Origin of the sequence: Streptomyces sp. SLBN-8D4 (assembly GCF_049739545.1) — a bacterium.
GTDB lineage: Bacteria > Actinomycetota > Actinomycetes > Streptomycetales > Streptomycetaceae > Streptomyces > Streptomyces canus_C.
Genome location: NZ_JBMGQC010000001.1, coordinates 1,079,710 through 1,135,763, shown reverse-complemented (window position 1 = coordinate 1,135,763; position 56,054 = coordinate 1,079,710). Strand labels below are relative to the sequence as shown.

At 71.0% G+C, this 56,054-nt stretch carries 51 protein-coding genes and 4 pseudogenes (2 of these 55 only partly in view); 27 read left to right on the top strand and 28 right to left on the bottom strand.

The window, feature by feature from the left end; all coding sequences use genetic code 11:
- Window positions 1-2,017: the 3' portion of a glycoside hydrolase family 65 protein gene (locus RKD20_RS05260; RefSeq protein WP_424876631.1), read on the top strand. The gene continues 383 nt to the left of window position 1, outside the view; only the last 2,017 of its 2,400 coding nucleotides appear in the window; its start codon lies beyond the left edge, outside the window; its stop codon occupies window positions 2,015-2,017.
- 14 nt (window positions 2,018-2,031) lie between these two features.
- On the opposite strand, the gene RKD20_RS05255 is transcribed toward RKD20_RS05260, so the two are convergent.
- Together RKD20_RS05255 and RKD20_RS05250 are read right to left on the bottom strand one after the other, a co-directional pair.
- A complete protein-coding gene (locus RKD20_RS05255) occupies window positions 2,032-3,267 on the bottom strand; it encodes a molybdopterin oxidoreductase family protein (RefSeq protein ID WP_424876630.1) in 1,236 nt (411 codons plus the stop codon).
- A gap of 148 nt (window positions 3,268-3,415) precedes the next feature.
- Entirely contained in the window at window positions 3,416-3,820 is a 405-nt protein-coding gene (locus tag RKD20_RS05250) for a DUF302 domain-containing protein (protein WP_424876629.1), read from the bottom strand.
- A gap of 174 nt (window positions 3,821-3,994) precedes the next feature.
- On the opposite strand from RKD20_RS05250, the gene RKD20_RS05245 reads away from it, so the two are divergent.
- The 3 genes from RKD20_RS05245 to RKD20_RS05235 are packed head-to-tail and all read left to right on the top strand — an operon-like array spanning window position 3,995 to window position 6,547.
- Window positions 3,995-5,395 (top strand): MBL fold metallo-hydrolase, encoded by a 1,401-nt coding sequence (locus RKD20_RS05245; RefSeq protein WP_424876628.1) that lies wholly within the window; start codon window positions 3,995-3,997, stop codon window positions 5,393-5,395.
- Window positions 5,396-5,417: 22 nt separating this feature from the next.
- Window positions 5,418-5,804 carry a rhodanese-like domain-containing protein gene (locus RKD20_RS05240; RefSeq protein ID WP_424876627.1) on the top strand — a complete coding sequence of 129 codons (387 nt, stop codon included), beginning with the start codon at window positions 5,418-5,420 and terminating at the stop codon, window positions 5,802-5,804.
- A complete protein-coding gene (locus RKD20_RS05235; protein WP_424876626.1) occupies window positions 5,801-6,547 on the top strand; it encodes a sulfite exporter TauE/SafE family protein in 747 nt (248 codons plus the stop codon). Before RKD20_RS05240 ends, RKD20_RS05235 begins: the two co-directional genes overlap by 4 nt.
- A gap of 18 nt (window positions 6,548-6,565) precedes the next feature.
- On the opposite strand, the gene RKD20_RS05230 is transcribed toward RKD20_RS05235, so the two are convergent.
- Window positions 6,566-6,853, bottom strand: a complete 288-nt coding sequence (locus RKD20_RS05230) for a metal-sensitive transcriptional regulator (protein ID WP_424876625.1) — start codon at window positions 6,851-6,853, stop codon at window positions 6,566-6,568.
- Window positions 6,854-6,934: 81 nt separating this feature from the next.
- Between RKD20_RS05230 and RKD20_RS05225 the strand changes: the two genes are divergently transcribed.
- On the top strand, window positions 6,935-7,522 hold the full coding sequence (locus RKD20_RS05225) for a rhodanese-like domain-containing protein (protein WP_424876624.1): 588 nt from the start codon (window positions 6,935-6,937) through the stop codon (window positions 7,520-7,522).
- A 47-nt stretch (window positions 7,523-7,569) separates the two neighbouring features.
- Here RKD20_RS05225 and trxA read toward each other — a convergent pair whose 3' ends face one another.
- The 3 genes from trxA to RKD20_RS05210 are packed head-to-tail and all read right to left on the bottom strand — an operon-like array spanning window position 7,570 to window position 10,136.
- Window positions 7,570-7,941: a thioredoxin gene (trxA, locus tag RKD20_RS05220; protein WP_424876623.1), complete on the bottom strand. Its 372-nt coding sequence runs from the start codon at window positions 7,939-7,941 to the stop codon at window positions 7,570-7,572.
- 51 nt (window positions 7,942-7,992) lie between these two features.
- On the bottom strand, window positions 7,993-9,687 hold the full coding sequence (locus RKD20_RS05215) for an aminotransferase class V-fold PLP-dependent enzyme (protein WP_424876622.1): 1,695 nt from the start codon (window positions 9,685-9,687) through the stop codon (window positions 7,993-7,995).
- Complete coding sequence (locus tag RKD20_RS05210; protein ID WP_424876621.1) at window positions 9,684-10,136, bottom strand: OsmC family protein; 453 nt, start codon at window positions 10,134-10,136, stop codon at window positions 9,684-9,686. Before RKD20_RS05210 ends, RKD20_RS05215 begins: the two co-directional genes overlap by 4 nt.
- Before the next feature lie 275 nt (window positions 10,137-10,411).
- On the opposite strand from RKD20_RS05210, the gene sqr reads away from it, so the two are divergent.
- The 4 genes and pseudogenes from sqr to RKD20_RS05190 form a co-directional block, all read left to right on the top strand.
- Window positions 10,412-11,653 (top strand): type III sulfide quinone reductase, selenoprotein subtype, encoded by a 1,242-nt coding sequence (gene sqr / locus RKD20_RS05205; RefSeq protein ID WP_424876620.1) that lies wholly within the window; start codon window positions 10,412-10,414, stop codon window positions 11,651-11,653.
- A gap of 72 nt (window positions 11,654-11,725) precedes the next feature.
- Entirely contained in the window at window positions 11,726-12,043 is a 318-nt protein-coding gene (locus RKD20_RS05200; protein WP_424876619.1) for a TusE/DsrC/DsvC family sulfur relay protein, read from the top strand.
- Between the two features lie 16 nt (window positions 12,044-12,059).
- Window positions 12,060-12,533 carry a DsrE/DsrF/DrsH-like family protein gene (locus tag RKD20_RS05195; RefSeq protein ID WP_424876618.1) on the top strand — a complete coding sequence of 158 codons (474 nt, stop codon included), beginning with the start codon at window positions 12,060-12,062 and terminating at the stop codon, window positions 12,531-12,533.
- 1 nt (window position 12,534) lies between these two features.
- Window positions 12,535-12,903 (top strand): annotated as a pseudogene (locus tag RKD20_RS05190) (PIG-L family deacetylase); the annotation flags it as partial.
- 324 nt (window positions 12,904-13,227) lie between these two features.
- Here the strand turns inward: RKD20_RS05190 and RKD20_RS05185 are convergent.
- Window positions 13,228-13,515: a hypothetical protein gene (locus RKD20_RS05185; protein ID WP_424876617.1), complete on the bottom strand. Its 288-nt coding sequence runs from the start codon at window positions 13,513-13,515 to the stop codon at window positions 13,228-13,230.
- 276 nt (window positions 13,516-13,791) lie between these two features.
- On the opposite strand from RKD20_RS05185, the gene RKD20_RS05180 reads away from it, so the two are divergent.
- The gene (locus RKD20_RS05180; RefSeq protein WP_424876616.1) at window positions 13,792-14,472 is read left to right on the top strand and encodes a peroxiredoxin; all 681 of its coding nucleotides are present in this window, start codon (window positions 13,792-13,794) and stop codon (window positions 14,470-14,472) included.
- Window positions 14,473-14,486: 14 nt separating this feature from the next.
- On the opposite strand, the gene RKD20_RS05175 is transcribed toward RKD20_RS05180, so the two are convergent.
- The 8 genes and pseudogenes from RKD20_RS05175 to RKD20_RS05140 form a co-directional block, all read right to left on the bottom strand.
- The gene (locus RKD20_RS05175; protein WP_424876615.1) at window positions 14,487-14,906 is read right to left on the bottom strand and encodes a hypothetical protein; all 420 of its coding nucleotides are present in this window, start codon (window positions 14,904-14,906) and stop codon (window positions 14,487-14,489) included.
- Window positions 14,907-15,073: 167 nt separating this feature from the next.
- Window positions 15,074-15,958, bottom strand: a pseudogene (locus RKD20_RS05170) (sulfite exporter TauE/SafE family protein); the annotation flags it as partial.
- Entirely contained in the window at window positions 15,955-16,536 is a 582-nt protein-coding gene (locus RKD20_RS05165) for a rhodanese-like domain-containing protein (RefSeq protein ID WP_424876614.1), read from the bottom strand. The gene RKD20_RS05165 and the pseudogene RKD20_RS05170, both read right to left, overlap by 4 nt.
- An 82-nt stretch (window positions 16,537-16,618) precedes the next feature.
- Window positions 16,619-18,004, bottom strand: coding sequence for a rhodanese-like domain-containing protein (locus RKD20_RS05160; RefSeq protein WP_424876613.1), 1,386 nt, complete (start codon window positions 18,002-18,004; stop codon window positions 16,619-16,621).
- A 128-nt stretch (window positions 18,005-18,132) separates the two neighbouring features.
- Window positions 18,133-18,324 (bottom strand): annotated as a pseudogene (locus tag RKD20_RS05155) (pyridine nucleotide-disulfide oxidoreductase); the annotation flags it as partial.
- Window positions 18,323-18,649, bottom strand: a complete 327-nt coding sequence (locus RKD20_RS05150) for a rhodanese-like domain-containing protein (protein ID WP_424876612.1) — start codon at window positions 18,647-18,649, stop codon at window positions 18,323-18,325. The pseudogene RKD20_RS05155 and the gene RKD20_RS05150, both read right to left, overlap by 2 nt.
- 68 nt (window positions 18,650-18,717) lie before the next feature.
- On the bottom strand, window positions 18,718-20,199 hold the full coding sequence (locus RKD20_RS05145; protein ID WP_424876611.1) for a sensor histidine kinase: 1,482 nt from the start codon (window positions 20,197-20,199) through the stop codon (window positions 18,718-18,720).
- On the bottom strand, window positions 20,189-20,884 hold the full coding sequence (locus RKD20_RS05140; RefSeq protein ID WP_424876610.1) for a response regulator transcription factor: 696 nt from the start codon (window positions 20,882-20,884) through the stop codon (window positions 20,189-20,191). Before RKD20_RS05140 ends, RKD20_RS05145 begins: the two co-directional genes overlap by 11 nt.
- A gap of 173 nt (window positions 20,885-21,057) precedes the next feature.
- Between RKD20_RS05140 and RKD20_RS05135 the strand changes: the two genes are divergently transcribed.
- Window positions 21,058-21,738: a DUF2202 domain-containing protein gene (locus tag RKD20_RS05135; RefSeq protein ID WP_424876609.1), complete on the top strand. Its 681-nt coding sequence runs from the start codon at window positions 21,058-21,060 to the stop codon at window positions 21,736-21,738.
- Between the two features lie 31 nt (window positions 21,739-21,769).
- Here RKD20_RS05135 and RKD20_RS05130 read toward each other — a convergent pair whose 3' ends face one another.
- Window positions 21,770-22,027 carry a hypothetical protein gene (locus RKD20_RS05130; RefSeq protein ID WP_424876608.1) on the bottom strand — a complete coding sequence of 86 codons (258 nt, stop codon included), beginning with the start codon at window positions 22,025-22,027 and terminating at the stop codon, window positions 21,770-21,772.
- Window positions 22,028-22,338: 311 nt separating this feature from the next.
- Here RKD20_RS05130 and RKD20_RS05125 point away from each other — a divergent pair, with 311 nt between their 5' ends.
- The gene (locus RKD20_RS05125; protein WP_424876607.1) at window positions 22,339-22,704 is read left to right on the top strand and encodes a hypothetical protein; all 366 of its coding nucleotides are present in this window, start codon (window positions 22,339-22,341) and stop codon (window positions 22,702-22,704) included.
- A 74-nt stretch (window positions 22,705-22,778) separates the two neighbouring features.
- Here RKD20_RS05125 and RKD20_RS05120 read toward each other — a convergent pair whose 3' ends face one another.
- From RKD20_RS05120 to RKD20_RS05095, 6 genes and pseudogenes are all read right to left on the bottom strand, one after another.
- Window positions 22,779-24,647, bottom strand: a complete 1,869-nt coding sequence (locus tag RKD20_RS05120) for a phospholipase C (protein ID WP_424876606.1) — start codon at window positions 24,645-24,647, stop codon at window positions 22,779-22,781.
- 192 nt (window positions 24,648-24,839) lie between these two features.
- Window positions 24,840-26,051: an iron uptake transporter deferrochelatase/peroxidase subunit gene (gene efeB / locus RKD20_RS05115; protein WP_424876605.1), complete on the bottom strand. Its 1,212-nt coding sequence runs from the start codon at window positions 26,049-26,051 to the stop codon at window positions 24,840-24,842.
- Window positions 26,048-27,310 carry an EfeM/EfeO family lipoprotein gene (locus RKD20_RS05110; protein ID WP_424876604.1) on the bottom strand — a complete coding sequence of 421 codons (1,263 nt, stop codon included), beginning with the start codon at window positions 27,308-27,310 and terminating at the stop codon, window positions 26,048-26,050. Before RKD20_RS05110 ends, efeB begins: the two co-directional genes overlap by 4 nt.
- A 45-nt stretch (window positions 27,311-27,355) precedes the next feature.
- Complete coding sequence (locus RKD20_RS05105) at window positions 27,356-27,904, bottom strand: hypothetical protein (RefSeq protein WP_424876603.1); 549 nt, start codon at window positions 27,902-27,904, stop codon at window positions 27,356-27,358.
- 176 nt (window positions 27,905-28,080) lie between these two features.
- Window positions 28,081-30,818: pseudogene (locus RKD20_RS05100) on the bottom strand (SpoIIE family protein phosphatase).
- Window positions 30,819-31,291: 473 nt separating this feature from the next.
- Entirely contained in the window at window positions 31,292-32,335 is a 1,044-nt protein-coding gene (locus RKD20_RS05095) for a PP2C family protein-serine/threonine phosphatase (protein WP_424876602.1), read from the bottom strand.
- A gap of 471 nt (window positions 32,336-32,806) precedes the next feature.
- On the opposite strand from RKD20_RS05095, the gene RKD20_RS05090 reads away from it, so the two are divergent.
- The 3 genes from RKD20_RS05090 to RKD20_RS05080 all read left to right on the top strand — a co-directional run bounded on the left by RKD20_RS05090 (window position 32,807) and on the right by RKD20_RS05080 (window position 34,415).
- Window positions 32,807-33,067 carry a hypothetical protein gene (locus RKD20_RS05090; RefSeq protein WP_424876601.1) on the top strand — a complete coding sequence of 87 codons (261 nt, stop codon included), beginning with the start codon at window positions 32,807-32,809 and terminating at the stop codon, window positions 33,065-33,067.
- Between the two features lie 538 nt (window positions 33,068-33,605).
- A complete protein-coding gene (panD, locus tag RKD20_RS05085; RefSeq protein ID WP_424876600.1) occupies window positions 33,606-34,025 on the top strand; it encodes an aspartate 1-decarboxylase in 420 nt (139 codons plus the stop codon).
- 39 nt (window positions 34,026-34,064) lie between these two features.
- Complete coding sequence (locus tag RKD20_RS05080) at window positions 34,065-34,415, top strand: GNAT family N-acetyltransferase (protein ID WP_389820491.1); 351 nt, start codon at window positions 34,065-34,067, stop codon at window positions 34,413-34,415.
- Between the two features lie 1,041 nt (window positions 34,416-35,456).
- On the opposite strand, the gene gndA is transcribed toward RKD20_RS05080, so the two are convergent.
- A complete protein-coding gene (gndA, locus tag RKD20_RS05075; protein ID WP_424876599.1) occupies window positions 35,457-36,896 on the bottom strand; it encodes an NADP-dependent phosphogluconate dehydrogenase in 1,440 nt (479 codons plus the stop codon).
- A gap of 266 nt (window positions 36,897-37,162) precedes the next feature.
- Between gndA and RKD20_RS05070 the strand changes: the two genes are divergently transcribed.
- Complete coding sequence (locus RKD20_RS05070; protein ID WP_424876598.1) at window positions 37,163-38,326, top strand: transglycosylase family protein; 1,164 nt, start codon at window positions 37,163-37,165, stop codon at window positions 38,324-38,326.
- On the opposite strand, the gene RKD20_RS05065 is transcribed toward RKD20_RS05070, so the two are convergent.
- Window positions 38,316-39,458 carry a DMT family transporter gene (locus tag RKD20_RS05065; RefSeq protein WP_424876597.1) on the bottom strand — a complete coding sequence of 381 codons (1,143 nt, stop codon included), beginning with the start codon at window positions 39,456-39,458 and terminating at the stop codon, window positions 38,316-38,318. The genes RKD20_RS05070 and RKD20_RS05065 overlap by 11 nt on opposite strands.
- Before the next feature lie 210 nt (window positions 39,459-39,668).
- Here RKD20_RS05065 and RKD20_RS05060 point away from each other — a divergent pair, with 210 nt between their 5' ends.
- Genes RKD20_RS05060 through glgC form a run of 3 tightly spaced genes read left to right on the top strand, consistent with a single transcriptional unit; the run spans window position 39,669 to window position 42,880 of the window.
- The gene (locus tag RKD20_RS05060; protein ID WP_424883146.1) at window positions 39,669-40,415 is read left to right on the top strand and encodes a (2Fe-2S)-binding protein; all 747 of its coding nucleotides are present in this window, start codon (window positions 39,669-39,671) and stop codon (window positions 40,413-40,415) included.
- A gap of 39 nt (window positions 40,416-40,454) precedes the next feature.
- Window positions 40,455-41,606 carry a glycogen synthase gene (gene glgA, locus RKD20_RS05055; RefSeq protein ID WP_424876596.1) on the top strand — a complete coding sequence of 384 codons (1,152 nt, stop codon included), beginning with the start codon at window positions 40,455-40,457 and terminating at the stop codon, window positions 41,604-41,606.
- Window positions 41,607-41,659: 53 nt separating this feature from the next.
- On the top strand, window positions 41,660-42,880 hold the full coding sequence (gene glgC, locus RKD20_RS05050) for a glucose-1-phosphate adenylyltransferase (protein ID WP_424876595.1): 1,221 nt from the start codon (window positions 41,660-41,662) through the stop codon (window positions 42,878-42,880).
- Window positions 42,881-42,891: 11 nt separating this feature from the next.
- On the opposite strand, the gene RKD20_RS05045 is transcribed toward glgC, so the two are convergent.
- Window positions 42,892-43,275: a hypothetical protein gene (locus RKD20_RS05045; protein WP_424876594.1), complete on the bottom strand. Its 384-nt coding sequence runs from the start codon at window positions 43,273-43,275 to the stop codon at window positions 42,892-42,894.
- Between the two features lie 159 nt (window positions 43,276-43,434).
- Between RKD20_RS05045 and RKD20_RS05040 the strand changes: the two genes are divergently transcribed.
- The 4 genes from RKD20_RS05040 to RKD20_RS05025 all read left to right on the top strand — a co-directional run bounded on the left by RKD20_RS05040 (window position 43,435) and on the right by RKD20_RS05025 (window position 49,476).
- Window positions 43,435-46,038, top strand: coding sequence for a PA14 domain-containing protein (locus RKD20_RS05040; RefSeq protein WP_424876593.1), 2,604 nt, complete (start codon window positions 43,435-43,437; stop codon window positions 46,036-46,038).
- Between the two features lie 158 nt (window positions 46,039-46,196).
- Complete coding sequence (locus RKD20_RS05035) at window positions 46,197-47,525, top strand: wax ester/triacylglycerol synthase family O-acyltransferase (RefSeq protein WP_424876592.1); 1,329 nt, start codon at window positions 46,197-46,199, stop codon at window positions 47,523-47,525.
- A 105-nt stretch (window positions 47,526-47,630) separates the two neighbouring features.
- The gene (locus RKD20_RS05030; protein WP_424876591.1) at window positions 47,631-49,151 is read left to right on the top strand and encodes an SDR family NAD(P)-dependent oxidoreductase; all 1,521 of its coding nucleotides are present in this window, start codon (window positions 47,631-47,633) and stop codon (window positions 49,149-49,151) included.
- Between the two features lie 94 nt (window positions 49,152-49,245).
- Window positions 49,246-49,476 (top strand): hypothetical protein, encoded by a 231-nt coding sequence (locus RKD20_RS05025; RefSeq protein WP_424876590.1) that lies wholly within the window; start codon window positions 49,246-49,248, stop codon window positions 49,474-49,476.
- 5 nt (window positions 49,477-49,481) lie between these two features.
- Here RKD20_RS05025 and RKD20_RS05020 read toward each other — a convergent pair whose 3' ends face one another.
- Both RKD20_RS05020 and RKD20_RS05015 read right to left on the bottom strand, forming a co-directional pair.
- On the bottom strand, window positions 49,482-50,273 hold the full coding sequence (locus RKD20_RS05020) for an SDR family oxidoreductase (protein WP_424876589.1): 792 nt from the start codon (window positions 50,271-50,273) through the stop codon (window positions 49,482-49,484).
- A 25-nt stretch (window positions 50,274-50,298) separates the two neighbouring features.
- On the bottom strand, window positions 50,299-50,649 hold the full coding sequence (locus tag RKD20_RS05015; RefSeq protein ID WP_424876588.1) for a hypothetical protein: 351 nt from the start codon (window positions 50,647-50,649) through the stop codon (window positions 50,299-50,301).
- Between the two features lie 470 nt (window positions 50,650-51,119).
- Between RKD20_RS05015 and RKD20_RS05010 the strand changes: the two genes are divergently transcribed.
- Both RKD20_RS05010 and RKD20_RS05005 read left to right on the top strand, forming a co-directional pair.
- Window positions 51,120-51,293 carry a hypothetical protein gene (locus tag RKD20_RS05010; protein WP_007386357.1) on the top strand — a complete coding sequence of 58 codons (174 nt, stop codon included), beginning with the start codon at window positions 51,120-51,122 and terminating at the stop codon, window positions 51,291-51,293.
- Between the two features lie 51 nt (window positions 51,294-51,344).
- Window positions 51,345-51,833 carry an N-acetyltransferase family protein gene (locus tag RKD20_RS05005; protein WP_424876587.1) on the top strand — a complete coding sequence of 163 codons (489 nt, stop codon included), beginning with the start codon at window positions 51,345-51,347 and terminating at the stop codon, window positions 51,831-51,833.
- 211 nt (window positions 51,834-52,044) lie between these two features.
- Here the strand turns inward: RKD20_RS05005 and RKD20_RS05000 are convergent, their stop codons facing one another.
- Window positions 52,045-53,388, bottom strand: coding sequence for an amidase (locus RKD20_RS05000; RefSeq protein ID WP_424876586.1), 1,344 nt, complete (start codon window positions 53,386-53,388; stop codon window positions 52,045-52,047).
- Window positions 53,389-53,637: 249 nt separating this feature from the next.
- On the opposite strand from RKD20_RS05000, the gene RKD20_RS04995 reads away from it, so the two are divergent.
- The gene (locus RKD20_RS04995; protein WP_424876585.1) at window positions 53,638-55,494 is read left to right on the top strand and encodes a family 20 glycosylhydrolase; all 1,857 of its coding nucleotides are present in this window, start codon (window positions 53,638-53,640) and stop codon (window positions 55,492-55,494) included.
- 10 nt (window positions 55,495-55,504) lie between these two features.
- Window positions 55,505-56,054: the 5' portion of an alpha-L-fucosidase gene (locus RKD20_RS04990; RefSeq protein ID WP_424876584.1), read on the top strand. It continues 983 nt past the right edge of the window; 550 of the gene's 1,533 nt are visible here — the first part of the coding sequence; the start codon lies at window positions 55,505-55,507; the stop codon falls past the right edge of the window.

The following is a 56,054-nucleotide window of genomic DNA, read 5'->3' as shown; positions in this document are numbered from 1 at the left end:
CGGTGTGCTCGGCGTCGAGCAGACCCGGCTGGTGCACATGGGGGATCCCCACCTGGCCGCGCTGCGGACCGTCTTCACGGCCGACGGCTGGTCGGGGGAGATCGAGATCGAGTCCGGTGTCGACGGCGACGTCATCAACGGCAACGTGCACCGCTACCGTGCCCTCGAACGCCGCCAGCTGACCGGCGTTCGAACCGGGTTCAAGGAGCCCAGCACGGTGTGGCTGAGCTGCCGCACCAGCAGCTCCGGCATCCAGGTCGCCATGGCCGCCAGGACGGTCGTCACAGGTCCCTCCCCGGTCATGGGGGAGTTCCACCCGACCCGCCGCCGTGCCGTCCAGCGCCTTGTGGTCCCGCTCGCCCCCGGTCGGCCCGTCGCCGTGGAGAAGACCGTCGCCCTGCACACCTCGCGCGACACGGCGATCAGCGACCCGCTCGGCGCGGCGATCGACCGGGTGTCCACGGCGGCCGGCTTCTCCCTCCTGCTGGATTCCCATGCCGCCGCATGGGAGCGACTGTGGCGGCGCGCGGAGCTCCAGGTGCCCGGCCGGGCCGGCCGCGTCCTGCGCTTCCACCTCTTTCACCTCCTGCAGACCCTGTCCCCGCACACCGCGGACCTCGACGTGGGCGTCCCGGCCCGCGGGCTGCACGGCGAGGCGTACCGCGGCCATGTGTTCTGGGACGAGCTGTTCGTCCTGCCGTATCTCAACCTGCACTTCCCGGAGGTCTCCCGGGCCCTGCTCGACTACCGGTACCGGCGCCTGCCGCGGGCCTGCCGGGTGACCGCCGAGGCAGGCCGGGCTGGGGCGATGTACCCCTGGCAGAGCGGCAGCGACGGCCGCGAGGAGAGCCAGGAATGGCACCTGAACCCCCACTCGGGACGCTGGCTGCCCGACCGCTCCCGGCTCCAGCACCACGTGGGCTCGGCGATCGCCTACAACGTCTGGCAGTACTGCGAGGCCACCGGCGACACGGAATACCTGCACACCAAGGGCGCCGAGATGCTCCTGCAGATCGCCAGGTTCTGGGCCGGCCTCGCGGCCTACGACCCCGGCACGGGCCGCTACCGCATCCGGCGCGTGGTCGGCCCCGACGAGTACCACGACGCCTACCCGGACGCCGCCCTGCCGGGGCTGGACGACAACGCGTACACGAACGTCACCGCCGCCTGGGTCCTCGTCCGCGCCCTGGACCTCCTGCGGCGCCTTCCCGCCTGGCGCCGCGACGAACTGCGCGACCGGGTCCGGCTGGACGCCGGGGAACCACCCAAGTGGGACGAGATCTCCCGACGGCTGCTGGTCCCCTTCCACCAAGGGGTCATCAGCCAGTTCGAGGGATACGGCGATCTCGCCGAGCTGGACTGGGACGCCTACCGGGCCCGCTACGACAGCATCCGGCGGCTGGACCGGATCCTGGAGGCCGAAGGCGACACGGTCAACCGCTACCAGGCGTCCAAGCAGGCGGACGTCCTCATGCTCGGCCACCTCTTCTCGACCGCCGAACTCGGGCAGCTCTTCGCCCGCCTCGGCTACGACGTCGATGACGAGGTCTGGCGCAGAACGGTCGACCACTACCTGCGCCGTACCAGCCACGGCTCCACCCTCAGCGGGCTGGTCCATGGCCTGGTGCTGGCCAGAGCCCGTCGGGCCGAGGCATGGCAGTACGTCCAGGAGGCCCTGGAGGCCGACGTCGCCGACATCCAGGGCGGTACGACCGGCGAGGGCATCCATCTCGGGGCGATGGCCGGAACCCTCGACCTGGTCCAGCGCGGTCTGACCGGCCTGGAGACCCGCGAGGACGCCCTAAGGTTCGACCCGGTCCCCCTCCCCGCGCTCTCCGAGTACGGGTTCTCGCTGCGCTACCGCGGTCACTGGGGCGTGAGCGTACGGCGCCGCAGCGGACAGCTGGAGATCCGCGTGCCGGACTCGGAGGAGTCACCGCTGCGCGTGGTGCTGGCCGACCGGGCCGTGACCGTCGCGCCGGGGGAGACCTGCACCCTCGTGGTGCCGACGAGCTGAGGATCACGTCGCTGTCATCGGAGTGCCCCCCGACCGGCCGCCTCGTGCACCGTGCCGGACACGCGTACCGCGGTGACCTTGTACTCGGGGCAGGACGTAACGGTGTCCGTGTGGTCGGAGGTGAGGCGGTTCACGCCGCTCGCGGGAAAGTGGAAGGAACCGAACACCTGGCCGGGTGGAGTCTGCTCGCTGATGCGGGCGATGAGCCGGGCCCGGCCGTGCCGGCTCTCCACGGTGAGCCGTGCGCCGTTGCGTACGTCGTAGCGGGCGGCGTCGTCGGGGTGGAGGTCGAGGTGGTCGACGGGATCGAGCGCGAGATTGCCGCCACGACGGGTCATGCTGCCCGAGTTGTAGTGCGCCCAGCGCCGCCCGGTGACCAGAAGCAGCGGGAAGTCGTCGTCGGGTTGCTCACCGGGTGGGAGGTAGGGCGTCGCGGAGAGGCGGGCCCGCCCGTCCGATGTGGCGAACCGCTCCGCGTACAGCTTGGCCTCCCCAGGACGGCCGGGGTCCGGGCACGGCCACGGCACGGCGCCCTCCCGGTCCAGCCGTTCATGGGAGAGACCTGCGAAGACGGGCGCGACGCGCCCGCATTCGGCCAGGGCGTCGGCCGGAGTGGGGCAGCCCAGGCCGACCCCCATCGCAGAGGCGAGGGCGTGGATGATGTCGAAGTCGCTGCGTGCCTCACCCGGCGCGGGCACGGCGGGGCGGACCCGCTGGAACCGTCGGTCGAAGTTGACGAAGGTGCCGTCCTTCTCCAGCCAGGACGCGGCCGGCAGGACGACGTCGGCATGGCGGGCGGTCTCGGACAGGAAGAGTTCGTTGCACACCACGAGCGGGCACGCCCGAAGGGCTTCGGTCACCTGGTTGCTGTCGGGGTCGGTGGCGCAGACGTCCTCGCCGATGACCCACAGGGCCCGTAGATCCCCGGCTCGCGCGGCGGCGAACATGTCCGGGATCCTCCGGCCCGGGCGGTCCGGCATCCGCACACCCCACACTGCTTCGGCCCTGGACCGTACGCCGGGATCGGTCACCTTCCCGTAGCCGGGCAGCAGGTCGGGCAGCGCGCCCATGTCCGAGGCGCCCTGGACGTTGTTCTGGCCGCGCAGCGGATTGACACCGTAGCCGCGGTCGGTGCCGACGGCGCCGCGCAGGATCGCCAGTGCCGATGACTGCGAGTGCGGCCCCCACTGAAGACGGCCAAAGCACTCCCGCAACAGGGCGTTGACGTACCCCGAGTGCCTTGCCGGCAACCGTCCCGAGGGTGCTTCTGCGCGGAGCCGTGAGGCGACGAAGTCCCAAAGGAACGCTCCGGTCGGACTTCGTCGTCTCACGGACGCGCCGCATCGGGCTCACGATCATTCGGCCGGCGGCGCGGTCTGGTTTGGTTCGGTCGGCTGCTCAGCCTTCCGACTTGCCTGCGGTGAGGGTGGCGAGAGCGGCGTCGAGGCGGCGGGTGGCCTCCTCGGCGACCGGGCGCAGGGCGTCGAGTTCGGTGAGGGCGACCATCGTGCCGGGGTCCAGGACCTGTACGACCGTGCTGTCGCCGTCGCGGCGGACGACCACGTTGCACGGCAGCAGCAGGCCGATGGAACGGTCGGTGTCCAGGGCACGGTGGGCAAGGGGTGGGTTGCAGGCACCGAGGATGACGTAGTCCTCCATGTCATGGTCGAGCTTGGCCTTGAGAGTGGCGGTGACGTCGATCTCGGTGAGGATGCCGAAGCCCTGGTCGGCGAGGGCGTCGCGGGTGCGGGCGACGGCGGTGGCGAAGTCGGTGTCGAGGCGGACTGTGCGGTCGTGGCGCATGGGCGAGACCCTTCTCGGTGGCTTGAGCGGGGCGGGACGAGAGTCCGGCCCTGTGCGAGGTACTCGTAGGGCGTTTCCGGGCTTTTCCTGCCCTTGAAAATACCCCCAGGGGTACTCGTGCTACCTTCGTAAGTATACCCCCCGGGGTAATTCTTCTCTGGAAGGGAGCACAGCGTGTTCTTCGTCGACACGATCGAGGTGTCCGGGCTCGGCAACCGTGGTTATCTCGCCGGCGGTGAGCGGACGGCCGTCGCGGTCGACCCGCCCCGCGACGTCGATCAGGTGATCGCGGCGGCCGCACGGCGCGGGGTACGGATCTCGCACGTGGTCGAGACACACGTGCACAACGACTACGTCACCGGCGGCTTGGAGCTCGCCCGGATCGCGGGCGCGGACTACCTCGTGCCGGCCGGGGCGCGGGTGTCGTTCGAGCGGACGCCTGTGCGCGACGGTGATGTCACGGCTCTCGACACCGGCCTGGCGCTGCGCGCGCTGGCCACCCCCGGGCACACCCCGCACCACACCTCCTACGTACTGGAGGCGAACGGCACGGCGGTCGCCGTGTTCACCGGCGGGTCCCTGCTCATCGGCACCGTCGGCCGGCCCGACCTGGTCGAGCCGCGGCTGACCGAGCGGCTGGCCCGTGCCCAGCACGCGTCCGCGCACCGGCTGGCCGCCGAACTCCCGGACGACACCGCCGTACTGCCCACGCACGGCTTCGGCAGCTTCTGCTCGTCCTCCCAGTCCGAGGGCAGCGACACGACCATCGGCAAGGAGAAGGTGTCCAACGAGGCGCTCACCCGGGACGTCGACAGCTTCGTCGCCGATCTGCTGGCCGGTCTGGACGACGTGCCCGCCTACTACGCGCACATGGGCCCGGCCAACGCAGCCGGACCCGCGCCCGTCGACCTGACCCCGCCCGCCGTCGCGGACGCCGACGAGATCGCCGAGCGGCTGGACGCGGGGGAGTGGGTGGTCGATCTGCGCAACCGGGTCGCGTTTGCCTCCGGGCACCTCTCCGGGTCCTTCAACTTCGAGGTGGAGGGGCAGCTCGCCACGTATCTGGCCTGGCTGATCCCATGGGGCAAGCCGGTCACGCTGCTCGCCGAGTCGCCCGCGCAACTCGCCGCCGCGCAGCGGGAGCTGGTTCGGGTGGGCATCGACCGCCCCGCCGCCGCGGCCACGGGCGGCCCGGCCGACTGGGTGCGCGAGGGCGAGGCGCCGGCCTCGTTCCCGAGGGGCACCTTCGCCGACCTTGCGGGACGGAGCACGGACGTCGTCGTCCTGGACGTGCGCCGGACGTCGGAGCGGGCCGACGGATATGTCGAGGGCTCGGTGCACATCCCCGTCCACACCTTGCACCACCGTCTCGACGAGGTGCCCGACGGGCAGGTGTGGGTGCACTGCGCGGGCGGCATGCGCGCCGCGATCGCCGCCTCCCTGCTGGACGCCTCAGGTCGTGACGTCGTCGCCGTGGACGACTCCTTCGACGCGGCCGAGAAGGCGGGACTCGCCCTCGGGCCCCGTGACGGCGCGGAGGCCGCCAAGGCCCGCCGATCTTCCCTGACGACGTGACGAACAGGAGCCAGAAACCGAGATGAGCATCTTCCGACGGACCCGGGGCGGCCCTGGGCGCGTGAATGCGCAGGAGGCAGCCGCGCGCACCGGGCACGACAACGCCGACGGCGGCGGTGACGCCGTACTGCTGGACGTGCGTGAGTCCTACGAGTGGCAGGCGGGCCACGCGCCGCGCGCCGTGCACCTGTCCCTGTCGGCGCTGGCCGCCGGGGCGGGGCTGCCCGCTGACGCGCAGGCGCGGCCCCTGATCGTGATCTGCCGCTCCGGCAACCGCTCCCGACAGGCCGCCGAACTGCTCGTCGCCCGCGGCTCGGAAGCCGTCGACGTGGTCGGCGGGATGCGGGACTGGGCCAAGGCGGGGCTGCCGGTGGTGGACGCGCGCGGACAGAGCGGCACTGTCGCGTGAGCGCACTCATACTCGCCCTGGCCGCCGGAGCAGTCATCGGTCTGGCGCTCGGTGCGCTCGGGGGCGGCGGCAGTGTCCTGGCCGTCCCGGCGCTGATCTACCTGCTCGGATTCAGCCCGGTCGGGGCGACGACCGCAAGTCTGGTCATCGTCACGCTCACCTCGGTCACCGCGCTGGTCGCGCACGCCCGCGACGGGCACGTGCGCTGGCGTACCGGGCTGCTGTTCGCGGCGGCCGGGATCGGCCCGGCGATGGTGGGCGGCGCGCTCGCCGGGCGCGTGCCGGCGGGCGTACTCACGGCCGCGTTCGGGCTGGTCGCGGGAGTGGCCGCCGTGCGTATGCTGCGGTCCCGGCCCGCCGCGGAGTGCGCCGTGACGGTGCGGCCGGGGCGGGCGGCTGCGGCCGGTGCCGGCCTCGGTGCGGTCACCGGTGTCCTGGGTGTCGGTGGCGGCTTTCTCGCCGTACCGGCGCTGGTGGGTGTGCTGGGTATGCGGATGCGGGAGGCGGTGGGTACCAGCCTGCTGGTCATCACCGTCAACTCGCTGGCCGCGCTGTCGATGCGGGCCGGCACGGTCGAGGGGCTCGACTGGGCCGTCGTCGGCCCGTTCATCGGGGCCGCGATTCTCGGCGCCTGGGACGGGAAGCGGCTGGCCGTGAAGGTCTCTGGGTACACACTTCAGCGGATCTTCGCCGTGGTACTGCTCGCGGTCGCGGCCTTCATGCTGATCGACGCGGTGCTGTGAAGGCCGCGGCGAGCAACGTCAGGCCAGGGACAGGAACAGCTTCTCCAGGCGGGCACGCATCGCATCCGGGTCCTCGCCGTTCTTGCGCCCTGACTCCATGTCCGTCACGCACTGCTGCAGGCCCGTCGCGATGATCGCGAAACCGGCCCGGTCCAGGGCGCGCGAGGCGGCGGCGAGTTGCGTGACGACGTCCTCGCAGTCGCGTCCCTCCTCGATCATCCGGATCACGCCGGCGATCTGACCCTGTGCCCGCCGCAGCCGGTTCAGCACGGCCTTCAGGTCCGCACCCTCAAGTTCCAGTTCCACGATCACTCCTCGAAAAATACCCCTAGGGGTACTGTACGTCCCGGTTCGGGACGGCGTCGACCATTAAGGATCACACCTGCCATGACGAACACCCCCGCCCCCGTCGCCCTCGGCGCGGACCAGGCCCGCACACGGCTGCACGAGCTGACCGTCATCGACGTGCGCACGCCCGCCGAGTACGCCTCGGGCCACCTGCCCGGCGCCCTCAACATCCCCCTGGGCCAGGTCCGGCGGGCGCTGCCGGAGATACGGCACGCCGCCGGGCGCGGCGACGTGCTCGTCGTGTGCGCCTCGGGCGCCCGCTCGGAGAACGCCTGCAAGCTCCTGGCCGAGCAGGGCGTCACCACGGCGACCCTGGCCGGCGGCACCGGCGCCTGGGCCGCCGAGGGGCACGATCTGCACACACCGGCGGCCTGTGACACCCGTTCCGTCTGGAGCATGGAACGCCAGGTCCGGTTCACGGCCGGCACTCTGGTGCTCCTCGGCCTCGTCCTCGGCCTGCTCCTGCATCCGGCCCTCCTGCTGATCTCGGCCGGTGTCGCCGGCGGCTTGGTCTTCTCCGCCCTCACCGACACCTGCGGCATGGCGGCCGTGCTCGGCAAGCTGCCGCACAACCGCCCGAGCCCGGCCGACCTCGACGCCGCGCTCGCCGCTCTTCGCAGTCGCTGACCCCGGCGTTCCAGGGCGTCTCTCGAACGTGACAGCCGCGCCGGGCGTCAGCTCGCCTCCGCAGAGCCCACGGCGGCCTTCCGGCGCACGTCGTCCATGTCGACGGCGCGGATCTTCCCGATGAGTTCCTCCAGCGCCTGCGGCGGCAGCGCGCCCGGCTGCGAATACAGGACGGTCCGGTCACGGACGGCCATCAGGGTGGGGATGGACGAGATCTGGAAGGCGCCGGCGAGTTCGGGCTGCGCTTCGGTGTCGACCTTGCCGAAGACGATGTCCGGGTGGCGCTCGGACGCCTTGTCGTAGACGGGGCCGAACATCCGGCACGGTCCGCACCAGGCGGCCCAGAAGTCGATCAGCAGGATGTCGGAGCCGGTGACGGTCTCCTCGAAGTTGTCCTTGGTCAGTTCGACGGTCGGCATGGGTGTCCCTCCGCTCCTGTATACCCGGTGGGGTATCTGCGTCTGTTCGGTTCAACCGGTGCCGGTGCGGGTTTGTTCCACGCAGGCGGGCGGGAGCGGGAACCAGCGCATGCGCTCGAAGCCGGCGGGCAGTCCGGTGGGGCCGTCGTCGAGCCGGTCGGGACGAGCCGCCAGTACCGCGCGGGCACGGGCGAGTTGACCGGCCAGCGCCTCCTCGCCCAGTCGGCGATGGCGGGCAGCCGGAGCGGAGATCCGCCCGTCGGCGCCGAAGCGGACGTCGGCCAGCCCCAGGGGAGCGCCGACGGGGCCGCTGCGATGGCGCCACTGCCCGGTGTGCGGGTCGAAGCGGTAGTCGGGAAGCAGCCGATGTCCATGGGTGGCGATCAGGTCGACGGCGTCGATGAGGTAATCACGGACGGTGTCACTGATGAAGTAGTTGAAGTTGACGCGGGCCCAGCCGGGCTTGATGCCGTCGCACCCGTGCACGACCTCGTCTAGTAGGGCGTGGGAAGTGGGGGCGTCGATGGCGAGCAGGCGGTGGCCGTAGGGGCCCGCGCAGGAGCAGCCGCCCCGGGCCTGGATGCCGAAGAGGTCGTTGAGCAGGGCCACGACGTAGTGGTGGTGCAGATAGGCGCGCTCTCCGTGGCGGATCCGGAAAGAGACGATGGACAGCCGACGGGCGTCGTGGTTGCCGAGGATCTCGATGCCGCGGTTGCCCTCCCAGGCCGCGAGCGCGCGTCGCCAGTGGCGTTCCTCCGCGGCCTGGATGGTCTGGGTCCCCACCGCCTGCTTGAGGGCGAAGACCAGTCCGGCCCGGATGGACTCCACGATCGCCGGGGTGCCGCCCTCCTCCCGAGCCACCGGGTCGTCGAGATAGCGGTGACCGAGCGGGTCGACGAAGGCGACCGTGCCGCCGCCCGGAGCCGTGGGCACCCGGTTGCGCACCAGCTCGCGCCGGACGACGAGCACCCCCGGGGTCTGCGGACCGCCGACGAACTTGTGCGGGGACAGGAACAGTGCGTCCTTGTGGTCCCCCGCCCCAGGCGAGCTCTCGGCCACCCGGATCGGGATGTACGGTGCCGCCGCAGCGTAGTCCCAGAAGGACAGCGCGCCGTACGTGTGCAGCAGGCGCGCGATGCGGTCGGTGTCGGTGAGGATGCCGGTGACGTTGGAGGCGGCGGAGAAGCTGCCGATCAGCAGTGGACGGCCGGCGTAGAGCTGCAGCCCCGCTTCGAGCCGGGCGAGGTCGATATGGCCGTCGGCGTCCTCGTCGATCACTACCACGTCGGCGATCGACTCGCGCCAGGGCAGTTCGTTGGAGTGGTGTTCGTACGGCCCGACGAACACCACCGGCCGTTCGGCGGGCGGTGGCCTGTCAGGGCGGCGCAGCTGGAGGACGCCGACGAGTTTGCTGGCGGCGGCGGTGGCTCCGGAGCCGCAGAAGATCACCAGGTCGTCCTCGGTGCCGCCGACCGCGTTCCGGATGATCCGGCGGGCGTCCTCGCGCAGCCGGGTGGTCTGCAGGCTGGTGCTGGAGCTTTCGGTGTGCGTGTTGCCGTAGCGCGGCAGCACCTGTTCGCGGACGAAGTCCTCGATGAAGTCGAGCGATCGGCCGGAGGCGGTGTAGTCGGCGTAGACGATCCGCTTCGGGCCGTACGGGCCGTCCAGCACCTCGTCGTCGCCGATCAGCCCGCCGCGGATGCGCTCCAGCAGGGCCGGTACGACCGGCGCCGAGGTCGTACTCATGGCTCCAGCTCGATGTCGATGTCGGGCGGCTCGTGCAGGGTGTTGTGAACCGTGCAGTGCGAGGCCACCGCCAGCAGGGCCGCGCGGCGCTGCTGGGGCAGCTCCGGCGGCGGGTCGATCACGAGCCGCATGGAGGCGACGCGCGGCGGTCGGTCGGTGGCCATGGTGAACTCCGTGCGGACGCGTAGTCCGGCCTGGGGCAGGCCGTGCCGGTGGAGGTAGCGGCCCGCGTAGAACGCCACGCAGGTGGCCAGGGAGGCCGCGAAGAGCTCGGTGGGGGTGGGTGCGGTGTCCGTGCCGCCCGCCTCCAGGGGCTGGTCGACCTGGAGGCGGTGTTCGCGGACGTCCACGGTGTAGGCGTCCCCTTCGACGTGAACGACCTCCAGGCGGTGCAGGTCCACGGGCTGGGGGTGGCTCGTACCGAGGGTCTGAGGTGTACTGCCGGTCATGGCCGGACCCCTCTCTCTGGTGCCGACTGCTCAGGACTCCAGTCGACCGCTGAGCGCGGCATGGGACGAAGGGCCGACGGGGTGCACCGGGGACCGTTCGGTCCTCGTGTCCGATGACGCCGAGGTATACCCTGTTGGGTATTTTACCAGGGTGTTCATGGCAGGCGAGTGGGCATGAGGGCCAATGGGCCCGGCCGAACACATACCCGGGCGGGTACTCGGATGGGGACCAGCGGCCCATGCCCCGCTCCCATCTCCCGCACGACAGTGGGGTCATGGGCAAACACATCGTGATTCTCGGCGGTGGTACCGCCGGCACCATGACGGCGAACCGCCTGTGTCGCACATGCGACCCGAGCGAGTGCCGGATCACGGTCGTCGACCAGCACGACGACCACCTGTACCAGCCCGGCCTGCTGTTCGTGCCCTTCGGGCTGGCCCAGCCGCGTCACCTCGTCCGCTCCCGCCCTCGGCAGCTCGACCCCGCGGTCGACTACAAGATGGCGCGGATCGACCGGGTCGACCTGGACGCACGAACCGTCCATCTCGCCGGAGGCATACGGCTGTCGTACGACGTCCTGGTGGTCGCGACCGGAGCCACCCTCCTGCCGGAGGAGACCGAAGGGCTCACCGGCCCCGGCTGGGGCGAGAAGGTCTTCACCTTCTACGACCTGCCCGGCGCCGCCGGCCTGCACCAGGCGCTGGAACGCTTCGAGGGCGGCCGCCTGGTGATCGACGTCGCGGACCTGCCTCTCAAGTGCCCGGTGGCGCCCTTGGAGTTCGCCTTCCTGGCCGACTGGTACTTCCAGCACCGGGGTATCAGGGACCGGGTCGAGCTGACGTATGTCACCCCGCTCGACGGCGCGTTCACCAAGCCGGTCGCGGCCAGGACGCTGGGCGGCCTGCTCAAGGACAAGGGCATCGAGCTGGTCACGGAATTCACCCTCGGCGAGGTCGACGGCGAACGCGGGCGGCTGGTGTCGTACGACGAGCGAGAGGTGCCCTTCGACCTGGCGGTCGTTGTGCCCCTGCACGGCGGCGCGGAGTACGTGGAGCGTTCCGAGGGGCTGGGCGACGAACTCGGCTTCGTGCCCGTGGACCCGCACACCCTGCAACTCCCGGGCCGTCCCGAGGTGTTCGCGATCGGCGACGCGGCGGGCCTGCCGGCGTCCAAGGCGGGGTCGGTGGCCCACTTCGAGGGCGAGGTGCTGGCGCACAACATCGGCCGCTTCCTCGCCGCACAGCCGCTGGACGCCTCCTTCGACGGGCACGCCAACTGCTTCGTGGAGACCGGCTTCCACAAGGCGCTGCTGATCGACTTCAACTACGACACCGAACCGCTGCCCGGCCACTTCCCGGGACCGGTGGGCCTGCCACTGCTCAAGGAGTCGCACGCGGCCCATCTCGGCAAGCTCGCCTTCGAGTGGCTGTACTGGCACAGCCTGCTGCCCGGCCGCGAGCTGCCCGGCATCGGCTCGGCCATGCCCGAGCACGGCAAGCACCGCGTATCCGACTGAGAACCACGTGACCGACCGATAGTCGCGTGCCCATCCGAGGCCGCCGTCCGTCCAAGGGGAGAGGACCCCGCCATGCCCACCATCACCTACGCCGACACCGCAGTCCCGGTGGACGACGAAGGCTTCTTCACCGATCCCGACCGGTGGACCGAGCCGATGGCCGAACAGATCGCCAAGGAGTCCGGCATCGAGCAGTTGACCGACCGGCACTGGACGGTCATCCGCTTCATGCGCGACCAGTACGCCGCCAAGGGCACCGGCCCCACGGTGCGCGTCCTCGGCAAGACCTCCGGAGTGAGCGTCAAGGAGCTCTACCAGCTGTTCCCCAAGGGCCCGGCGAAGACGGCCGCCAAGATCGCCGGGATTCCCAAGCCGCGCGGCTGCATCTGAGAGGGAGGGCCGCACCATGGCCGGCACTGCCACCATCGAGAAGGTCTCGATCATCGTTTCCAAGGGGTCCCTGGAAGGGATCTACCCGGCCCTGATCATGGCCAACGGCGCCCGCGCCGAGGGCATCGAGGCCGACCTGTTCTTCACCTTCTTCGGCCTGGACGCCATCACGAAGAAGCACTGGGAGCACATCAAGCTCGCCACCGTCGGCAACCCCGGACTGCACCTGCCGACCCTGCTGGGCGGCATGCCGGGCGTCCCCGACCTGGTCACCCGCTACATGGAACGCAAGATGGACAAGCTCGACATCCCGCCGATCCCCGAGTTCATCGAGATGATCGCCGACACCGGCGCGGGCATCTACGCCTGCAAGGCGTCCGTCGACCTCTTCGAACTCGGCAAGGACGACCTGGTCGAGCAGGTCCAGGGCATCATCACGGTCGGCGAGTTCTACGAACACGCGGCCGGCGGCCAGATCATCTACACCTGAGATGGCCGACGCCGGGGCCGGGCCAGGTCTGCCGGACGGAATGCGGCGCGTGCCGGCGGTGGTCGCCCATCCCGACGACGAGTCGTTCGGCCTGGGCGGCCTCCTGGCGCTGTTCAACGAGCGCGCCGTGCCCACCGGAGTGCTCTGCTTCACCCACGGCGAGGCGTCCACCCTGCACGGCAGGCCCGGCGACCTGCACGCCCTGCGCGCGGACGAACTCGCCTGCGCCGCAGGGGAACTGGGCGTCGAGCGGGTGGAACTGACCGGGCACCCGGACGGTGGCCTCGACGGTATTCCGGCGCACCGGCTCGCCGGGGAGGTGGCCCGGCTGATCGGCGAGCAGCGCCCCAGCCATCTGCTGGTGTTCGACCTGGGGGGCGTCACGGGGCATCGGGATCATCAACGGGCCGCGATCGCCGCGCTGTCCGCCGCCCGTGAGGTGGGTGTCGCCGTGCTGGCGTGGCCCCTGCCGCGGGACGTGGCGGAACGGCTGAACGCCGAGCTCGGTACGTCCTTCGTCGGGCGGGACCCGGCGAGTGCCATGTCGTCAAGCGGGTGCCGTGCGAGCGGCAAGGCCGTGCGATCGCCTGTCATGCCAGTCAGTCGGTCGACAATCCGGGCTCCGGCGCCGTCTGGAACTCCTGGGTACCCGGGAGTACTTGCGCGTGTTGCACTGCCCCGGCCGACGGCGCGATCAGGTGGGAGGCGTGTCCTTTCGCGTCGACCGGACGGGGGCGCCGCCGCGCTCGGCCAGGTCGGCGTGCGCAAGGAGCAGACGGGCCAGGTCACGTGCCTCGTCGGCGGTGAGCGCCGCCCACACGCCAGGCTCGCCGCCTTGGTCCCGGCCCACGTCAAGGGCGACCCGGCTGATGGGCCGGTCGGTGGGAGCGAGCAGCAGACACCGTACGGCGATCCTGCGCCCGCAGCTGGTTACGAGAGTGTCCCCACTCGCAGAGGGCCGATCGGGTCCTGTCGTCGTCATCGTCCTCACGCTCCTCCGTCCGGTCGGGGTGGTCCCGGCGGGTGCCGTCCGTAATGTGAATACCCGCCGGGGTATAAGTGACAGCGTTCCGCGAGGCCGCATTGTTCCCCTCGCGTAGGCGCAGTCGTTCTGCGGCGACACGTGCGACACGATGGAGGGCCGCACGCAAGGGGGTGAAGGGGGAGCATGCGGGGCCGTCCGGCCCTCCGCGGGCCCAGGCCGAATAAATACGGTAGGGGGTAATGAAATCCGTGATCATTCGGGAGGGATCCCTCGATGACCGTCTCCGACCAGACCCAGCCGACGCCTCCTGGCCACGCCGGCCTGCCGCTCATCGGTGACAGGGCGCCGGACTTCGCGGCCGAGTCCACCCACGGGCCCGTCCGACTGTCCGACTACGCCGGCCGGTGGCTGGTGCTCTTCAGCCACCCGGCGGACTTCACCCCGGTGTGCACCACCGAGTTCGTCGCCTTCACCGAGCTCACCGACGAGTTCACCGCCCGCGGCACGGCCCTGCTCGGCAGCGCCGTGGACTCCGTCCACAGCCACCTCGCATGGACCCGGGCGATCGAGCAGAAGCTGGGTGTGCGTGTCCCGTTCCCGATCATCGCCGACCTGGACATGCGCGTCTCCCGCGCCTACGGCATGCTCCACCCGAACACCTCGGCCACCGCCGCCGTACGCGCTGTCTTCGTCATCGACCCGGAGCAGACCGTGCGTGCGGTGCTGTACTACCCGATGAACGCGGGACGCATGATCCCCGAGATCCTGCGGCTCCTCGACGCCCTGCAGACCTCCGACCACGACGGCGTCTCCTGCCCGGCCAACTGGCGTCCCGGCGAGGACGTCGTCCTCGGCGCCCCGCGCACCCAAGCGGAGCTGGAGGCACGGCTGGCCGACGACAGCGTCAAGCTCACCGACTGGTACCTGGCGACCAAGGCAGGTACAGCGGCCTGACGCGCCGACCGGGGTCATCTCCGTACGGCGTGGACGAGCGCGTCGAGGGCCGTGCGATTGTCGCCCTCGGCGGCGGTCACCGGCCGGGCGGCCGTCTCGGCGCGCAGGATGTCGGCGTGCGGCCGCCACAGGTCGGCGACCTGCTCGGCGGTGTACAGCACGCGTGGATCCTGCGGGCCGCCGTGGCCGTGCTCGGGGTTGGCCGCGTCGTGGCCGACGAGGAGCAGGGTGCCGCCCTTGCCGACGGCGGTGGCGGCCCGGGTCAGCACCTGGGCCATGTCCGGCCACGGCAGGTGGAGATACGCGATCAGGGCCAGGTCGTACGTGGCCCTGACCGCGGCCAGTTGTCCCTGGGCCCGCCGTAGCCGGTTGAGTACCTCGGCCCACGAGTCCGCTTCCTTGTCGTCGGTGTTCACGACTTCGGTGGTGTGCACCGGACACCTCCTCGGGACCGGACACCTTCTCGGGACCGGACACCTTCTCGGGGCCGGGTGGGGGAGTGTGTACCGCGTGTATAGGTGTCCTGCGGCGACGCGGCCGTGCCGTTGCCGGGTATGGTCTCGGCGCGGAGGGCGAGCGGGATCGCAGGGTTGGTTGCGTCATCCGGCACGGCCGGAGTGTCACTTGGCCGCTCCGGTGTTCGGCTGGAGCGGCTGAGCAGGTACCAGCTGACGCCGATCCCCGCCGCTGTGGCCATGGAAGCCCAGGTCCAGGGGCTGGTCAGCAGGGTGTGGCGCAGATCGGAGCCGGTCTGCTGACTCAGGACGAAGACGCCCATGACGGCGACGAACCAGCCGAAGGACTTGCGCAGCGCGTCCTGCGGGATGCGCCCGGCGAGCAGGCCTCCGAGGATGCTGCCGACGACGGCGGTCGCGGTGACGAGGGCGGCGAAGCCCCAGTCGATGTGCACGCTCGCGAGGTATCCCGCCAGGCCGGCGAAGGACTTCATGGAGATGACCAGCAGTGAGGTGCCGACCGCGACGGTCATCGGCAGTCCGCCGAGCAGGGCGAGTGCGGGAACGACGAGGAAGCCTCCGCCGGCGCCGACGAGTCCGGTCACCAGGCCGACGACGATGCCGTCCAACAGGACGTGCAGGACGGGGAGTTCGTGGTGGGCCTTCTTCGGCGCCCGCCTCCGTCCCCGGATCATGGCGACGGCGGTGGCGATCATCATGAGGGCGAACGCGATCAGGAGGATGCTGCCGGGGATGAACTCGGCGAGCCGTCCGCCCGCGTAGGCGCCGGTCATGCCGGCGAACCCGAACAGCAGGCCGGTGCGCCAGCGGACGCGTCCGGCCCGGGCGTGCGAGACGGCTCCGGCGGCGCTGGTGACGCCGACGACGAACAGGGAGGTGGCGATGGCTTCCTTGGTCTCCATGCCGGCCAGGTAGACCAGGATGGGGACAGTCAGGATGGATCCGCCGCCGCCCAGGATGCCGAGGCTGACGCCGATGAGCAGGGACGCGGCGATGATGACCGCGATCATGGGGTGTCCCGTAGGGCGGTGACGACCGTGTCGAGGTCGGTGCGTGGGCCGCGGTTGTAGGGCAGCTTGGACAGCAGCATTCCCATGGCGCAGGTGTTGGTGAGTGCGGCGATGGTCAGTCCCGCGCCGACTGCCGTGCCGATCAGGTGGAGTCCGGGCACGAACAGGCCCGTGACGCCGGTCAGCAGGACGAGGGTTCCGGCGACGAGTCGGACCTGACGTTCCAGGTCCCAGCGCTCCGGGCCGCGGGTGAGCGGGCCGCCGGCGGACTCCCAGGCCACGACGCCGCCGTCGAGGACGCGCAGGTTGGGGAGTCCGGCCTCGGCCAGGGCCTGTTCGGCCTGTGCGGCGCGGGCGCCGGAGCGGCAGATGAGGATGACGTCCTCGTCGAGGTGGTGGAGCAGTTCGGCGCGGTGTTCGCGCAGGGTGTCGAGGGGGACGTTGTAGGAGCCGGGGATGTGGGCGGTGCGGAACTCGCCGGGCGTGCGCACGTCCAGCAAGCGCGGGCCCTCGCCGGATCGGGTCAGGTCGCGCAGGCCGGCGGGGTCGAGGCGTGGTTTGTCGGCTTGCATCGTCATTGATGAACTCCAAAGTCATTGCACGGTGGCTGGGGCGGCGGTCGGGTTCCGTGACCGCCGCCCGGGACTTGCTTGAGTGGGGTCAGACGTCGGCTGATGCGGGCAGGGTGAGCCAGGCGCCGTACCCGCCGAGGAGGTCGGAGACGTCGGTGCGGCCCTGGTGGCGCAGCAGGCTGGCGGCTATGGAGGAGCGGTGGCCGCCCGCGCAGTGCACGACCAAGGGACGGTCGGCCGGGATCTCCTCGACACGGCGCGCGAGTTCGGCCAGCGGGATGTGCAACGAACCCTCGATGAAGCCCTCTTCGCGCTCGGCGGTGTTGCGCACGTCCAGCACGAGCGGCGGCTCGTCGCCGTCGAGCAGACGTCGCAGCTCGTCGGCGGTGAGCCGGCTGGCCTGATCCATCTCGTCGGCCAGGGCGGGGAAGGCGCCCTCGGGTTGGCGCAGGTAGCCGCCGACCTTGTCGAAGCCGATCCGGGCGAGCCGGGTGACGACCTCCTCCTCGCGGTCCTGCGGCGCGATGACGACGACGTCCTGTTCGGGGGCGACGACCATGCCGGCCTGCTCGGCGAACCGGCCGTCCGCGGGTACGTTGACCGAGCTGCGCAGATACCCGGGAGCGAAGTCCTGCGGGGAACGGGCGTCGACCACGACGGCTCCGGCCGCGCGCCGCTGCATGAACTCCTCCACCGACAGCGGCCGGGGCGCGGCGGCTGCGTCGAACAGGCCGTGCTCCTTCCGGTTGAGGATGGCGTCGTAGACGAAGTACGCGGGCGCGGACGGCTGGCCCTCGGTCACCAGCGACACGAACTTCTCCTCGCTCATCGGGCGGCAGGCGTAGTTGGTGGCGCGCTGCTCGCCGATGGTGGACTGGCGCTGGGTGGAGAGGTTCTTGCCGCAGGCGGATCCGGCGCCGTGGGCGGGGAAGACCCGCACAGCGTCCGGGAGGTCCATCAGCTTGTGCTGGATGGTGTCGTAGAGCATCTTGCCGAGTTCGTCGGCGGTCACGCCGATCGAGGCGAGCAGGTCGGGGCGGCCCACGTCGCCGATGAACAGCGCGTCGCCGGTCAGCACCCCGTAGGGGACGGTGTCGTCGGCGTGCTCGTACACCAGGACGCTGATCGACTCGGGGGTGTGGCCGGGGGTTTCGATGATCTGGAGCTGGACGTCGCCGAGGCTGATGCGTTCGCCGTCGGTGAGTTTGCGGATGGGGTATTCGGCCTCGGCGCGCTGTCCGTAGCCGATCCAGGCGCCGGTTCGGTCGGCGAGTTCGAGGTGGCCGGCGAGGAAGTCGGCGTGGAAGTGGGTGTTGATGACCGCCTCGATGGTGAAACCGTGGGCGGCGGCGTCGGTGAGGTATTCGGAGACGTCGCGGCGGGGGTCGACGACGACGGCCTTGCCGGTGCTTTCGTCGGCGATCATGTAGGACGCCTGGGAGAGGCAGTCGAGGTAGTACTGGGCGAAGAACATGGTCGGATGACCTCCATGTCGGCTGGGTAATACCCCGGGGGGTATATAGAAGGGTCTGGTCCGCCCTTGTCGGAGGACGGGGGCGGGATGGTGGCCGGCCCGGGTCGGGGGAGGCCCGGGCCGACCGGTCAGAGGCGGCCGGTGAGCATGCCGTGCCAGTAGATCGGCGGCAGCCCGTACCGCTTGAACGCCCACAGGGTGCGCCGCTCCTTGAAGGGGTCGAGCAGCGGGAAGGAGGGCGTGGGGTTGAGGTCGTAGTCGAACTCGGCGAGCAGCATCCGGTCGCGGGCCGTCACCAGCGGGCAGGACGTGTAGCGGTCAGGCGGCGTGCTCGTGCGAACCGGCCGCGACCGGACGGCCGGCGCGGGCCCAGGCGCCCGTGCCGTCGGTCACCGAATAGGCGTCGACACCACGGGAGTTCATCCAGTCGGCAGCCGTCTTGCTGCGGTTGCCGCTGGCGCAGATCACGAACACCGGCCGGTCGGCGGGAAGTTCACCGCATCGGGCGGGCACGGTGCGCAACGCCATCAGGCGGGCGCCGGGCACGTGCCCGGCCGCGTACTCGTCCGCCTCCCGCACATCGATGACGAGTGCGCCGTCGGCCCAGGCCGCCGCGAACGCTTCCTGTGTCACTTCGCGAGCCACTTGATTGCCTCCTCAATTACCCCCGGGGGTATCTCTCTGGCGAGAGTACGGCGACTTGGAGGCGAGCGTCAAATACCCCTGGGGGTATTTGCCAGAGAGGCAATGCGCGGCTTTGTGCCGGGGCCGGAGACGAGCTGTTGCTTCTGAGGCGTGGCCCTGGGCAGCCGAAGCGTAATCCTCGTCCCGCCGCCCCGTCCGGACTCCGCGGTGACCGTGCCGCCGTGGGCGGTGACCAGCTCCTTGACCACGGCGAGGCCGATGCCGCTGCCGCCTCCGGCACGAGCGCGGGTCCCGCGCCACAGCCGGTCGAAGATGTGCGGCAGTTCGTCGGCGGGGATGCCGGGGCCGGTGTCGGCCACCTCGACGACGGCTTCGGTGGGCGTGGCGGACGTGGTGACGGTGACGGTGTCGCCGGGGTGGCAGTGGCGGGCGGTGTTGCTCAGCAGGTTGCCGAGGGCCTGGTGCAGGCGGTCGGCGTCGGCCCGGACCGGCAGTGGAGCGGGGCCGGGCACGGTGCGCACGGTCAGCCCGGCGGTGCGGAGCTCGGCTTTCCGCTCGGCCACGGCGGCGCCGGCCAGGGCGGTCAGGTCCACCTCGGCCAGGTGCAGGGAAAGCCGGGCCGACTCGGCCTCGGCCAGTTCACCGAGGTCGTCGACGATGCGGCCAAGGCGCAGGGCCTGGTCGTGCAGGGAGGCGAGGCGCCCGGGCGAGGGGTCGGTGTAGCCGTCGCGGAGTTCCTCCAGCCCCGCCTGCAGCGAGGCCAGGGGGGTGCGCAGTTCGTGGGCGACGTCGGCGGCGAGCCGGTGGCGGGCCTGTTCGGCGTGGGTCACGTCGTCGGCCATGGCGTCGAAGGCGTGGGCGAGGTCGCCCAGTTCACCGGGTGCTTCGATGCGGGCCCGTGCGCTGCGGTCCCCGGCGGCCAGCGCACGCGCGGTGGCGGCGACCCGGACGACGGGAGCCGTCAGGCGCCGGGTGACGAACCAGCTCACGGCCAGCGCCAGCGCGCCGACGGCGGCCGCGGCCACCCAGCCCCAGGTGACGGACCGGCCCGCCGACCCGGAGCCGGCCGAGAAGATCAGGTGCACGGAGCCGATGGTGTGGCCGTCGACCAGCACGGCCGCGCTCGCGCCGGGGCCCGAGCCCATGCCCTGCTCGCGATGCAAGCGACCCCAGCCGGGCATGCCGTGCTCGTCCTCCGCCTCCGAGCCGGAGTTGCCGGAGACCACCTCGCCGTCCTCATCGCGCACGGTGAGCACCGCCCCGGCACCGGACGCGAGCGACCGGGCCGCAGACAGGTCGGCCGAGGTCCAGCCGCCCGCGGTGCGGTAAGCGTCGGCGGCGGTAGCGGCCACCTGGGAAGCCGCCCACTGGCGGTCGGCGTGATGGGCGCTGCTGAGCCCACGATCGGTTCCGATCAGCGCCGCGGCCGTCAGCAGGGCCACGGATGCCAGCGCCACCACGGCGAATGCGGCGAACAGCCGCCGCCCGAGCGGGCCGAGCCCACCGAACGGCCGAACGCCGGAGCGCGGCGAACGCGGCTCACGGATCACGGAACCACCCCAGCCGGTAGCCGACACCCAGCACTGTCTCCACGAGGTCGGGGCCGGCGCCCCCGAACTTGTGCCGCAGGTTCTTCACATGCGAGTCGATCGTCCGCTCGTACCCGGCGAACTCGTAGCCGCGCACCCGGTTGACCAGCTCGCAGCGTGAAAACACCCGGCCCGGTACCGACGCCAGCGCGGTCAGCAGACCCCACTCGGTCGGCGTCAACTCGAGAGAACAGCCGTCCAGCACCGCCTCGTGCCGGGCCTCGTCGATCCGCAGCCGTCCCTCGCCGTATGACACCACCGGCGCCGCCCCCGTCGCCGTACCCCGGGCCCGCTGCAGCACCGCGCCCACCCGCAGCACCACCTCGGTCGGGCTGAACGGCTTGGTCACATAGTCGTCGGCGCCCAGCCGCAGCCCATGAATGCGGTCCTCGACGGTCGTACGCGCGGTCAGCACCACCACCGGCACCCGCCCACGCTCACGGGCCTCGCGCAGCACCTCGTCCCCGTCCACGTCCGGCAGCCCGAGATCGAGCAGTGCCAGGTCGATGGCACGCTCTCCGAGCAGCCGTACGGCCTCTGCACCCGAGCCGGTCGTCAGCACTCCATATCCCGCGCGCTCCAAGTAGCGGCGCAGCAGTTCGCGGATCTCCTTCTCGTCCTCGACGACGAGCACGGTGGCGGCCATGTCCCACGTCTACGCGCCCTGCGCACGCCTCCGGGAGGGGCCGAACAGCCCCAACCCGCCCGTCGGGTGTCTCCATCCCGTCTCCATACGCACCGCACGTCGGCTGCAGGGTCCGGGGCGACGGTGGTCGTGCGGGAACGGAAGACGCTCCCGCGGATCCGAGGAGGTTCGCCATGAAGCGCAACATCAAGATCGCGACAGCGGTCACCGCGGGCGCCCTTGCCATCGGCGGAGTGCTGGCCGTCGGCCCGGTGACCGCGGCCACGGGCGGCGGCGCGCCGGCGGCCGCGCGGACCACGTCCCAGAGCATGCTGATGAACGCTCAGTACCAGGGGCGCCACCACGGCGGCGACACGGACGGCATGGGCCGGCACGACGGAACCTGCAACGGAGCCGCTCTGGCCGAGCAGGGCACCCTGACGGCCTCCCAGAAGGCCACGCTGGCGGACATGGCCGAGGAAGAGAAACTCGCGCACGACCTGTACACGGCGTTCGCGGCACGCTACGACGCACGGGTCTTCGAGCGGATCGCGGCGGCGGAGACCAGCCACCTGAGCGCCGTGCGCACCCTGCTGGACCGCTACGACGTCACCGACCCGACCGCCGGCAAGTCGGCCGGTGAGTTCACCGACCCGGGCGTCCAGGCCACCTACGACCGGCTCCTGAAGCAGGGCGAGGACAGCCTGGCCGGAGCCCTGAAGGCGGGCCGCACGGTCGAGAGCGACGACATCGCCGCGCTGACCGAGGCACTGTCCGGGCTCACCGCCCCGGATTCCCGCCAGGTGTACACCAACCTGCTCGCCGCCTCCGAGCGGCACCTGACGGCGTTCGAGCACTGGATCGCCGCGCAATAGGGAGGTGATGTCGGGTTGGCATGTGTGGTGTTCAGACCGGGTCGTCCGGCAGGTCGCGGTCGACCGCATCCATCGCGCGTCGTCGGAAACCGGTTCCGTTGGTGCCGTCGACGATGCCCCGGACGACGCGGTCGACGGCAGCCCTGCGGGCCGCGTCGTCGGAGAGCGGAATCCGCCGAGGCCCCGGCCACAACGGGAGAGCAGCGGTGATGCGGCACATGTTCGACATGTTCCGGCGGCACCGCATCGCGTCGATCACCGCCGTCGTCCTCGTCGCCCTGCTGCTCATCGTCACCGCTGCCGAACTCGCCGCCCGCGGTCTGCTGCACAACCGCCTCGCCGCCACGGTCGACCGGAAACTCGGCCAGGGCAGCGAGATTCACATCGACGGCGGGCCGGCCCTCCTCGACCTGTTCGAATGCCAACTGGACACGGTCACCATCGACAGCGACCACGCCACCGTCGGCCGTGTCCGCGACGTGGCCGTCCACGCCCGCCTGGACGACATACGCCTGACCGGCGACCACGGCGACCACGGCGACCACGGCGACCACGGCGACCACGGCGGGCACCGTCGCCCGCAGCGACGCCGAGGTCGAGGTGCCCGCCGTCTCCCTGCAGAGCCTGGCCACCACGCCCAACGGACGGCTTCCGGTCTCCGGTGTCCGCCTCGACGCCCAGGCCGACACCCTCACCCTGGTCATCGGCCAGGGCGGCCTCGGAGAGGCAACGCTCAAGCCCGAACTGCGGAACGGACACCTGAGCCTGCGCCTCGAAGACGCCGAGATCCTCGGCAAGCCGGCGCCCGCCGCGCTCGTCGACCGGATCCAGCACGACCTGGCCGACCGGACGGACATCGCCTATCCCCTGGGCCTCAAGGCCACCTCGGTCGACGTCACCGAGACCGGCCTCGATGTCACCCTCGCGGGAGGGCCGAGCCGGTTCCCGGCGCGGAACAGCGTCTGAACGGTGCGCACACAAGAGCGGCGTGCCGGTCGCACGACCGGCACGCCGCTCTCAACGCTGCGGATCCGTTGGCTTCACACGGCCGCGGAGCGGTTCCTGCGGCGGCGCAGGGCGAACGCCGTGATGACCGCGCCGGCCGTGACGAGACCGGCGGTCAGGGTGATCGGCAGGGTGGGGGAGACGGAGGCGCTGGCGGCGATGTTCTGGGCCTTGAGGTCCTGAACGTAGGGCGGGTACGCGCCCTGAGCCGACGTCGACGTCTGGGCGTAGTGGTGCGGGATCGGCTTCACGGACTTGACGGAGCCGTCCGTGTTCAGCAGCACCTGCTTGTTGTTGGGGTGCCGGAAGTCGAACATGCCGGTCAGGCCGCCGGCCCGCTGGTCGAAGGAGGCGTCGCCGATGCGGCCGGTGTGCCAGTTGTTCTCGATGAACTTCGTGATCGACGCCTGCTCGGTGGCGGTGTGGTCGACCGAGTTCACCCTGCTGTAGGGGGAGATGACCAGCAGCGGCTGGCGGGTGCCGGGCCCGCAGCGGTCCGCGTAGCCGCCCTTGGCGGCAGGGCCTGACTGGCAGGCGGGGCTGTCGAGGGCCTTGCCGTTGGAGCCGACGGTCGTGTCCTTGGAGCCGTTGAGGACCTTGGAGGTGACGTGGTCGTACCAGCCGTCGGAGTCGTCGTAAGCCACCACAACCGCGGTGGACTTCCACGCCGGGGACTTCTGGAGCGCGTTGATCTCCTTGACGAGGAAGTGCTGCTCGTCGATCGGGTCGGAGTAGCCGGCGTGGCCGTCCTGGTACTCGCCGGCCTTGAGGAAGCTGACCGCGGGGAGGTTGCCGGCCTTGAGGGCGGCGTCGAAGTCGGTCAGGTCGTAGTTGTGGTTGGCGCGGCCGGTGTGGCCGATCTCGGCGATGTTCTTCGGCGCGAGGTGGTGCGGGTTGGCCGTGGACTTGTAGTAGGCGAAGGGGTTGTGGTGGGGGCTGTAGTCCTCCACCGCCGCACCGCCGACGTTGGTGTGGGTCGTACCGGCGCACCGGGCGTAGTCATCCTGCTTGCCGTCCCACGCCGTCGAGGGACGGAAGCCGCCCTGGAACCAACCCCAGCTCACGTGCTTGGCATTGAGCAGGTCACCGATGTTCCTGCCCTGCATCGCGGCGAGCGCGCTGGTGGCGGTGTGGTCCTTGTCGGCGCAGTCGTCGTAGGCCGGGTCGGGGTCGTTGATGACCGTGCCGACGCCCTTGGCGTTCGGGGAGACGACCGTGTACGAGTCCGGCTTGGAGGTCTGCTTGGGGTTCTCTGTGCCGGACGCCGGGTCGACGGAGATCACGCCGTGTGTCTGGCCCGAGACCAGGTTGAGCGCGCCGGGCGTGGAAGGGCCGTAGACCGAGCTGTAGGAGCGGTCGTTGAGGGCGTAGTGCTGGGCGTAGTTCCACAGGCCGGCGACGGTGTTGCCGTCGTAGTAGTCCATCACCAGTCCGGGTTCACCGAAGAGCCCGGCGCACTTGCTGACTTCGGTGTTCTGGACGTACTGGTCGGCCTTGCCGCCGTCGGCCGCGTACTGCTCGGGGCCGTAGGAGTGGTTCTGGTCGCAGGTCATCGCCTGGGACGGGGTGAGCCGTTTGGGCGCGTAGAGGTTGGGGTTCTTCGTCAGCAGCCCGGCGTGCGCGAGGGTGTCGATGTTCTTCGGGGTCTTCTTCGAGGCCGTGAACTTCGTGCCGTCGGTGTTCGCGGCCTGGGGGTAGGTGGCGAAGTAGTGGTCGAACGAGATGTTCTCGTCGTAGATCACCACCAGGTGCTTGATCGGGGTGGCGGTGTGCGTACCGCCGTGGGCCGTGGCCGCCGACGCCGGGACGGCGCCGCCGGCGGTCGCCAGGGCGGCGGCGCCGAGCAGGGCGCCGGCCCGGCCCAGTCCGCGCCGCGTGCGTGAGGTTCTTGCTGTGCCGATCATGCTGTGTCGCCTTTCGGGGCGCGGAGTTGCGCTGCTGATGCGTCCGTGACCGTGCCGGGCGCGGACGTACTCGGCACATGCTGGGGGAGGGGCGAGACCAGCGGGCGAACGCCCGGTCAGGAAAGGTCCATGCTCGGTCAGGAAACACCCATGGTGTCTTGGCCCGTTCTTGACCGGTACGGATCGAAGGGGTCAGGCCAGCAGGGTGCGTCCCAGCCAGTCGGAGCCGTCCCGCACTCCGGGCAGCGCGAAGAAGTAGCCGCCGCCGAACGGGCTGACGTAGTCGACCAGCGGTTCGCCCGTCAGCCGCTTCTGCACGGTCTCGAACTGCCGGGTCAGGTCCTGCTGGTAGCAGCAGAACAGCAGGCCCATGTCGAGGTTGCCGTTGCTGTCCAGGCCCCGGTCGTAGTTGTATCCGCGGCGCAGGATCCGCTGGTCCTCGGTTGCCGGGGTGCGCGGATTGGCCAGCCGGATGTGGCTGTCCAGCGGGATGACGTCACCCTTGGGGTCCTGGGCGTAGTCGGGGGTGTCCTTCTCGTGGCGGCCGTCGAGGGGTGCGCCGGTGTCGCGGGAGCGGCCGAACATCCGCTCCTGCTCGGTGAGGGAGACCCGGTCCCAGAACTCCACCAGCATGCGGATCAGCCGTACGACCTGGTAGCTGCCGCCGGTCGTCCAGTCCGGCTCGCCGGAGCCCGCCCTTACCCACACCAGGCGGTTCATCTCGCGGGCGGTGGTGGGCGGGTTGGCGGTGCCGTCCATGAAGCCCAGGTGGTTGCGCGGGGTGCCGGAGGGGCGGGGTGGGCTGATGAAGCCGTCCATCCGCCAGCGTGCCTGCATGCCGCCGCGGGTGTGCCGGGTGACGTCGCGCAGGGCGTGCAGCACGGTGTCCGGGTTTCCGGCGCAGAACTGCACGCTCAGATCGCCGTGGCACCAGGCGGCGTCCAGGTCGTCGTCCGGGAAGGATGGCATCGCGGTCAGGCGGTGCGGCTTTCGGCTGGCGAGGCCGTAGCGGTCGTCGAAGAGGGAGGCGCCTACGCCGACGGTGACGGTGAGCTGGTCGGTCGGGATGTCCGTGCCGAGGGTGCCGGAGTCGGAGGGCGGGGCGGTGATTCCGAGCGGGGCCGGGCTGCCACCGCTGGTCAGGAAGCGGGCCCGGTCGGTGAGCGTGCGCAGCAGGTCGGTCAGCTCGGCGCGGTCGGCGGCGGTGGTGTCGAAGGACACGAACGCGGTGGCGCGCGGGGCCGGGGTGGTGATCCCGGCCTGGTGGACGCCGTGGAAGGGCACGCTCGCGCTTCTGCGGTCCGCACCGGCGGCGGTGACCGCGCCGCTGTCGGCGGCCACGAGACCGGTGCCGGCCACGGCCGCCGCACCCGCCAGGAAGCCTCTGCGGCCCACGGTGTTCACGAGGTCCTCCGTACGTCGGTGAGGGTGGCCACGTCGGCCAGCCGCTCGACGAGTTCGCCCAGGTCGGCGTTGACGTCCTCGCGCTGGGCGAGGGTGAGATCGGCCAGCGGGGTCCACCGGCCGGCGTGGTCGAAGGTGTCGAGGGTGTGATGGGCGCGGTTCATCCAGAGGTCGATGCCGGGAAGCCCGGTGGCGCGGGTCTTCAGCAGCGGGCGCAGGTAGCCCAGCAGGACGCGGGTGCCGTCGAGGTTGGCACGGGCGGTGGCCAGGTTGGTGCCGCTGCCGTAGTCGGTACGGCCGGTCAGCTCGAACTGCACGGTGTTCTCCAGGATCTCGTGCGCCCGCAGACCGACGTCGGCCGGGTCCATCCGCTGACCGGGCCAGCTGTCCCGCAACGCGTGCACGGCCTGGACGAGTCGGTCGGCCGGGCCGCGCAGGCTGCTCGCCGCCTCGCCGTGCCACAGCCCGTACTCCACCCGATGGAACCCGGCGAAGTCCTTGTCCCGCACCCCGGCGGCCAGCCCGGCGGTGGTCCCGTTGATCTCCGCGTCGGCGTCGCCGAAGGTGCCGTAGGCCGCGCCCATCCGCTCGTAGACGAGGTGTGCGGGCAGCCAGGCGGCACGGGCGGCGGCGAGGTCCCCGCGGTCGATGGCGTCCCGCAGGACGTCGGTCTTCTGCGCGAGTTCGACTGTGCGGGCCTGGATCCACTTCTGGTAGGCCAGCGTAGGTGGGATGAGGTCCTGTTGGGAGACGGGGAGGGCGGCCGGGCCGCTCTTGACCGTCCCGGCGCCGGTGATCCGGACGATGGGGCCGGTGACGGCGTCCGCGTCATCGGGCATGCATTTGAAGGCGTACGAGCCGTCGCCGAGGGTCACCGGCATCGGGCGGACGGTACCGGGGGCAAGCCCTTCGACCTCGCCATGGACGGCGCCGGTCTTCGCATCGGTGAGGTACACCTCGGCCGCCGCGCCGGTGGTGTTCTTCAGGTCGAACACCTGGCGTCCGGGCTTCGGATGGGTCCAGCCGCGGCCGCAGGCGGACGAGGAGACCTCGACGGTGGTGTGCCGCAGGCCGTCGGCCGAGGCCGAGGTGTGCGTGACCGCGCCGGAGCCCGCGGCCACCAGCACACCCGCCGTCACCGCGGCCGCGGCCACCAGGGCGCCGCCTGCGAGCAGCGCCGTGCGCCGCCGGGTGGGGGCGCTGGGCGGGGGCGGTATGAGGCCGGGGTCGGCTTCGGTGTCGAGGGCGGCTTCGGGCACGCCGGGCCTCCGGGGAGTCGTACGAACGAGGCGGCGCGGCCGAGCCTAAGCGGGCCGTGACGGCGGATCCGCGTTTCTGACCAGGTCCTGACCAGAGGAAAAGCGAGAATTCGTCCGCAGTTCATCCAGCCACCGGACCGGGTCCGCGACCGGCGCGGCCGCTCCGTCGTTGTCCTGCCGGGCCGATGCCCCAAGCTTCGTGAATCGATACACGCTCGGGCCGTGCGTTACGTCAGTCCGAAGGAGGACCAACTGGGCCGTGACCATGTCGGCTGGGATCCGAACATGGACGACGAGGCCCTGTTCCGCGCCAACCGGGGATGCTGGGTTCTGGGTGAACGGGCCGACCGGGAGCAGTTCGCCCTGCTGTCCGCGCAGGGCGTGGTGCGGGACGGTCACCGGGCGACCACCAGGCCGACGCCTCTCGGCCGCCGTCCGCTGCGCCGGGCCGGACAGCAGGGCTTCGGCGAGGTCGTCGGGGATGAGGCCGGTGTCGCGGGCGAGGGCGCCGGTGAGACGATGACCGGCGTCGATGTCCTCGCCGCGGAGTTCGACGAGCGCGCCGAGGGCCGGGATGGCAAGCCACCTGCCCACACGTGGCTGAGCGGGGCCGAGTCCGATCTCCTCGTGGCCAGGCGGCGTTCGAGTCCCGACAGCCGCCGAGCGAGTGGGGCGACGCCGGTCCCCAGAGTCAAGCCCCGTCGAACGGGCCAAAGGGGTTCGTTGCGCCGGACATGCCGCTGTCCATGGCGCTCGGGGTCAACGTCGGCTCACGCACCGGGATCATCGAACTGGTCGAGGTCGAACTGGTCGAGAAGGAAGTCGACCGGCGCGAGGCCCGAGGCGGTGGATTCGCCGTCGTGAAGAAGCTGCTCCGTCCAGATGACCTTGCCGCGGGTCGTGTACCGCGTTCCCCATCGCTGCGCGAACTGCGCGACCAGATAGAGCCCCCGCCCGCCTTCGTCGGTGGTCGCCGCCCGCCGCAGGCGCGGCGAGGTACCGCTGCCGTCCGAGACCTCGCAGGTCAGACAGCGTCCGTGCAACAACCGCACGCCGATCGGCGGCGAGCCGTACCGGATCGCGTTCGTGACCAACTCGCTGACGATCAGCTCCGTGGCGAATCCGGTCTCCTCCAGCCCCCACTCCCGCAACGTCTCCCTGCAGCGCGCCCGCACCGAGGGAACCAACGCCGGATCGGGCGGCACGTCCCACTCGGCCACGCGCGAGGGCGGGAACATCCGGGTACGCGCCGTCAGCAGCGCGATGTCGTCAGAGGGGCGTGACGGCTTCAGCGCGTCGATCACCGTCTGACACATCTCCTCCGGAGTGCGTTTCCCGGACCCGCCCAAAGCCCGGCGCAGCCTCTCCATCCCGACGTCGAAGTCGTGGGCGCGGTTCTCCACCAGGCCGTCGGTGTACAGCACCAGTTGGGAACCCTCCGGCAGGGCCACCTCGGCGCTCTCGAAGGGGTAGCCGCCCAGACCGAGGGGCGCCGAGACCGGCACACCAAAGGAGGTGACCGTCCCGTCCGGGCGCACCACCACCGGTTCCGGATGTCCCGCACGAGCCATCGTGCAGGTCCCCGCCACCGGGTCGTAAACCGCGTACAGACAGGTCGCTCCGGTCACCGCCTCCCCTTCGTGGCCGTCCACGGCATCACCCCTGCTCTTCTCGTTGTCCATGCCCACGACCAGGTCGTCCAGGTTCCCGAGCACCTCGTCCACGGGCAGGTCCAGGGTGGAGAAGTTGTGCACCGCGGTGCGCAGCCGACCCATCGTCGCCGCCGCGTGCAGCCCGTGACCGACGACGTCACCCATCACCAGGGCCACGCGCGCGCCCGGAAGCGGGATGACGTCGAACCAGTCCCCGCCCACCCCCGCCTCCGAGGGCAGATACCGCCAGGCCACCTCCAGCGCGTCCTGCTCCGGCTGTCCACGCGGCAGCAGACTGCGCTGCAGCGCCACCGCCATCGCGTGCTCCCGGGTGAACCTCCGGGCGTTGTCGATGGCTACCGCCGCCCGTACGGCCAGTTCCTCCGCGAAGGTGAGATCCCCCGGCTCGAAGGCGGGGGAATCCGCCGTCCGGTAGAAGTTCGCCACGCCCAGCGGTACGTTCCGCGCCCGCAGCGGCACGGCCACCAGCGACCGCAGCCCGCCCTCCAGGGCCTTCCGGGCGCGCTCCGGGTCCTGTTCCCGCCAGCCGTGTGCCCGGCGCAGGTCCGTCTCCAGCATCCCCCGCCCCTCCTGCAGCGTCCGCATCTGCGGGGTGCGGGGCGAGAACGCGATCACTTCGTCCAGCGGATACACCGGCATCATCCGCTGTTCGCCGCCGATCGCCGCCCGGCGCAGATGCCGCCAGCCCTCCGCCGTCGGCTCCCACCCCCGCAGCACCGCGTCGAGCAGATCCACCGTCACGAGGTCGGCGAACTGCGGCGCCGCCACGTCGGCGAGCTCCCTGGGCCGTACGCCTCACATCCAGCGTCGTCCCGATCCGCACCCCGGCCTCGTACAGCAGCTTCAGCCGCTCCCGCGCGACCTCGGCCCGACCCGAGATCTCCGCCAGCTCCGTGGTGTCCCGGAGGGTCACCACGCTGCCTCCCCGGTCGCCCTGCGGGTACGTCAGCCGTTTGTTCGCCGCCAGCAGCCGGTCCCCCGCGCGAAGCACCTCGTCGGTGACCTCCTCCGGCGACGACAGCAGGCTCATGACCGGCTCCGGCAGTCCCAGCTCCCGCACCGAGCGCCCCCGCACGTCAGCCGGCAGTCCGAGAAGCCGCGTCGCCTCGTCGTTCGCCAACAGCAGCCGTCCGTCGGCGCCGGTGATCAGCACCCCTTCCCGCACCGCGTGCAGGACCGCGTCGTGGTGCTCGTACAGCTGTGCCAGCTCCTCCGGAGCCAGGCCGAAGGTCTGCCGCCGCAGCCGCCGGGACACCAGCGTCGTTCCCGTCATGGCCAGCGCCAGCGCGACCGCGCCGCTGGCCAAGATGATCGGCAGCTGCGGCAGCCACAGACCCGCCACGTTCTTGACCGTGATTCCGGCGGAGACCAGGCCGACCACCTTGCCGCGCGAGTCGGTCACCGGGACCACCGCCTGCACGTCCGTCCCCCGGCCCGCGGGCAGAGGCGGCCCACCGGCCTGCTCGACGACGGTACGGCCCTTCAGCGCCGGCGCGATGGTGCCGACGAACTTCTTCCCGATCTCCCGCGGATAGGGGTACGTGTAACGAATCCCCTTCGTGCTCATGACGACGACGAAATCCATGCCTGTGCGCTTGCGCGCCGCCTCGGCCCGCGGCTGGAGCACCGCTGAGGGGTCCCGGCTCTGCAGTGCCGCGGCCACGCCAGGGGCGCTCGCGAACGACTGGGCCGCGATGACCGACTCCCGTCGCCCCTGCTTCAGAGCGTCACTCGCCGCCTGGAGCACCATGCCCACCACCGCGGCCACCACCAGCAGGACCAACGATGACGACCTGGAGGAGGTACACCTGACCGGCCGCACTGCGCAGGTCCATCCGGGAAGCGCGACCCTTGCGCGAGCGTCCGACAGGCGGATGACGTTCCGGGCTCAGAGGGCGTCCGGAGAATGCCTCCATACACCCTTGATAGCACCACTGTGGGCAAGCCGACGCGGATCAAATCCGTCGCGCGGCTGCCGCGTCGCAGCCGCAGAGGGCGTTGGTGCAGGAAGGAACGAGCTGAGCGGGAGCAGGGCGTCGAGAGCAGATGCCCGTCGGCGCGGCAGGCGTGAGTGGGCTGCCGGCCGTCCGGGCTGCGGCGGTGATGTGCTGCGCGGCGAGCCGTGCGTCCTCGTCCCCGGCCGACCCCGTGGTGATTGCGTCCCTGAAGGCGCCGGCCGGCTCGCGGTCGGCGGCATCGTATGCGCGACTGGGCAGGGGCCAGGAGCCTGTCTCCGCGCAGGACACGGCGTACCGGCGGTCGCCTGCTCACCGGGAGCAGACGCAGCCGTGACACGGCTTCCAGCCACCTACGCGGCGCGCTCTGGAAGCCCGGGGCGCCCACAGCGGACGGCGACGGCCGCGATGTCGTCATCCAGCCTTCCGCCGCTGTAATGGAGTAGGTCTCGGTGAAGCCCGTCCAGCAGCTCACGGGGCGTCGCCGGGCCGAGCTGCCGCATCCACTCCGGTAGCGGGAAGAACGTGCCGGCCCGGTCCCGGGTCTCCGTCACACCGTCGGTGTAGAGCAGCATCTGGTCGCCGGAGGCGAAGGCGACGGTGTCGACGTTGTAGTCGTCCCCGAGGAGGGTAGCGAGGTTGAGGGGCGGTGAGGGGACGGTGGGCTCAAGGACGCGGATCTCGCCGTTGCGCATCACCAGTGGCGGAGGATGTCCACAATTGAGGATTTTGACGTGTCCGCCGCCACTGGGGATCTCGGCGATCAGAGCAGTGGCGAAGTGCTCAGGCTGATCCGGGTCGAGGATGGCGACGCTGTAGCGCCTCATGCTCGTCTCCAGCCGATGGATGACGCCCCTCAGGTCGGGCTGGTCGTAAGCGTTCTCCCTGAAGCAGTTGATCACCGCCGAGGCGGCTCCCACGGCCGGCAGCCCTTTGCCGCGCACGTCACCGATGAGCAGCCGAACCCCGTACGGCGTGTCGGCCACCTCGTAGAAGTCGCCTCCGATCCGGGCATGCTCCTGAGCCGCCACATACAGCGACTCGACATCGAGGTCTTGGACACGGTGCGGCAGCGGGCGCAGCAACACCTGCTGCGCTGCGTCGGCGACGAGCCGGACCTGGAAGAGCGTTTCCTCTCGCTGGAGTCGAAGATGACTCGTATATGCGGCCGTCAAAGTGACCGCGACGATCGCAGCCGCCGTGTAAGGCGTTCCGAGATCGGAGTACACGAGGTTCAGCCCGATCATGGTCAGCAGGCAGAACGCCCCCAGTGCGATCGTCGGGAGCACGGGCCACATCGCAGCGGCCAGGGCGGGTGCGGCAGGCAGGAGACGGCTGAACGCGATTTCCCTGGGAGTGGCGAAGGCCAAGCCAGTGATGAGGGCGGTGAGAATCACGGGGGACAGCAGGACGATCTCACGTCGGGCATCGGATGAAGGGCGGTGGCGCCGGGGTCGTCCTGTCCTGATCACAAAAATCATCTTAATGGGGCATAACGGGCTTCGGTCGTGAGGGCATCGGCGCCCATGCGCGCCGACCGGCCGCTCGACCGCGCCGTGTGGCCCTCTCAGAACGCCCCCGGCTGTGAGCGGCTCTTCCGCGGTGGGCAGCCCAGGGGTCGGAGCCCGTCGTCAAGGTGAAGCTCGCGCCTCTCCGGGCCGAGCCTCCCCTCTCTTCGGGGGTGCACGTGGTCTGGGACCACGGCCGTCTTGGGCGCGAACCGCAGGTCATGGCCTTCATGTCCGCATACGATCGACAACTCGTTCGGCGGTTGGTTCGCCTTCGAGGGCAACGGCAAGGAGGCACCGTCGCCACCCTCCGAGACCAGGACCTCCCTCGCGGTCTGGGTCGGCCTGTACCCGACTGTCGTGCTGCTGACGCTTGCTCTGTCCCCGCTGCACATGCCGCTCTGGATCGGTCTGCTCGTGGGCAACCTGCTGTCGAGTTTCCTCATGAGCTTCCTGACCATGCCCTACTACGTGAACCCGATGCTCGGGCGATGGCTGCGGCCGGCACCGGACGAACCGGCCAGGGCCAACCTCCGTGGTCTCGGTATCGTCGCGGTGGCGATGGCCATCTGGGTCGTCGTCTTCTACCTCGTCGCGGTCCGGTTCTGGACGCTGCCCTGACCGGCGACTTCGGTAGCCTGCCGTCCTGAAGCCGAGCGGCTTCTTCACGAGGTAGTGCTGGTCGTGCCCGCGCCCGCGCCCGCGGGGATGGTCCCGTCATGCGTTGGATGTGAATGCGCCTCGCTCGCGAGTTCCACGCTGCCGAGGGGCCTCGGGCGGGCGGCAGGCAGCGAGCCGGCTTCCGGGGGCGGTCGAGCGCCGACCGGCCGACAACCAAAGGGACCGTGGTCCACGAACCAGAGCGATGTCGGTGCCCGACAGGTCGGTGCGTGGAGGCACGTCGTCCGTGGGCAGAGTGGTCTCCCGCATCGTTGATGGCTCATCAGGCAAGTCAGCATCCTGTCAGCATGAGCCGCCGGACTTTCCTGGAGGATTGCCTGAAAGGCGCCGGTGCGGCGCGAAAGCCCAGGGATGAAGCCGTCTCGCCCGAGCGGAGCGATGTTCCTCACAATTCTCGACCGGCGTGTCCCGGTGTAGAGTCGACACCGCCCTTGACCTGCACAAAGCAGGCAGGGAGCCGTCAAAACAGGAGTCCAAAGTGCTGCGTACTCTGTTCAAGTCCAAGATCCACCGAGCCACCGTCACCCAGGCCGACCTGCACTACGTGGGATCGGTGACCATCGACGCGGATCTGCTCGACGCGGCCGATCTGCTGCCCGGTGAGCTCGTCCACATCGTCGACATCACCAACGGCGCCCGGTTGGAGACGTACGTCATCGAGGGCGCGCGAGGCTCGGGAGTGGTCGGGATCAACGGTGCCGCCGCCCATCTCGTCCACCCCGGCGACCTGGTGATCATCATCAGTTACGCTCAAGTGACCGACGCCGAGGCGCGGGCATTCGAACCCAGGGTGGTGCACGTGGACGCCGACAACCGCATCGTCGCCCTCGGGGCCGACCCCTCCGAGCCGGTTCCGGGCTCGGATCAGGAGCGCAGCCCGCAGGCGGTGTCGGCCTGACCCAGCTGCTTCGACGACCTTCGGACCAGGAGCGTGCCCATGAGCGACATCGAGATCCGTGACGACCGACAGGCAGGACGCCTGGAGGCGTTCGGTTCCGGGGGAGGTGAAGTCGTGGGCCACATCCAGTACTTCGTCCTCGAATCGCCCGAGCGCGCCCTGGTCCCGGTCCACACCATCGTGGAACCGGCCCATGAGGGACAGGGCATCGCGGGCTCCCTGGCCCGCGAGCTCTACGGCATCGCGGCGGCGGAGGGCATCCCGGTCGCCCCGCTGTGCCCCTACGTCGTCAAGTGGGCCGAACGCCACCCGGACGAGGCCCCTGCCGCTGCCCCGGAACTCCTCCACGCGGCGAAGCGGTGGCTGGCGGCCCACCCCGAGGGCTTCTGACCCCAGCGACACCGGCGCCGGCCCGGTGGCCGCCGCCGACCGAACAGCAAGAGACGCGGCCGAAGCGGAGCGGTGTCCGGGCGTCATGCCGAGTTCGAGCGGCGGCGTGATCGGGCCGCCGCGTCAGCAAGACTCCCGCCGGGTCTGGCACACCGGGGCGTCATGCCCGGTTCGCGGGCGGCGGATTCAGACCGGTGCCGCTACGGCGGGGAAGCCTTCCTCCGGGTGCGGCACTCCGGGTGCGGCACATCGGGGCGTCATGCCGAGTCCATGCGCCGGCGTGATCAGCCCGGTGCCGCACATCGCAGCGCAGGCCCGCCCTCGGTGCTGCGCACTACAGGCCCGCCCTCGGTGCTGCGCACTACAGGCCCGCCCTCGGTGCTGCGCACCACAGGCCCGCCCTCGGTGCTGCGCACCACAGCGCCAAAGCCCGCCTCAGGCACCGCTGCCGTCGCCGCTGCTCTCCAAGCCCGCGTCGCCCTACGCCAAGCCCCCGACCCGCACGCCCCACACCCCCACCCGGACCTTGCTCATCACGCGGGTGGGTGACTGGCGGGAAGCCTTGCGGGTACGCGGGGAGTAGTCCAGAGCCGACGTCGACCGACTGGCTGGAGGACCCGATGACCAACCCGTACCCCGACCCCGTCCCGCCCGGTCCCACTCCGGGCCCCGGGCCCGGCCCAGGCCCCGTCCCTACACCGGGCCCGCCCCCGGAGCCTCCGAACCCGACCCCGACTCCCGACCCGTCGCCGATCCCGCCGGGCCCGGAGCCGGTCCCGAACCCGGAACCAGGGCCGCCGCTCAGCTGACCGCGGCAAAGCCGACCCGGAATTCGCTGCCGCCCGCGCCTGCACGGCAGGACCATGCCGCCCGACCGGCGCGCGCCGCGAGAACCGGCTGAACACGAAGGAGGAGGGCCGCCCCACGGCGGCCCTCCTCCACGCCCAGCCGTGCCGCCCGACCGACGCCCACCGCGAGATCAGGCCGAACGGGAAAGAAGGGGCCGCTCAACAGCGCGGCCCCTTCTCGCGAGCGTCATGCCTAGCCGGTCACCTCGGACCGGTCCCCGCCCCACAGCGTGTGGAACGAGCCGTCCCGGTCCGTGCGCCGGTACGTGTGCGCACCGAAGAAGTCCCGCTGCCCCTGCGTGAGCGCCGCAGGCAGACGCTCGGCGCGCAGGGCGTCGTAGTAGGCCAGCGCCGCGGAGAATCCGGGCACCGGCACCCCCTGCCGCGTCGCCGCGATGATCACGTCACGCCAGTCGTCCTGCGCGTCGGCGATCTCCTGCGCGAAGGTGTCGTCGGAGAGCAGGCTCGGCAGGTCCGCGCGGGTGTCGTACGCGGAACGGATGCGGTCGAGGAAGGCCGCGCGGATGATGCAGCCGCCGCGCCAGATCGCGGAGACGGCGCCCAGGTCGATGTCCCAGTCGTACTCCTCACGGGCGGCCGCGATCTCGTGGAAGCCCTGCGTGTACGACACGATCTTCGAGGCGTACAGCGCCTGCTCGACGCGGTCCGCGAAGGCACCCGCCTCGGACTCCGACAGCGGGGTCGCCTTGGGCCCGGCGAGACCGCGTGACGCCTCCCGCAGCTCCGCGTGGCCGGACAGGGAGCGGGCGAAGACCGCCTCCGCGATGCCCGAGACCGGGACACCCAGGTCGAGGGCGATCTGGACGGTCCAGCGGCCGGTGCCCTTCTGCTCGGCCTGGTCCACCACCACGTCCACGAACGGCTTGCCCGTCGCCGCGTCCACGTGGGACAGCACCTCGGCCGTGATCTCGATCAGGTACGAGTCCAGGCGGCCGGTGTTCCAGGTGCGGAAGATGTCGGCGATCTGGGCGGGGGAGTACCCGGCCACATCCCGCAGCAACTGGTACGCCTCACCGATCAGTTGCATGTCGGCGTACTCGATGCCGTTGTGGACCATCTTCACGAAGTGCCCGGCCCCGTCGGGACCGACGTGCGTGACACAGGGCGCCCCGTCCGCCGCCTTCGCGGAGATCTTCTCCAGCATCGGGCCGAGAGAGTCGTACGACTCCTTCGGGCCGCCCGGCATGATGCTCGGGCCGTTGAGCGCGCCCTCCTCGCCGCCGGAGACGCCCATGCCGACGAAGTGGATGCCCTGCTCGCGCAGTTCGCGCTCCCGGCGCCGGGTGTCGGCGAAGTGCGCGTTGCCACCGTCGATGATCATGTCGCCCGGCTCCAGCAGCGGTGCGAACTCCTGGATCACCGCGTCGGTCGGCTCACCGGCCTTCACCATGATGACCAGACGGCGCGGCCGCTCCAGGGCCGCCACGAACTCCTTCGCGGTCTCGGCCGCGACGAAGTCGCCCTCGCTCCCGAACTCCTCGACCAGGGCGTGCGTGCGCGACGCGGTCCGGTTGTGCAGGGCGACCGTATAGCCGTTGCGGGCGAAGTTGCGGGCCAGGTTGCGGCCCATGACCGCGAGGCCCGTGACACCGATCTGCGCTGTGTTGCTCATACCGCCTGCTCCCAAAAGATCCCGTGGATCGCGTAGGTCGTCTATCGCTGCCGGTCGTGCTTGTCAGTATCGTCCACCGGTCATCCTGGCTTGTCGGGGGACTGTCCGCACACCAGGGATACGGTTCGGGCGCCTCGTTGCGTTCAGCGGGAGACGCGGGTCCGACGCACGCCCCTACGCGGCTGGTTGCCGTCTTGTCATGGCCTGTTCGCGGCGCTTACTTTTGCCCCTCCTGACGCATGACGCATGTCTAGGGGGAGGCCTCCATGGCCGTACGCGGCCGGCATCGCCGGTATCAGCCGAACAGGATCAACCGCGCCTCGCTCACCGTCACCGCGGGCGGTGTCGGCATCGCGGTCCCGCTCATCGGCACCGGCACCGCCCACGCGGCCGACATGGCCACCTGGAACAAGGTCGCCGCGTGCGAGTCCAGCAGCAACTGGAGCATCAACACCGGCAACGGCTATTACGGCGGCCTCCAGTTCACCCGCTCCACCTGGGAGGCGTACGGCGGCACCCGGTACGCGGCCCGCGCGGATCTGGCCACCAAGGACCAGCAGATCGCCGTGGCGGAGAAGGTGCTGGACGGACAGGGGCCGGGCGCCTGGCCGGCGTGCTCGGGGCGGGCCGGGCTCACCCGCGGGGGCTCCACCCCGGACGTCCACCCCCGCACCGAGAAGACGTCCGAGAGGATGTCCACGAAGACGTCCTCCGTGCGGGACGTCCAGCCGCAGACCACTCCCCAGTCGCGGGCCGGCAGGGCCGAGATGTACACGGTGGTCCACGGCGACTCGCTCTCCGGGATCGCCGACGCCCAGAAGGTCCGGGGCGGCTGGCGGGGGCTGTACGCCGCCAACCGCGAGACCGTCGGCGCCGACCCCGACCTGATCCTGCCCGGACAGCGGCTGAAACTGCGTGCCACCGCCGCCACGCCCACCACCACGCACCACGCCCCGGCGAAGAAGACCTCCTCCGACACCCGGAAGAAGACCGAGAAGCCCGAGAAGTCCGAGAAGGCCGCGGACACCGGCCTGATCGCCCCCGTGAACGCCTCCCTGGGCACCCCGTACCGCAAGGCGGGTTCCGCCTGGTCGAAGGGCTACCACACCGGCGTCGACTTCCCGGTGCCCACCGGGACGTCCGTGAAGGCCGTCGGGGCCGGCAAGGTCGTCACCTCGGGATGGGGCGGCTCCTTCGGCTACCAGGTGGTGATCCGGCACGCCGACGGCCGCTACACGCAGTACGCCCACCTGTCCGCGATCTCCGTGAAGGCCGGGCAGAGCGTGGGCGGCGGACAGCGCATCGGCCGTTCGGGCTCCACCGGCAACAGCTCGGGCCCGCATCTGCACTTCGAGGTGCGGACGGGGCCCGGCTTCGGCAGCGACATCGACCCGTTGGCCTATCTCAGGGCCGGCGGCGTCAGGATTTGACCCGCGCCCGATGCCGGTCGAGGACCGGCATCGGGATGTACGCGGCACCGTAGAAGGGGCCGTAGTACGCCGGCGGCTCCTCGCCCGGGGGCGGGAGCTCGTCGGTCGGGCGGGCCGTCGGACCGTGGCCCGGCGCCGCGTCAGGCGTGGCGGGGGCCGGTACGAGCAGTTCCTCGCGCAGGGCGGCGACCTGTTCGACGAGCACGCCCTCGCGCACGAGAGCGTCGGCCGGTTCCTCGGCGGGCACCGGGACGAACGCGTCCCCGTCGTCGAGGGCCGCGGCCGCCGACGGCTCGGCGTGGGTGCGCTGGATGCGCTCCGTGGTCAGCAGGATCAGGCCGCCCGCCGCCACCACCCCGCAGCTCAGGGCGAGCGCGGTGCCGGTGGTGCCGTAGCGGAAGGTTTCGCCGAACATCGTGATGCCGACCGCCGCCGCCACCACCGGGTTCACGACCGTCAGGGTCGCCAGCGGGGCCGCGAGGCCCGCGCCGCGGTAGGAGGCCTGCGACAGCATCAGTCCGGCCGTGGCCAGGACGCCGATCGCGGCCAGTGCGGGCAGGTCCGCCGTGGTGACGCCGCCGGTCCAGTCGACGGCGACCGTCTTGGTGAACACGGAGGACATCCCGAACGCTATGCCGGACGCGGTCGCGAGCAGCATGCTGCGCACCACCGGGTGCCGGTGCGCGGCCCGGCCCGCGATCATCAGGGCGACCACCGCGGCGGCCGTCACCAGCCCGGCGAACACCCGCTGGGCCGTGCTCAGGGACTGCGCGTCGGAGGCGCCCACCAGGGAGAGCAGACCGGCCAGACCCACCGTCGCCATGATCGCGCCCCGCCAGGCGGTGGCCCCGGCCCTGCGGCCCACGAACAGCGCGGCCATCGGCAGCGCGAACACGATCGTCAGGGCGCCCAGCGGCTGCACCAGGCTGAGCGGACCGTAGGCGAGCGCCACCACGTGCAGGAGTCCGCCCAGGCCGTTCAGCGCGACAGCGGCCCACCAGCCCGGCCGGCGCAGCGGAGCGTAGTGCTCGTCGGGGTGCGACACGGCGACCTGCTCCTGCACGATCGCTCCGCCCGCGTAGGCGACGGCGGAGACGAGCGAGAGGAGCACGGACAACGCGAGGGCACTCATGAGCTGCTCCTCTGCGTGAGGCGGGGGCTGGCTGCCCGGCGCGACGATCGGTCGTCTTCCATGACCAACACGATGCCCGGAAAAGTTCTTCCCGTCGTCGTCCCTGAGCAGGCAATGGGTCCTACTGCCGATGGAGTACAAAAGGGTCCGTGTCCTCCCCAGGGCGGGTGACACGGGGTGGAGGGCCCCTGCTGGGTACCCCTACGGGTCCTGGTACTACTGCTGGTCGTGGACCTGGACCCGGAACTCGCGGCACTGCGACCGCTCGGCGCCTTCTTCGTACTACGGACGATCGGCGGCACTCCCGGCGCACCCAGCCCGGCGCTGCCGACCCTCGCACAAGTCTACGAGAAACAGGGGTCGGATGTTTACCGAAATCCCCTGACTTTCCGGGTCCGGAAGGTCGCCGAGGCCCTGCGGGCCCCCGAGCCCCGGATCGCGGCCTCCATCGCCCACCAGGGTCTCGCGGCCCGGCTGTGGTCGGTGGCGCTCGGCTGCGCGGTCCTGTACGGCCGTATCCCCGACCTCGCATCGCACCGTCTGCGCTGGGACCCCGACGCGAGCGCCCCCGACGACCTGTGGCTGGAGGGCGTCGAGCCGTTGCCGGGCGATGCCGTCACCGTCGCCGACGTCGTGCTGCACGGCCATCTCGAACCGCTGGCGGCAGCGCTGCGCGCCGAGTACCGGCTGGCCGGCGGACTGCTGTGGGGCAACGCCGGATCGGCGCTCGCGGGCGCCGCCCGTCAGCTGCTGGGCCGGCGTCCGGACCTCTCCGCGCGCACCCGCGACCTCACGGCGGGACTCCTCGCCCACCCCCTGCTCACCGGCACGCTCGACGGCACCACGCTCCGCCGCCGCAGCTGCTGTCTGTACTACCGGTTGCCGGAGGGTGGCGTGTGCGGTGACTGTTGCTTCACACGAGCCCCGCGCTCTTCCCCGCGCGGCGCATCTGGGTGACCATGAAAGCCGACCAGCCGTAGAGACAGGGGGTTCCGGGTGCGTGTGGGCCTGCTGACCCGGGAGTACCCGCCGGATGTGTACGGCGGTGCGGGTGTCCATGTCGAGTTCCTCGCCCGGGAGTTGAGGTCCCTCGTAGACCTGGACGTGCACTGCTGGGGCGAGGGCCGGGCGGACGGTGTCGTACGCCACCGGCCCTGGTCCGGACTGGACACCGCCAACGACGCGCTGCGCACGTTCTCCGTGGACCTCGCCATGGCCGCGGGCCTCGAAGGCCGTGAGCTGGTCCACTCGCACACCTGGTACGCCAACCTCGCCGGCCACTTCGGCAAGCTGCTGCACGGCATCCCGCACGTGATGACCGCCCACTCCCTGGAACCCCTGCGCCCGTGGAAGGCCGAGCAGCTCGGCGGCGGGTACGCGCTGTCGAGCTGGGCCGAGCGCACCGCGATCGAGACCGCCGACGCGGTGATCGCCGTGTCGGGAGCCATGCGTGAGGACATCCTCGGCTGCTATCCGGTACTGGATCCGGCCAAGGTCCACATCGTGCACAACGGCATCGACACCGCCCTGTACCGGCCCGACCACGGCACCGAGGTACTGGACCGCATCGGCCTGGACCGGGACCGCCCGTTCGTGCTGTTCGTCGGCCGGATCACCCGCCAGAAGGGCGTGCCCCATCTGATGCGCGCGGTCCGGGACATCGACCCGGCCGCGCAGGTCGTGCTGTGCGCGGGCGCGCCGGACACTCCGGAGATCGACCGGGAGTTCCGCGAGCTCTTCGAGGAGCTGAGCCGGGTCCGCGAGGGCGTGCACTGGATCCCGCAGATGCTGCCCCGCCCCGAGGTGATCCAGCTGCTCACCCATGCCGCGGTGTTCGTCTGCCCCTCGGTGTACGAGCCGCTCGGCATCGTCAACCTGGAGGCGATGGCCTGCGGGACTCCCGTGGTGGCCTCGCGGGTCGGCGGTATCCCCGAAGTCGTGGACGACGGCAGGACCGGACTGCTCGTGACCGTGGACGACGGGTTCGAGACGGCTCTCGCGGGGGCACTCGACTCAGTGATCGGCGATCCGGCCACGGCACGGCGGATGGGCGAGGCGGGACGGGAGCGCGCGGTCGACGAGTTCGGCTGGGACGCCGTCGCGCGGCGCACGGTCCGGCTGTACGACGAGATCGTCAAACAGGCGTAGCGAGCCTCTGACAAGGGCAAGCATGGGTCACAAACCAGGTGAGGGGAGCGGCCATGCGTCGTGGCGGACCTTCGGTGCTCGGCATCGTACTCGCGGGCGGAGAAGGCAAACGCCTGATGCCCCTGACCACGGATCGCGCCAAACCCGCGGTCACCTTCGGGGGCACGTACCGGCTGGTCGACTTCGTCCTGTCCAATCTGGTCAACGGTGACATCCTGCGCATCTGCGTGCTCACGCAGTACAAGTCGCACTCGCTTGACCGGCACATCACCACCACCTGGCGGATGTCGAGCCTGCTCGGCAACTACATCACGCCGGTGCCCGCCCAGCAGCGCCTCGGACCGCGCTGGTACCTGGGCAGCGCGGACGCGATCCTGCAGTCCCTGAACCTGATCTACGACGAGCGGCCCGAGTACGTGGCGGTGTTCGGCGCCGACCACGTGTACCGCATGGACCCGCGCCAGATGCTCGCGCAGCACATCGAGTCCGGCGCGGGCGTCACGGTGGCCGGGATCCGCGTCCCGCGCTCCGAGTCCCCGTCGTTCGGGGTGATCTCCCCGGGCTCGGACGGCCTCACGGTGGAGCGTTTCCTGGAGAAGCCGGCCGACCCGCCCGGTCTCGCGGACGACCCGGAGACCGTGTTCGCCTCGATGGGCAACTACATCTTCACCACCAAGGCCCTGATCGAGGCGCTCCAGCGGGACTCCGAGGACGAGCACTCCGTCCACGACATGGGCGGTTCGATCCTCCCGCAGCTCACCGACCGCGGTGAGGCCCAGCTCTACGACTTCAGCGCCAACCACGTGCCCGGCGAGACCACCCGCGACCGCGGCTACTGGCGGGACGTCGGCACCCTGGACGCCTACTACGACGCCCACATGGACCTGATCGCCGAGCGCCCCGCTTTCAACCTCTACAACCGGCAGTGGCCCGTCTACACCCACTCCGGCCAGCTGTCCCCGGCCCGTTTCAACGCGGGCGGCATCGCCAGTGAGTCCATCATCAGCGCGGGCTGCCTGATCCGCGGCCAGGTCTCCCGCTCCGTGCTCTCACCGGGCGTCCTGGTCGACCCGGGGGCCGTCGTCCAGGGGTCGGTCCTGCACGACAACGTCAAGATAGGCCGGGGCGCGGTGGTCCGCGGCGCCGTCCTCGACAAGAACACCGAGGTCCCGCCGGGCGCCACGATCGGGGTGAACCCGGATCGGGACGCGGAGCTGTACACGGTTTCCAAGGGCGGGGTGATCGCCCTCGGGAAAGGGCAGCTGGTGTCGTAGTCGGGGGCGGGTCAGCCCGCTTCCCCCAGGGCACCGAGGTTCTTCATGATCACCTCGGTGGTCCGGCTCAGCTCGTCCGAGGGGCTGATCTGGAGGTATTCGCTGCCCGGCTCGGTGTGGAGGGGCACGTGCCCCGCGGGCGCGTAGAACGCGTCGCCCTCGTGGTAGACCTCGTCGTGGTCCGCGAAGTGGAAGGTGAGTTCGCCCCTGAAGACGTAGCCCCAGTGCGGGCACTGGCAGCGGTCGTCGGGCAGCCCCTTGAGCAGCGGCCGGTGGTCGACGTCCTCGCGGAAGGTCAGGAAGTCGACCGTGTAGTCGCCCAACGCCTCGGAGCGGTCGACGACCACCCCGTAGTCGCCGCCCTGGGTGGTGGTGTCGCGGGAAACCTTCGGCATCTCCGTCGCCTTCTTCCGGCAGGGGAGGGTTCTTGTCGCCCATTGTCCGCGTGCTGTCCGCCGACAGCACGCGCAGACTTGTCATGTCCCTGGACGGAAGCCGGAATCCGTGTTGTCATGCCAATTCCTGCCCATGACAACGTTGTTATGGAGGCTTCTGTGCACAGCAGGCACCTCACCCGCCTCAGAGACCGGCTGGCATTACTGGTCGCCGCCCTCCTCGGGCTCGCCGGTCTGACCGCGGTACCCGCCCTGGCCGACGACCCCGTCCAGGCCCGCGGACTCAAGGGCGAGTACTACACCCAGTCCGCCCCCGGCGCCTTCGACTTCCACGAGCTCAAGGCCACCACCTTCGACCCGAACCTCGACTTCGACACCCTCGAACCCCGGCTCGCCGCCGCTACCGGCCGCGCGGACGACGTCAGTGTCCGCTGGACGGGCATGCTCGTCCCGACGGCCTCCGGCCCCCACACCTTCTCCGTCATCGGCGACAACGGCTTCCGTCTGTGGATCGGCGGGCAGCTTCTCATCGACCACTGGGTCGACGACTGGGACCGCGAACAGACCGCGCAGCCCGTCGAGTTGACCGCCGGACAGTCCTACGACATCAAGGTCGAGTACTTCGAGCACTACGGCGGCTCCAACCTCCACCTGCGCTGGTTACCGCCCGGCGGCACCAAGGAGGCTGTACCGCAGTCGGCGTTCCGGCTCCCCGACGGCTACGACTACGACGGCCCGGTCGCGACCACCGTCCTCGGCACCGGCCGCACCCTGAAGCTCGAGTTCGCCCAGCCCCTCGCGGCACCTCCGGCCGGTCTCGCCGACCATCTCCAGGCCGTGATCGGCGGCGCCAAGTGGCCCCTGGGCGCGGCGAAACAGGACCCGCGGGACCCCCGCACGCTTCTCGTCGCCCTCGCCGAACCCGTCGTGGGCAACAGGACCGGCACCGCGCGGGGCACCGCCGACCTCCGCTACGACGGCGAAGGCGGGCTCACGAGCGCCGACGGCAACGTTGTCAAAGCCTTCTGGAGCAGCGGCCCAAATCAGTCGACGTACGAGCTGCGCACGAAGTGGGCCGACCAGGTGGGCCCCGGCAACGCCCACCCCGAGTACCCGCGACCGCAGTTGACCCGCGACGAGTGGCGGAACCTCAACGGGCGCTGGCAGTTCGCCGCCGCCGAGGCGGGCGAACAGCCGCCGGTCGGCCGCACCCTCGCCGAGCGCATCCTCGTCCCCTACCCGGTCGAGTCCCAGCTCTCCGGCCTGGAACGGCACGAGGACCGCATGTGGTACCGCCGCACCTTCACCGTCCCGGCCGACTGGCACATCGGCTCCGGCAAGCGCCTGCGGCTCAACTTCGGGGCGGTCGACTGGCGGTCCGAGGTGTACGTCAACGGGACCAGGGTTGCCGAACACACCGGCGGCTACGACAAGTTCAGCGCCGACATCACCGACGCGCTGAAGCCCGGCCGCACCCAGGAACTGATCGTCGGCGTGTACGACCCCACCGACGCGGCCGACGGGGAGAACCCGCCCCTCGGCAAGCAGCGCCTCGACCCGAGCGGCATCTGGTACACCCCGTCCTCCGGCATCTGGCAGACCGTCTGGATGGAGCCCGTCGCCCGCGACCACGTCGACTCCCTCAAGCTGACCCCCGACGTCTCCGCCAACGGGCTGACGGTGGAGGCGCAGGGCGTCCGCGAGGGCGTAGCGGTCACGGCGACGGCGTACGACGGGAAGCGGAAGGTCGCCACGGCCCGCGGCCGGACCGGTCAGCCGCTCGCCCTGACGATCGACAGCCCGCGCCTGTGGTCGCCCGACGACCCGTTCCTGTACGGCCTGAAGGTGACCGTCGGCGCCGACCGCGTCGGCAGCTACTTCGGGATGCGCTCCATCGCCGTCGAGAACGTGAACGGCACCCCGCGCACGGTCCTGAACGGTCAGCCGGTCTTCATGATGGCCACCCTCGACCAGGGCTTCTGGCCCGACGGGCTGCACACCGCACCCACCGACGAGGCCCTCGCGTACGACCTGAGGGTGCACAAGCGGCTCGGCTTCAACGCCGTGCGCAAGCACATCAAGGTCGAGCCCGACCGCTGGTTCTACTGGGCCGACCGGCTGGGCCTGATGGTGTGGCAGGACATGCCCGCCATGACCGCGGGGGTGAATCCGAGCCCGGCAGCCCGCGCGGAGTACGAGCGCGAGATGAAACAGGTGATCGACGAACACATCAGCAGTCCGTCGGTCGTCATGTGGGTGACCTTCAACGAGGGCTGGGGGCAGTACGACGTCGGCCGGATCGCCGAGCAGGCCAAGGCCTGGGACCCGACCCGCCTGGTCAACAACCAGTCGGGGCTCAACCTCGGCGCCGACGGCAACGCCGGCGACATCATGGACGAGCACGGCTACCCCAGCCCCGCCCTGCCACCCCGACCGGACGGCAAGCGCGCCCTGGTCAGCGGCGAGTACGGCGGGCTCGGCCTGGCGGTGCCCGGACACGCGTGGTCGGTCCAGCAGTCGTACGTCGACGTCGATCCGGCGACCTACACCGACGACTATCTGGCCAGACTCGACGAGGTGCGGGCGCTGGCGTGCCGCGGCGGCAACGCGGCCGTCTACACCCAGATCTCGGACGTCGAGGGTGAGCTGAACGGGCTGCTCACCTATGACCGCAAGGTCCTGAAACCGGACGCCGAACGGGTCGGGGCCGCGCACCAGGCCCTCATCCGGGACGCGTCCCGGACGACTCCGGCAGGGTGTTGACGAACCACAGTGATCGCCTTCGCACCATGTGTCCCGCCCCTTTCGCGAGGGGCGGGACGTAATCTGCTGTTAACTGTGCGTAGCTTGATCGTACTTGACCGTAATCGCTGTGGGGCGGTTGACTGCTGGCCCACCCGTTGTCGACGCGAGGCAAGCCATTGACTTCTGACCTGCTGGCCCCTCTCGACCTGGCGTTCTGGAACATGGAGTCCGCCGAGCACCCGATGCACCTGGGAGCGCTCGGCGTCTTCACGGCGCACTCGCCCACCGCGGGCGCCCACGCGGCCGACCTCCTCGCGGGCCGGGCGGCCGCGGTCCCCGGCCTGCGGATGCGGATCCGGGACGTGTGGCCGCTCGGCTTCCCGTACGCCTTCGGGGGAGCCGCCCGCGTCCCCGACCCCGAATTCGACCCGCTCCGGCACGTCCTGCTGCACGCCCCGACCGCGGACTTCCACGCCGAGGCCGGCCGGCTCATGCAGCGGCCGCTGGACCGTGAACGGCCGCCCTGGGAGGCGCACGTGCTGCCGGGGGAGGACGGCGTCTCCTTCGCCGTGCTCTTCAAGTTCCACCACGCCCTGGCCGACGGACTGCGGGCCCTGACGCTCGCCGCCGCCGTCCTGGACCCCATGGACCTGCCCGCCCGCAAGCCACGCCCCGCGGAGCCCGCGAAGAGCGCGCTCCCCGACGTGCGCAAGCTGCCCGGGCTCGTCCGGGGCGCCGTCTCCGATCTGAGCCGCGCCCTCGACATCGGCGCCTCCGTCGCCCTGTCCTCCATGGGCGTGCGCTCCAGCGCCGCTCTCACCTCCGAGCCGAGCGGTACCCGGCGCACCGCCGGAGTCGTCGTCGACCTCGACGACGTGCACCGCGTCCGCAAGAGCCGGGGCGGCACCGTCAACGACGTCCTGATCGCGGTCGTCGCGGGCGCCCTGCGCCGCTGGCTGGACGAGCGCGGCGACGGCAGCGAGGGCGTGGCACCCCGGGCCCTGATCCCCGTCTCCAGGCGCCGCCCTCGCACCGCGCACCCGCAGGGCAACCGGCTCTCCGGGTACCTGATGAGGCTCCCGGTCGACGACCCCGACCCGCTGGGCCGCCTCGACACGGTCCGCACGGCCATGGACCGCAACAAGGACGCGGGCTCCAACCGGGGCGCCGGAGCGGTCGCCCTGCTCGCCGACCACGTCCCGGCCCTCGGCCACCGCCTCGGCGGACCCCTGGCCGGTCAGGGCGCCCGGCTGTGGTTCGACATCCTCGTCACCAGCGTCCCGCTGCCGGGCGTCGGCCTGAAGCTGGGCGGCAACCCGGTCACCGAGGTCTACCCCTTCGCCCCGCTCGCCCGCGGCCAGTCCCTCGCGGTCGCCATCTCCACGTACCGGGGACAGGTCCACTACGGCCTGGTCGCCGACGCGGAAGCGGTGCCCGACCTGGACCTGCTGGCCCGCTCCTTGACCGAGGAGGTGAAGGAGCTGCTGGTCGCCTGCGGTTCTTGATCGTTTCCGGTTTGCGGGTGGGCCCCGGCGCTGAAGTAAAATTCCGCGTTCGACAAGCGGACGCGGCACAGCGCCGCACGGGTGACCCAGGGAAGCGGCAGCGCGATGACGGTGACAGAGGACGGCTCGGCGACGACCATGGACGAGGTCGTGCGCGAGCCCGGTGACGAGGTCGTATACGGCCCCGGCATCGACCCGGAGCGGCTGGCCGTCTGCCTGAGCGTGCTCGACGAGCTCGACAAGCTGGAGGTGGACCACCCCGACGCGATCGCCGTGCGCCGGGCCACAGCCGGGGTCTACCGCCAGGTGAAGCAGCGTCGCAGGCAGGAGCGCCGGGCCGCCAAGACCGCCCACGACAAGGCGGTCACCGAAGCCACGGCGACCGGCTCCGCCCAGCGCATCGACGACGAGACCGAAGGCATCCTGCCGTCCTCGGTCACCGAGGAGGGCCGGATCGCGGGGATACTCCAGCGCCCGCGCTCCTGCTACACCTGCAAGACCCGGTTCGTCGAGGTCGACTACTTCTACCACCAGCTCTGTCCGGACTGCGCGCGCCTGAACCGCGGCAAGCGCGACGCCCGCGCCGACCTCACCGGCAAGCGGGCCCTGCTCACCGGCGGCCGCGCCAAGATCGGCATGTACATCGCGCTGAGGCTGCTGCGGGACGGCGCGCACACCACGATCACCACCCGGTTCCCGAAGGACGCCATCCGCCGCTTCAAGGCCATGGACGACTCCGGGGACTGGCTGCACCGCCTGGAGGTCGTCGGCATCGACCTGCGCGACCCGGCACAGGCCGTGGCCCTCGCCGAGCAGGTCGCCGAGGCGGGCCCGCTCGACATCCTCGTCAACAACGCGACCCAGACCGTACGCCGGCTGCCCTCCGCCTACGCCGCCCTGGTCGACGGCGAGAGCGCCCCGCTGCCCGCCGGTGAACTCCCCGCCCACCACGTCCTCGGCGCCTTCGGCTCCGGCGCGGTCGACGGACTCTCCTCGCTGCCCGCCGGGATCTCCGGCCTCGACGCCCAGCAGGTCGCCGACCTCGCCCTGGTCGCGGGCAACGCCAGCGTGGCCCGGCACCTCGACGGCACCGCCATCGACGCGGGCGGCCTCGTCCCCGACGTCGTCGACAGCAACACCTGGGTCCAGACCATCGAGCAGATCTCCCCGGTGGAGCTCCTCGAGACCCAGCTGTGCAACTACACGGCACCGTTCATCCTGATCAGCGCCCTGCGCCCGGCCATGGCCGACGCCGCGAAGAAGGCCAGGAGCGGCCGGTCCTACGTCGTGAACGTCTCCGCGATGGAGGGCGTCTTCGGCCGCGGCTACAAGGGCGCGGGCCACCCCAACACCAATGCCGCCAAGGCAGCCATGAACATGGTCACGCGGACCAGCGCCCAGGAGATGTTCCAGACCGACGGCATCCTCATGACCTCGGTCGACACCGGCTGGATCACCGACGAGCGCCCCCACTACGACAAGCTCCGCCTTGCCGAGGAGGGCTTCCACGCCCCCCTCGACCTGGTCGACGGCGCGGCCCGCGTCTACGACCCGATCGTGCGCGGCGAGGACGGCGAGGACGTGTACGGGGTCTTCCTGAAGGACTACGCCCCCGGCAAGTGGTGAATCCGCGGACATGACCTCCGGCCGGCGGCCCGGCGTGTGGGCCGCCGCCGAAGGGGAACTCGGGGGCCCTGAGCGTTCCCTGCCGGGAGTTGTCATGGCACGTCCACACAGCATCGATCCGCGCGCCTTCAACGATCCGCGCAACCACTACCCGACCGACGAGGAGTTCTACGCGAGCGACCGTCCGGTCCACCACGAGCTCCCCGAGGACCGGCCCCGAGGCGGTGCCTCCGACCCCATCAGGCACCCCTGGAGCTGGGGCATGATCGCGCTCGTCGTCTTCGTGTGCCTGATCGTCCTCATGGGCATCGCCCTGTTCCCGTGACACCGTCATGAGGGCGGCGGGGCGTACGACCGCAGCCGGTCGTGCACGGCGTACCCGCCCGGGTGCGCCGCCCGCACCCGGGTGCCCCCGTCCACCAGGAGATCGGCCCCGGTGATCCACTCGGCCGCGTCGGACACGAGCCACACCACGGCCCGCGCGATGTCCTCGGGCTCGCCGATACGCCCCAGCGGCAGCTCGACGGGACCCTTCTCCCACACGAACCGGGCCATCTCCGTCCGTACGAGACCGGGCGAGACGGAGTTGACCCGCACCGTCGGCGCCAGCTCGCCCGCCAGCTGCTGGGTGAGGTGAAGCAGCGCAGCCTTGCTGGTGCCGTACGCGCCCACGTTGGGGCCCACGTGCCCGGCGCCCTCCGTGCAGATGTTGACCACCGACCCGCCGTTCTCCCGCATCCATCCCCGCCAGGCGGCCTGCACCAGCCGCAGCGGTGCCTCGACATTGACGGTGAAGGCCTTGCGCCAAGCGTGCGGATCCACGTCCACGAGGGGGCCGTACGGCTGATTCGTCGCCGCGTTGTTGACCACGATGTCGAGTCGCCCGAACTCGCGCAGGGCGAGGTCCACGAGGGCGCGCGGATGGGCCGGATCGGCGACGCTGCCCGCGAGTCCGACGCCACCGAGCTCGGCGGCGGCCCGCCGGACGTCCTCCCGGTCCCTGGCCGTGACGCACACCAGTGCGCCGGCGTCGGCGAGTTGCCGGGCGACCTCGCGCCCGATCCCGCGGGTGCCGCCCGTCACGAGGGCGGCCCTGCCGTGCAGTCCGTACGACGACGTCATCGCCGTACCGTCTCATGACGGGTCGTCAGTCAACAGTCTCCAGGCGGGAGTTGCGTGCCGCGACCAACTCCAGGACAGCGCGCCAGTCCTCCAGGACACCGGCGTCGAACCGGGCCGTCAGGCTCTCCTCGGCCGCCAGTCGCAGCAGTTCGTCGTCGGTGGCGGAGCCGTGATGGCACACCAGGCGGTAGACCCGTTCGCCGAGCAGGGTGCGGACGACCTCGGCCGCCTGGCCGGTGCCCATCACCAGGCCTGCCACCTGGAGTTCCTTGTCGGCGGGCCGACTGCGGCGCAGCAGCGCGGCGGTCCGCAAGGCTTGTTCGCTGCCGCAGGCGTGCAGCAGATCCATCAGCTCGTCGACACTGCGCAGTTCCATACGTCAGACCTCCCGCCGGCCGGACCGTTGCCGTGGGTCAGCAGAACATGGGCGCCTTGCGAATCGGCCAACGGGACTTGAACTGCGCGACCCCGACGGCTCGGAGGGCCGGTCGATCCGTAGGCCGAACGGGTGACTTCAGAAAGACGTATCAAGTGACAAATCAGGCGAAAAACAGGCGGAGAAGTCAAAGTGAATTGCAATGGTTACACCTTGTTTTCAGCCCCTATCGAGCGGCCCCCCGCTCATCTGGTTAATCTGTAGCCGACGGACGGCAGTACGGGGTCCCACCCACACCCACAGTCCGTCCCGGGACAAGCCGTTCACCATGGCCTGCTCTCACCTGAGTTGCCGGCGCCACCGCGTCCGAACCCGATCTCGACCCAGACCCGAGCGGACGTCCAGGCACCGGACCGTAGGTTGGACAGGTACCCGTCCCGAGGGTGAGCCCGACACATAAGGAGTGCGCGGTGACACCGGAGAAGACGAATCGCGAACAGCGCCCCAAGGAACGCCCGGAGCGCGCGGGCCGACGGCCCGGAGACATCGGCAGCCTCGACGTGTGGGCGCGCTCCGCCCCCATCCGTCTCGCGGGCTACGAGGACGACCTGGCCGAACCCCACATCCTGCCCAGCGTGGACTGACCGCAGGACCTTCGCGATCGCCGACGGCATGGGCGTGCGAGACTCACGCCCATGCTGATCAGACAAGCCGTGGCCGAGGACTGGCCACGGATCTGGCCGTTCTGGCACCGGATCGTGGCCGCGGGAGAGACCTATGCCTGGGACCCCGACACCTCCGAAGAAGCCGCCCGCGCCCTGTGGATGGGCCCGGCCAAGCGCGTGTACGTCGTCGAGGACGAAAGCGGAGCCCTCGTCGCCTCGGCCTACGTCACCCCCAACTACGGCGGCCCCGCCGCCCGGATCGCCAACGCCGGCTTCATGGTCGACCCCGACCGGGGCGGCCGGGGCTACGGCCGTGCCCTGGCCGAGCACCTCCTGGCCGCCGCAGCGGCCGACGGCTACCGGGGCATGGTGTTCAACGCCGTGGTGGAGACCAACCCAGCAGTGAAGCTGTGGACCTCGCTCGGCTTCACGATCCTCGGCACCGTGCCGGACGCCTTCGAACACCCCCGGCACGGACGGGTCGGCCTGCACATCATGTACAAGGCCCTCCAGGGCTAGGGCCTGTCTGACAATTCCCGTCTGCCTCGCGACGCCCTGCACGCTCCCCCACTGCCTCAAGGGCGTGGGAGGTGCCCCCACTCGCCGCACCGGGCGACAGACCCAAGTACGTCCAGTACGAGGGCCTACGCCCGGCATGCCGAGAGCCCGCACCTGACGCCGCGAGGCCGCCCTTCGGGCGAACGGGAATTGTCAGACAGGCCCTGGGAGTTCAGTCGAGCGGTGCCGTCCGCCGCCACGGCTGCCGCCGCTCCAGCTCCTCAGCGACCTCCAGCAGCACCGCTTCGGACCCGGGCCGCGCCACCAGCTGTACGGCGGTGGGGGCGCCCGAGGGCAGGGTGCCGAGCGGGACCGACACGGCCGGCCAGCCGGTGAGGTTCCACGGCGGGGTCAGCGGCGAGTAGGCGGTGTTGGCCAGGACGTTGCGCAGCCAGCCCCGCTCGTGCCAGGCCTCGGCCTTGGGCGAGCGGCGGGCCAGCGCCGGCAGCACCAGCACGTCGTGCTCGGCGAAGAACGGCTCCAGGCGCTCGCGCAGTTCCTCGCGGGCCTTGCCCGTCCGCACGGCCTTGACGAAGCGCCGGCCGATCGCCGCGTGCACCCGGGTGCGCCGGGCCAGAAGACGGGGGTCGAGTCCCTGGGCGTCCACCGAGGTACCCGCCGTCCAGGTGGCCAGCGACGTGACGCCCAGCGACAGCGGATACGGCGGGTCGGCGCGCCGCACCTGATGCCCCGCCTTGATCAGCAGTCCGGCCGCCTCGCGGACCGCGTTCGCGTACGGCGCGCTGATCGTGACTCCGGCGAGCGGGCTGCGCAGGGACATGGCGATGTCGAGCGTGGCGGAAGTGTCCCGTCGTACGAACTCGGTGCCGGCGACGACCGAAAGCAGCAGGCGGGCGTCCTCGACCGTGGTCGCGAGGGGGCCGTTTTCAGACATGCCGAACCAGTCGCCGTCACTGATGCCGGCCGGTACCACTCCCGACCCGGGCTTCAGTGTGACGAGACCGCAGTTGGCCGCAGGGATGCGCAGGGAGCCCATGCCGTCGTTGCCGAGGGCGATCGGGACCAGGCCCGCGGCGACCGCGGCCGCACTGCCACCGGACGAGCCGCCCGCCGTGCGTGAGGTGTCCCACGGGTTGCGGGAGGTGCCGTGCACGCCCTCGGTGGTACCGAAGACGCACAGCTCCGGCACGTTCGTCAGCCCCACGACCACCGCGCCCGCCGCCCGCAGCCGGGCCACGACCTCGTGGTCGGCCTCGGCGGGCGTGTCCGGTGTCGCGGCGGAGCCGACGCGGTTGGTCTCGCCGCGCACCGCGAGGTTGTCCTTGACGGCCACCGGCACACCGGCCAGGGGCAGTTCGCCGAGATCGCCCCGGGAGCCCACCTCGTCGGCCTCCGCCAGTGCCGCCTCGGCGCGGACCACCCGGAACGCCCCGATCCGCCCGTCGAGCTTCTCGATCCGGGCGAGGTGCTCGGCCACCACCTCCCGGGGCGTGGCCCGCTTCTCGCGGACGGCGGCGGCGATCTCGGCGGCGGTACGGCCGACCCAGCTGGTCACGTGCGCTCCTCGGGGCTACTCGCGAGTACGTAGGGAGAACTCTGCCCGTAGGCGGACGTCACGTCGAGAGCGCTCGCCCTTGGACATTCGGACCGGTCTTCTTGGACTTTTCGCGACGGGCGAGGCCGGGGGAGGGGCATCGACCAGCAGGTCATCCGATCTCTCGCTCAACTCTCCGCTGCTTCCGCACCGTTGACAGCGCATGTGGCGACCTCAAGTATCAGCCATCCGATGAATAGGGAGTCGCTCATGAGGAAACGGCTGAGATTCGCCGCCGCCGCAGCCGTCGCGGCCGTCGTCGTCGCGCTGCTGGCGCTGCTCCTGGCACCCGTTCCGGCGGTCGCCCGCACGGACCAGCGGGCGCCGGTCGACGTGCCGGCCCTGACCGTGCCCGCCCTGACCCGCTGGACCCCGGAGTCCGGCACCTACGTCTATCGGCCCGGGGCCCGGCTGGTCGCGGACGGCCCGGCCGAACGCCGGGTCGCCGACACGCTGGCCGACGATCTGCGGGCGGCCGGCCGCGGCCGGGTCCCCGTAGTGCCCGGTAGAGCGCGGACCGGTGACATCGTTGTCGACGTCAGCCCCTCCCGCACCTCCCTCGGCGCCGAGGGCTACGACCTCCACGCCGGCACAAGCCTGTCCATCACCGGGGCGACCGAGACCGGCGCCTTCTACGGCACACGGACCCTGCTCCAGCTCCTCGCGCAGGGCGACCGGATCCCGGCCGGACGCACGGTCGACGTGCCGCGCTACAAGGAGCGCGGTGTGGGCGTGTGCGCCTGCTACATCCACATCTCACTGCCCTGGCTGGAGAACCTCGTCCGCGAGATGGCGTACAACAGGCTCAACCAGCTGCTCGTGGAGCTGAAGGTCAAGAGCGACGCCCACCCCGAGGCCAACACCTGGGGCTACTACACCAAGGACGAGATACGGCAGCTCGTCGCACTCGGCGACAAGTACCACGTCGAGATCATCCCCGAGATCAACTCCCCAGGGCACATCGACCCGTGGATCGAGAACCGCCCGGACCTCCAGCTGACCGACTCCGACGGCGACAAGCAGCCCTCACGCCTCGACATCACCCAGCGGGCGGCCTTCGACTACTACACGAGTCTGATGGACGAGTACGCCCAGGTCTTCACGGCGAAGTCCTGGCACATGGGCGCCGACGAGTACATGCTCGGCTCCGACTTCGCGAAGTACCCGCAGATCCTGAACTACGCCCGGGAGAAGTACGGTCCGGACGCGACCCCGCAGGACGCCTTCGTCGACTTCGTCAACCGCGTCCACGACCACGCGGCGAGCAAGGGCGTCAGGCTGCGCATCTGGAACGACGGGCTGACCGGCGCCAACACCGTACCGGTGAAGACCGACACCACGGTCGAGCACTGGCTGAACGTGGCGGTGAAACCCAGCGCGCTCATCGCGCAGGGCTACTCGGTGATGAACTCCGCCTACTCCCTCTACCTGATCCGCGGCGGCTTCCACAGCGACACCGAGTCGCTGTACGACCAGAGTTGGGACCCGCGCAGCTTCGAGGGCGAGAAGCTGACCTCCTCGAACGGTGTCACCGGAGCGAAGATCAGCCTCTGGCCGGACAACGGGCGTGGTGAGACCGAGAACGAGGTCGCCGTACGGCTCTGGCCCGCCCTGCGGCACGTCGCCCAGGCCACCTGGGGCGATCCGCGTCCCGACACGACCTACGCGGAGTTCGTGGCACGCGGTACCGCTGTCGGGCACGCGCCCGGTTGGCGGGACCTGACCCGGGTGCCGCTGGCTGACGGGACGTACACCTTCGGGCGGTCCTTCACGGCCTCGGTGCAGCGCACGGCGGATGGCTATGTGACCCTCCGGTCGGCGGCCGGCTGCCTCGTGATCAGCGGCGGCAAGCTCACGCTCAACGTGCCGCTCCAGCCCGGCGTCGAGGCGACCTGGGACACCTGCGACGCGACGAGCACCCTGCAGCGCTGGGAGCCGGAGCCGGTGGCGGGCGGCTACCGCCTCGTCAACGCGATCACCCGGATGGCGCTCACCGTCACGGACGACGGCCGGATCGTGCAGTACCCGGCCGACCAACGCACGCCCGCAGTCTGGCACTTGAGCTGAGGAGCCTCCCATGACCGTCTCCAGACGCCTCTTCGTCACCGCCGCGGCCGGCCTTGCCGTGACCGGCATTCCGGGTCCGGCCGTGGCCCTGGACGGTGACCGTCTCTCCCGTATCCCCGTCTCGCCGGACGACACCGAGACCGACCTCGTGCGCAAGGCGTCCCAAGTCCGTCCCACCGCACGGCAGATCGCCTGGCAGGGCCTGGAGCGGACCGCGTTCCTGCACTTCGGTGTGAACACCTTCACCGGCCTGGAGTGGGGCACCGGCGACGAGGACCCGGACGTCTTCCAGCCGACCGGGCTCGACACCGACCAGTGGGCGGCGGCCCTGAAGGACGGCGGCTTCAAGCTCGCCATCCTCACGGTCAAGCACCACGACGGCTTCGTGCTCTACCCCTCCCGCTACAGCGACCACACTGTGGCGTCGAGCAGTTGGCGGGACGGCCGGGGAGACGTACTGCGCTCCTTCGCCGACTCGATGCGACGGCACGGACTCAAGGTCGGCGTCTACCTCTCGCCGGCCGACGAGAACCAGTACCTGCACGGGGTGTACGCCAATG

What these genes read in the sequence shown, in the direction of transcription:
- RKD20_RS05030 (WP_424876591.1), top strand. Translation starts at nt 47,631, where the DNA reads ATGACGGTGACAGAGGACGGCTCGGCGACGACCATGGACGAGGTCGTG.
- RKD20_RS05195 (WP_424876618.1), top strand. Translation starts at nt 12,060, where the DNA reads ATGGCCGGCACTGCCACCATCGAGAAGGTCTCGATCATCGTTTCCAAG.
- RKD20_RS05250 (WP_424876629.1), bottom strand. Translation starts at nt 3,820, where the DNA reads ATGCGCCACGACCGCACAGTCCGCCTCGACACCGACTTCGCCACCGCC.
- RKD20_RS05185 (WP_424876617.1), bottom strand. Translation starts at nt 13,515, where the DNA reads ATGACGACGACAGGACCCGATCGGCCCTCTGCGAGTGGGGACACTCTC.
- RKD20_RS04995 (WP_424876585.1), top strand. Translation starts at nt 53,638, where the DNA reads ATGAGGAAACGGCTGAGATTCGCCGCCGCCGCAGCCGTCGCGGCCGTC.
- RKD20_RS05140 (WP_424876610.1), bottom strand. Translation starts at nt 20,884, where the DNA reads ATGGCCGCCACCGTGCTCGTCGTCGAGGACGAGAAGGAGATCCGCGAA.
- RKD20_RS05225 (WP_424876624.1), top strand. Translation starts at nt 6,935, where the DNA reads ATGACGAACACCCCCGCCCCCGTCGCCCTCGGCGCGGACCAGGCCCGC.
- RKD20_RS05080 (WP_389820491.1), top strand. Translation starts at nt 34,065, where the DNA reads ATGAGCGACATCGAGATCCGTGACGACCGACAGGCAGGACGCCTGGAG.
- RKD20_RS05165 (WP_424876614.1), bottom strand. Translation starts at nt 16,536, where the DNA reads ATGACGATGCAAGCCGACAAACCACGCCTCGACCCCGCCGGCCTGCGC.
- RKD20_RS05015 (WP_424876588.1), bottom strand. Translation starts at nt 50,649, where the DNA reads ATGGAACTGCGCAGTGTCGACGAGCTGATGGATCTGCTGCACGCCTGC.
- RKD20_RS05135 (WP_424876609.1), top strand. Translation starts at nt 21,058, where the DNA reads ATGAAGCGCAACATCAAGATCGCGACAGCGGTCACCGCGGGCGCCCTT.
- RKD20_RS05160 (WP_424876613.1), bottom strand. Translation starts at nt 18,004, where the DNA reads ATGTTCTTCGCCCAGTACTACCTCGACTGCCTCTCCCAGGCGTCCTAC.
- RKD20_RS05045 (WP_424876594.1), bottom strand. Translation starts at nt 43,275, where the DNA reads ATGCCGAAGGTTTCCCGCGACACCACCACCCAGGGCGGCGACTACGGG.
- RKD20_RS05200 (WP_424876619.1), top strand. Translation starts at nt 11,726, where the DNA reads ATGCCCACCATCACCTACGCCGACACCGCAGTCCCGGTGGACGACGAA.
- RKD20_RS05120 (WP_424876606.1), bottom strand. Translation starts at nt 24,647, where the DNA reads ATGATCGGCACAGCAAGAACCTCACGCACGCGGCGCGGACTGGGCCGG.
- RKD20_RS05065 (WP_424876597.1), bottom strand. Translation starts at nt 39,458, where the DNA reads ATGAGTGCCCTCGCGTTGTCCGTGCTCCTCTCGCTCGTCTCCGCCGTC.
- RKD20_RS05070 (WP_424876598.1), top strand. Translation starts at nt 37,163, where the DNA reads ATGGCCGTACGCGGCCGGCATCGCCGGTATCAGCCGAACAGGATCAAC.
- RKD20_RS05180 (WP_424876616.1), top strand. Translation starts at nt 13,792, where the DNA reads ATGACCGTCTCCGACCAGACCCAGCCGACGCCTCCTGGCCACGCCGGC.
- RKD20_RS05240 (WP_424876627.1), top strand. Translation starts at nt 5,418, where the DNA reads ATGAGCATCTTCCGACGGACCCGGGGCGGCCCTGGGCGCGTGAATGCG.
- RKD20_RS05130 (WP_424876608.1), bottom strand. Translation starts at nt 22,027, where the DNA reads ATGAGCAGCAGGGCGACGAGGACGACGGCGGTGATCGACGCGATGCGG.
- glgC (WP_424876595.1), top strand. Translation starts at nt 41,660, where the DNA reads ATGCGTCGTGGCGGACCTTCGGTGCTCGGCATCGTACTCGCGGGCGGA.
- RKD20_RS05025 (WP_424876590.1), top strand. Translation starts at nt 49,246, where the DNA reads ATGGCACGTCCACACAGCATCGATCCGCGCGCCTTCAACGATCCGCGC.
- gndA (WP_424876599.1), bottom strand. Translation starts at nt 36,896, where the DNA reads ATGAGCAACACAGCGCAGATCGGTGTCACGGGCCTCGCGGTCATGGGC.
- RKD20_RS05215 (WP_424876622.1), bottom strand. Translation starts at nt 9,687, where the DNA reads ATGAGTACGACCTCGGCGCCGGTCGTACCGGCCCTGCTGGAGCGCATC.
- sqr (WP_424876620.1), top strand. Translation starts at nt 10,412, where the DNA reads ATGGGCAAACACATCGTGATTCTCGGCGGTGGTACCGCCGGCACCATG.
- RKD20_RS05020 (WP_424876589.1), bottom strand. Translation starts at nt 50,273, where the DNA reads ATGACGTCGTCGTACGGACTGCACGGCAGGGCCGCCCTCGTGACGGGC.
- trxA (WP_424876623.1), bottom strand. Translation starts at nt 7,941, where the DNA reads ATGCCGACCGTCGAACTGACCAAGGACAACTTCGAGGAGACCGTCACC.
- RKD20_RS05210 (WP_424876621.1), bottom strand. Translation starts at nt 10,136, where the DNA reads ATGACCGGCAGTACACCTCAGACCCTCGGTACGAGCCACCCCCAGCCC.
- RKD20_RS05005 (WP_424876587.1), top strand. Translation starts at nt 51,345, where the DNA reads ATGCTGATCAGACAAGCCGTGGCCGAGGACTGGCCACGGATCTGGCCG.